Genomic DNA, 43,549 nt, shown 5'->3' with positions numbered 1-43,549 from the left:
GGAAACGCCCGGCTCCATTCCGAACCCGGAAGCTAAGCCCACCAGCGCCGATGGTACTGCACCCTAATCAGTGTGGGAGAGTAGGACACCGCCGAACACAACTTGGAAAGCCCCCGAACCCTCGTGGTTCGGGGGCTTTTCGCATCTCTACCCGTTGATATTCGTCGAGATTCGTCGAACGCGGGTGGCTCAGTCGTGGAGGCGGCCCAGGAGGCGAAGGACCTTGAGAGCCATCTCCTTGTCGAGGGGCTCGTTACCGTTCCCGCACTTGGGCGACTGCACGCACGACGGGCAGCCGGCGCGGCAGGCGCAGGCCGCGACGGCGTCGGCGGTGGCGCCGATCCAGGCCGCGAAGGCCTCGAAGCCGCGTTCGGCGAAGCCGGCACCGCCGGGATAGCCGTCGTAGACGAACACCGTCGGCAGGCCGGTACCGGAATGGGCGTTGGTGGACAGGCCACCGATGTCCCAGCGGTCGCAGGTGGCCACCAGACCGAGCATGCCGATCGCGGCGTGCTCGGCGGCGTGCAGGGCGCCGGGGAACTTGTCCGGGGCGACGCCGGCCGCGATGAGCGTCTCCGGCTCCAGGGTGTACATCACCGCACGGGTGGGGAGCACCTCCTCGGGCATGTCCAACGGGACCGAGTCGAGGATCTCGCCGGAGAGCGCCTTGCGCAGGTAGCCGGTCACCTGGTCGGTGACCACCACCTCCACGAAGGCGACGGTGAGGGGACCGAAGTTCCGCGCGTCCAGGGTGCGGACGATCTCGATGTCGCTGGTCTCCCGGACCGACGTGGTCCAGTCCGGTTCCTCCGGGTGGGCCAGCGCGAGCGAGTCGTGCAGGTCCAACTCGTCCACCACGAAGCTCTCGCCCTGATGCAGGTACACCGCGCCCGGGTGCACGCTGCGTTTGGCGCGACCGGAGTCGACGGTGCCCAGCAGGCGGGCGGTGGTGGAGTCGACGATCAGCACTTGCCCGCCGGCGCCGCCGCGAATGTCGATCTCACCGTGCGGATCCAGCCCGGGCGCCGGATACCAGCCCGCCTTGCGGCGCCGGAGCAATCCGTCGGCCACCAACTCCTCCACCAGGTCGTGGGCGCCGAAGGCCGTCACGTCGCGCTCGGTGAGCGGAGCCTCGGTGGCCGCGCACAGCAGGTGCGGTCCCAGCACGTAGGGATTGTGCGGGTCGGTGACCGTGGCTTCCACCGAACGCTCCAGGAGTGCCTCCGGATGGTGCACGAGGTAGGTGTCGAGCGGATCGTCGCGCGCGATGAGGACGACGAGGGAACCCTCGCCGCGGCGTCCGGCACGACCGGCCTGCTGCCAGAAGGAGGCGACGGTGCCCGGGTACCCGGCCACGATCACCGCGTCCAGACCGCTGATGTCGACGCCCAACTCGAGGGCGTTCGTGGTGGCCACGCCGAGCAGTTCGCCGTCGGCCAGCGCGCGCTCGAGGCGGCGTCGATCGTCGGCGAGATAACCGGCACGATAGGCCGCCACCCGGTCGGCGAGCTCCGGCGCGGCTTCGGCCAGCAACTGCTGGGCCTTGCGCGCGGTCACCTCGGTGCCCCGTCGACTGCGGACGAAGCAGAGGGTGCGGGCCCCCTCGATGACGAAGTCGGCGAGGAGTCGGGCGGCCTCGGCGCCAGCGGGGCGCCGGACGGGGGCGTCGTGCTCCCCGCGGGTCTGCTCGAGGAAGCCCGGCTCCCACAGGGCGACGGTGCGTTCCCCGTGCGGCGAGGCGTCCTCAGTGACGGCGACGACGTCGTCGGCGATCAACCGGGACAAGGCCTGCGCCGGATTGGCGACGGTGGCGCTGGCGCCGATCACCACCGGGTCGGCACCGTACATGCGGGCCAGGCGCAGTGTGCGCTGCAGGACCAGCGCGGTGTGCGAGCCGAAGACGCCGCGGTAGTGGTGGCACTCGTCGACGACGATGTACGTCAGGCGAGCGAAGAACTGGCGCCACTTGGCGTGCGTCGAATTGATGCCCAGGTGCAGCATGTCCGGGTTGGTGAAGATCCACCGCGAATGCAGTCGTGCCCACTGCCGCAGTTCCTGCTCGGTGTCGCCGTCGTACATGCACGGCTGCAGGTGGGAGAACTCCGGCAGGCCGGCGACGAGCGAGGCCACCGACCGCAGCTGATCGGTGCCGAGGGCCTTGGTGGGCGACAGATACAGCGCGGTGGCGTTCGGGTCCTGGGCGAAGCGGGTGAGGATCGGGAGCTGATAGGCCAGGGACTTGCCCGACGCCGTGCCTGTGCAGATCGACACGTGGCGGCCCGCGACCGCGAGTTCGGCCGCCCGGACCTGGTGCGTCCACGGCCGGGCGATGCCGCGTTCGACGAAGGCCGACCGGACCGCGGGGTGGACCCACTCGGGCCACGGTGCGAACTCGGCTGTGCGGGTGGGGATCACGGCGAGGTGGGTGAGCGGGCTCTCGTCCGGCTCCGTCTCGCCGGCCAGGGTGCGGCCGAGCAGTTCGGTGCCGTAGGTGCTCCGCTCCATCACGCCTCTTCGCCCCCTTGTGACCGACCCTGCCATCTTAGGCAACGCCGGACGACGTGTGCGGCGACCGCGGTGCGGCCACGTAGACTCGGGGCGGTGAGCCAGATGTCGTTGTTCTCCGCGGAGACGGAGGATCCTGCCATTGACGACCTGGCGGGATTGCTTGCGGCACAAGGGCAGTCGCTGCATACGCCGGTCGGTGCCCGGATCTCGGTGGTGGTGCCCGACCTGTGGCGGGCGCAGGCCATCAGCGCCGACATCCAGGCGATCGGTTTCGAGGCGGAGGTCGCGCAGTCCGAGGACGGGCGTCCGCTCGCTCGAACGGAGGCCAACCCCCGATTCACGGCGCTGCACCGCCGGTGGACGAGCGGGGCGGTCAAGACGGTTCCCGAGGGCTGGACGCCGAGTCCGCGCGCACTGCGACTGTGGGTCCTGGCCGCCGGACGACCGGACGGCGCCCACTACGCGCTCGGGCTGGACGCGCATGCCCCGGACACCCACGCGGGGCTGGCCACCGCGCTCATGCGGATCGGCATCGCCCCCACCCTGGTCGGTACCAACGGGGCCCACCCCGCGTTGCGCATCACCGGCCGCAAGCGCCGCACTCGGCTGCTGGAGACGATCGGTGCGTCGCCGCCCGGGGCGGAGGCCGCGTCGGCTTGGCCGTCGCCGGCCTGAATCGCGTCGAGGTGGCCGACTCATGGCGCCCGGCGGGACGGTGTCGGTCGAGCCCGGGGTCGTTCGTTCCACCTAAAGAGAGCCGCGCAACAACCCCCGCCTCCTGAAGTGATGTGCAGAAGACCCTGTATATAAGGTACAACGGCAACCAGCAGCGAAACTCTTAACGAAGGGCACCTGTGGCCGCCACCGACACCGATTCCACCGCCGTGCGGCGACTCGTCATCGTCGAGTCCCCGACCAAGGCTCGCAAGATCGCGGGTTACCTCGGCGGCAACTACGTCGTGGAATCCTCGCGCGGGCACATCCGTGACCTGCCGCGCGGTGCCGCCGATGTGCCCGCCAAGTACAAGGGCCAGCCGTGGGCGCGCCTGGGCGTGAACGTCGACGAGGGCTTCGAGCCGCTGTACGTGGTCTCCGCAGATAAGAAGTCCACCGTCACCGAGCTCAAGGCGTTGCTGCGCGACGTCGACGAGCTCTACCTCGCGACGGACGGTGACCGCGAGGGTGAAGCCATCGCGTGGCACCTGCTGGAGACGCTCAAGCCCAAGGTGCCGGTCAAGCGGATGGTGTTCCACGAGATCACCGAGTCGGCGATCCGGGCGGCCGCGGAGAACCCGCGCGACCTGGACATCGATCTGGTCGACGCGCAGGAGACCCGCCGCATCCTCGACCGCCTCTACGGCTACGAGGTCTCGCCGGTGTTGTGGAAGAAGGTGATGCCGAAGCTGTCCGCGGGCCGCGTGCAGTCGGTGGCCACCCGCATCATCGTCGACCGGGAACGCGAGCGGATGGCCTTCGTCTCCGCCGAGTACTGGGACATCGCCGCCACCATGGATGCCGGCGCCGAGGCGTCGCCGCGGTCGTTCGGCTCCAAGCTGCTCTCGGTGAACGACGCCCGCGTGGCCACCGGCCGCGACTTCGGTCCGGACGGCCGCCTCCGCAAGGACGACGGCGTGGTGGTCCTGGACCAGGCGCGCGCCACGGCGTTGGCCGCAGGACTGCAGAACGCGCAGCTCACCGTCAGCTCGGTGGAGGAGAAGCCCTACACCCGTCGCCCGTACGCGCCGTTCATGACCTCCACTCTGCAGCAGGATGCCGGCCGCAAGCTGCGTTTCTCGTCGGACCGCACCATGCGCACCGCGCAGCGGCTGTACGAGAACGGCTACATCACCTACATGCGTACCGATTCGACCACGCTGAGCGAGTCGGCCATCAACGCCGCCCGCACCCAGGCGCGGGAGCTGTACGGCGCCGAGTACGTGAGCCCCTCGCCGCGCCAGTACAACCGCAAGGTGAAGAACGCGCAGGAGGCGCACGAGGCGATCCGTCCCGCCGGCGAGACCTTCCAGACGCCGGGGCAGCTGGCCTCGGCGCTCAACGCCGACGAGTTCCGCCTGTACGAGCTGATCTGGCAGCGCACCGTCGCCTCGCAGATGGCCGACGCCAAGGGCACCACCATGACCCTCCGGATCAGCGGCACCGCCGCCACCGGCGAGCGGGTGGTCTTCGCCTCGTCGGGCCGGACCATCACCTTCCCCGGCTTCCTGTCGGCGTACGTCGAGAGCGTCGAGGAGACCGCCGGCGACGCCAAGGCCGACGACGCCGAGAACCGGTTGCCGAACCTGCGCGAAGGCCAGCAGCTGACCGCCTCGGAGCTGAACCCGGACGGGCACGCCACCAACCCGCCGGCGCGCTACACCGAAGCCTCGCTGGTCAAGATGCTCGAAGAGCTCGGCATCGGCCGGCCGTCGACCTATGCGTCGATCATCGGCACCATTCAGGACCGCGGATACGTGCTGAAGAAGGGCAACGCCCTGGTGCCGTCGTGGATCGCGTTCGCGGTGATCGGGCTGCTGGAGGGCTACTTCAACAGCCTGGTGGACTACGACTTCACCGCGTCCCTGGAAGACGACCTGGACCAGATCGCCAGCGGCGACGCCGACCGCACCCGCTGGCTCAGTGAGTTCTACTTCGGCGACGACGGCCACCTCGACGACGACGCGGCCGCGCATGCGATCGCCCGGCACGGCGGCCTGAAGAAGCTGGTCGGCGTGAACCTGGAGGGCATCGACGCCCGCGAGGTGAACTCGATCCGTGTCCTCGACGACGCCGAGGGTCGCCCGGTGTTCGTCCGTGTCGGCCGCTACGGGCCGTACCTGGAACGCAACGTGGCCGCCCCCGACGCCGAACCGGACCTGCAGCGCGCGAACCTCCCGGCGGACATGACGCCGGACGAGCTGACGCTGGAGGTGGCCGAGAAGCTGTTCTCCACGCCGCAGGAGGGCCGCGTGCTGGGCGTGGACCCGGTGAGCGGCAACCAGATCGTCGCCAAGGAGGGCCGCTTCGGTCCCTATGTGACCGAAATCCTGCCGCCCGAGGACGACGAGGACGGCGACGCCGGTGCCGCGGTGACCATCGCGCCCGGACCCACGCCGCCCGGCGGCGGCGAGGCCGTGCCGAGCGGAGCGGGCGGATCGTCCGAGGAGGTCGTCGCGCTCGACGACGTCGCCGCCGGGTCCGTCGCGACCAAGGCGCCGGCCAAGAAGGCCGCTGCCAAGAAGACTGCCGCGAAGAAGACGGCCGCGAAGAAGGCCGGTCCCAAGCCGCGCACCGGTTCGCTGCTGCGCACCATGGACATCGCCACCGTCACGCTCGAGGATGCGCTCAAGCTGCTGTCGCTGCCGCGAGTGGTGGGTGCGGATCCGGAGAGCGGCGAGGAGATCACCGCGCAGAACGGCCGGTACGGCCCGTATCTGAAGAAGGGCACCGACTCGCGGTCGTTGGCCAACGAGGAACAGATGTTCACCGTCACCTTGGAGGAGGCGTTGAAGCTGTACGCCGAGCCCAAGCGGCGCGGTCGTGCGGCGGCGGCACCCCCGCTGCGGGAGCTGGGCGAGGACTCGGCCAGCGGTCAGCCGATGGTGATCAAGGACGGCCGCTTCGGCCCGTACGTGACCGACGGCGAGACCAACGCCAGCCTGCGCAAGGGCGATGAGGTGGCCACCATCACCCCCGACCGGGCGATGGAGTTGCTGGCCGAGCGTCGCGCCCGCGGACCGGCCAAGAAGGCCGCCAAGAAGACGACGAAGAAGGCCCCCGCGAAGAAGACTGCGGCGAAGAAGACTGCGGCGAAGAAGACTGCGGCCAAGAAGACTGCGGCCAAGAAGACTGCCGCCAAGACCACTGGCGCCAAGAAGACCGCGGCGAAGACCACTGCGGCCAAGACCACTGCCGTTAAGAAGACGACGGCGGACTGAGGATTGGTTGTCCCTACCTGGACGTATACGGTGCAGCCTCGAGCTAGAGGCGTTCCGCCGCGCTATACGTCACGGTAGGGACAATGCTGGGTTAGACCGCAGGTCTGCGTTCGGCAGCGCGGCCAGGTGTTCCCCGCGCCGGACGATGGCGAGGATCGCCTCCTCACTGATCGTCCATTCTTCGGGCACCGCCACCTGCCGATAGCCCAGACGCACCGGAAGGTAGCCGAGTCGGAAAGCAGCGAGGTCGCGGGCGCGGTCGGTGTAGAACTGCTCGGGGGTGTGGTGATACTCCTGGCCGTCGATCTCGATGATCAATCTCCGCCCCACCAGCAGATCGACGCGACCGACGTCGGGGATCTGCACCTGCGTCTGAATCGACAGGTGATGGCGGCGAAGTCGGAGCCGCGCCATCGTCTCGGTGCCGGCCTCGGAGCGGGCGCACTTGTCTAGGAGTGCCTGAGTCTTGCGCGGACTGCTCCGCAGGGCGACCTCGATCTCGTCGCGGGACATCAGACCGAGGTTCATCAGCGAGTCGCAGACCACCACGATCCCTTCGGCGTCGAGACATCGCACGGCGTGGGCGAAGGCAGTGGGCACGTCGTCGACCGCACCGTCCTCGCGGAGCGGGCGTCCGTGGCGGTGGCAGAGTCCGGGGAGTCGCTGGTTGTGGGCGGCCGATCGCGCCCGCATGTGGGCCATGCCGTATCCCTCGGGGATCCACACTCCATGGAGGCGCAGTGCGGAGACGCAGCTGCACACTCCTCCCGCTCGCACCGACGCGGCGACCGCGGGGTGGGCCCGATCTGACGCATACCATCCCCGCCGCAGTTTCGTGAGTGCGCCGGTGTGGAGCGCCTGGCGCAGATCGGTGCGCGACACGCCGGCCTTCTGCAGTGCGGCCCAACTCGCGACGCCGTGATTTCTTGTGAGCAGCGTGTTCGGATCCATGCCGTCACCCTGGGCGTGCGAGGGGACGCGCGCCGGGCGGAGCGGCAAGGTGTGGACAACCCTGACGGGGTCCACAGATCCCGGACTACGACGTGGGTGTCCGTACCTGGACGTATGTGATCGTGTATGCCGAATACAGCGAGGACGGTCGCTATACGTCCGGGTAGGGACGGGGTCAGTCCGGCAGCACGTCGGGGGCGATCTCGATGAGGTTTGGCCGGGCGAGCAGGGTTTCGATGCCGCGTCCGCGCAGCTCCACGCCCTCGCCGATCTGCCAGTGCCGGGCCTCGTCGTCGCTGGCCAGGAACACCGCGCGTGCCGAACCCAGCACCCGCGTCGGTTCGTCCTTGGCCAGTTCGGTGAGCCGGGCCGCCTCGTTCACTGGGTCGCCGATCACCGTGTACTCCAGGCGCTGCTCGGAGCCGATGTGGCCGGCGACGGCCTTGCCCGCGGACACCCCGATACCCATGTCGACGTCGCCGAGACGCCGCGAGAGCTCCACCCGCAGCTCTCGGCCTGCCGCCAACGCGGCACCGGCGAAGTCGGGCTGATCCAGGGGCGCACCGAAGATCGCGAGCGCGGCATCGCCCTGGAACTTGTTGACGAAGCCCCCGTGATGGCCCACCACCTCGACGACCACCTCGAAGAAGTCGTTGAGCAGCTTGACCACCTCGCGCGGCGGACGGTTCACCGCCAGGCGCGTGGAACCGACGATGTCGACGAACAGCACTCCGACGTAGCGTTCCTCGCCGCCGAGTTCGGTGCCGCTCTCGATGGCGCGGCGGGCGACGTCCTCGCCGACGTAGCGGCCGAACAGGTCCCGCAGCTCCTGGCGTTCGCGCAGGTCGTCGACCATCTCGTTGAAGCCGGCCTGCAGCAGGCCCAGGTCGTTGCCGTCGTAGATCTTCAGGGCGACGTTCAGATTGCCCGAGCGGATCTGGCTGAGCGCCAGACGCATCTGCTTGATCGGGTCGGTGATGGACCGGACCAATCGCAGAATCGCCAGGGCCCCGAACATCAGCGACGCGAGGGCCATCCACACGATCGGCCGCTGCAGTTCTTCGGCGCTGGCGTCGATCACCCCGTAGCGCTGCAGCAGGATCATCGCGATCATGACGAGCATGGGCAGGGCCACGGTGATGGCCCAGAACACGCCGATGCGCGTGTTGATGCCGGGGGCCTTGGCCGATTCGGGATCGTTGGCCATGGCGGCGATGGTGATCGGCCGCAGCACCTTTTCGGCCTGCATGAAACTGAGAACAGCGGTGACCAGCACACCCACCATGCTCGCCAGCGCCACCAGAATCGCGTCCTTGCCGGACTCGCGCAGGTTCAGCAGCGACAGCAGAATGCCGCCGACCAACCACAGGCCGATGTTCACGTAGGTGAGCAGCGTGGGCAGTTTCAGCGCGCGGCGGCGGGCGGCCTCGTCGTCGAGCCGGGAACGACGGCGGTGCCAGATCAGGACCGGCAGGGTGAGTCGGATCGAGGCCAGCCCCGCAGCGATGATGGCCACCACGAGGTAGACGACGAAGTAGAGCTGGTTCTGGGCGTCGATCTCGCTGAGGCTGACGGTGTCCGGGCCGGGCAGGCCGAAGCGCAGGAACGCGAAGGTGAACAGGGCGCCGATGAGGTTGGCGCGCAACATGTCCAGCGCCAGGATCGGCCACGGGGTGTGTGACAGCCAGCGCAGAGTGTGCACTGCCTTCGTCCACCGAGACCGATGCTTGACCACGGAACATACGCTACCGGGGTGCTTGCAATAGTTAAACAGATTCCCGAGGGCGGGCCCGTCCGAACTGGCACTTACTCTGGACGATGTGACCAATGTCTTTGACGGCTTGATCGGACAAGAGGAGTTGGCCGGCGCTTTGGTGGCGGCGGCGGAGTCGGCGCGATCGGTGGCGGCCGAGCTCGAGCACGCCGCCGCGGGCGCGGTCTCGATGTTCGGCGACCAGGTCGCCCCGGAGTCCGATGCCGCCATGACGCACGCCTGGCTGTTCACCGGTCCGCCCGGCAGCGGGCGGTCGGTGGCGGCCACCAGCTTCGCCGCGGCGCTGCAATGCCAGGACCCGGCGACGGTGGGCTGCGGCCAATGCCGCGCCTGCGTCACGGTGATGGCGGGAACGCACGGCGACGTGCGGCATATCGCGCCCGAGGGCTTGACCATCTCGGTGAAGCAGATCCGCGAGATCGTGCAGCTCGCGGCCCGGCGTCCGACCACCGGCCGTTGGCAGATCGTCGTCGTCGAGGACGCCGACCGGCTCACCGAGCAGGGCGCCAACGCGCTGCTGAAAGCGGTGGAAGAGCCGCCGGACCGCACCATCTTCCTGCTGTGCGCGCCGTCGGTGGCGCCGGAGGACATCGCGGTGACCCTGCGTTCGCGGTGTCGGCACGTGACGTTGATCGCGCCGCCGGTGGAGGCGATCGCCCAGGTGCTGATCGTCCGTGACGGGATCGACGCCGACCGGGCGCAGTGGGCGGCGAGCGTCGCCGGCGGCCACGTCGGCCGGGCCCGGCGCCTGGCCACGGACGAACACTCCCGTGCTCAGCGCGAGCAGGCGCTGTCGTTGGCCCGTGCTGCGGTCCGCGAGGGCGAGATGTATGCCGCGGGGGAGGCGCTGGTGAACTCGGCCAAGAAGGTGGCCGACGAGATCGCCGCCGAACTCAACGAACCGGAGCTGCAGGAGCTGATGACCGCGCTCGGTGCCGGCGGCACCGGGAAGGGCACCGCGCGTCCGCCGCGCGGCAGCGCCGGGGTGATCAAGGAACTGGAGCGGCGCCAGAAGGCGCGGCACACGCGGATCATGCGGGACACGCTCGACCGCGCGTTGGTGGACCTGGCCGCGCTGTTCCGCGACGCGCTGGCGATGTCGATGGGCGCCTCGGTGGCGATGATGCACCCGGACAAGACCGAGGCGCTCGCCGGCCCGATGGCCACCTATGCCGCGCCGGACCGACTCCTCGGCTGCATCGAGGCGGTTCTGGAATGCCGCGACGCCCTCGGCAAGAACGTCAAACCGCGCTTCGCGGTCGACGCACTGATGGTGCGCCTGAGCGAGCAGCTCGCCCGGCGCACCCGCACCGCCTGAGCGGGGACGCTCAGGCGTCCTGCTCTGCGTCTTCGTCGTCGTGGTCGGCCAGCGGATCGTCGCCGCCGGCGCCCTCCAGCACGGTGAGTTCGTTGTCGATCGCCGCGGAGATGGCCTCGGCCTTCTCCTTCAGCTTGTCGGTGAAGTCGGACATCGCCCCTCCTGGACGTCGACCGGCGTCGTCGCCGGTGGTTGCCTTCGACTATAGGGAGTCAGCGCAGGTGCGGCGCGATCGCGGCGGCGACCAGTTCCAGATGGTCCAGATCGGACAGATCCAGCACCTGCAGGTAGATCCGGCGGGCGCCGACGGCGCGGAAGGACTCGATCTTCGCGATCGCTTCCTCGACGGTGCCGGCGACGCCGTTCTCGCGCAGTTCAGCCGGTTCGCGGCCGATGGCGGCGGCCCGGCGCACGAACTCGTCCTCGGTGCGGCCCACGCACAGCACCAGGGCCGCGGAGTACACCACGTCGGTCCGGGCGCGGCCGGCCGCCTCGCAGGCGTCGCCGACGCGCTCGTACATCTGCGCGGCGGTGGCCTCGCTGACGAACGGCACGTTGAACTCGCTGGCGTAGGCGGCGGCCAGCGCGGGGGTGCGGGTGGGGCCGGTGCCGCCGACGATCAGCGGCGGCCGCGGTCGCTGGGTGGGCTTGGGCAGGGCGGGGGAGTTCTCGATGGTGAAGTGCTTGCCCGCGTAGTCGAAGGTCTCGCCCTCGGCGGTGTCCCACATCCCGGTGATGATGGCGAAGTTCTCTTCGAGCTTGTCGAAGCGCTCGCCGAGGCTGGGGAACGGGATGCCGTAGGCGGCGTGTTCCTCGGCGAACCAACCGGCGCCGAGGCCCAGTTCCACGCGGCCGCGGCTCATCTGGTCCACCTGCGCCACCTGGATGGCGAGCTGACCCGGATGGCGGAACGTGGCGGAGGTGACCAGGGTGCCGAGACGGATCCGATCGGTCTGCACGGCGAGCGCGGCCAGCGTCAGCCAGGCGTCGGTCGGGCCCGGCAGGCCCGCGGAGTTCATCGCGACGTAGTGGTCGGAGCGGAAGAAGGCGTCGAAGCCGAGATCCTCGGTGGCACGGGCGACGGCGAGCAGGTCGTCGTAGGTGGCGCCCTGCTGGGGTTCGGTGAAGATGCGCAGATCCATGACCTCCATGATGCCCGATCTCCGCGTGCTCAGAAGAGGGTGAGCGCCGGTTCCGGACGGGCTGGGACGGAGATCACCGCGGGGGTCGGTGCGACGGGTGCCGGTTCGGTGCGGCCCAGCCCGTGACGGGCCACGAGCGGGGCCATCTTCTCGCGGAGCCGGGCGGAGTATTCGGGCCGGACGTAGCCGCCTCGGCTGTACAGCGCGCGGTAGCGGCGCACCAGTGCCGGGTGCTGTTCGCCGAGCCATTCCATGAAGATTCCGGCGGTGGCGCCGCGCAGGTGCAACGGGAACGCGGTGATCCGGTCGGCGCCGGCGTCGGCCAACGCGCCCAGCAGCGCGTCGAGGGCGCCGGTGTCATCGGTCAGGTACGGGATCACCGGCGCGACCATCACGTGCGGGCGGAAACCCGCCTCGGCGAGGGCGGCGATCAGGTCCAGGCGGGCCCGCGGGGACGGGGCGCCGGGGTCGAGTTGTTTGCGCAGGTCGTCGTCGAGCATGGCCAACGAGACGCCGACGTCGATGTCCACCGCGCCGCGGGCGGTGCGCAACAGTGGGATGTCGCGGCGCAGCAGGGTGCCCTTGGTGAGGATCGACAGCGGTGTGCCGGATTCGGCGAGGGCGGTGATCACACCGGGCATCAGGCGGTAGCGACCCTCGGCCCGCTGGTACGGATCGGTGTTGGTGCCGAGGGCGACCGTCTCCCGCTGCCAGGACCGCCGGCGCAATTCCTTGCGCAGCACGGCGGCGACGTTGAGCTTGACCACCAGCTGCGAATCGAAGTCCAGGCCCGCGTTGAGGTCGAGGTATTCGTGGGTGGGGCGGGCGAAGCAGTAGCGGCAGGCGTGGCTGCACCCGCGCATCGTGTTGACCGTATAGCGGAACGGCATGGGGCCGCCCTCGGGCAGCTTGTTCAACGCGGTGCGTGCGAGGACCTCGTGGAAGGTGATGCCCGCGAAGTCGGGCGTCTCGACGGTGCGGACCAGGCCGGCGCGCTCGAGGCCGGGCAGCCCGCCGTCGTCGGTGTTCGCGCTCTGCACGGACCATCGCATGTCTCAATGCGAACACATGTTCGGATAGCGCGTCAAGGGGGTGGGGTCAGGCGACGACGATCCCCAGGTGGGCGGCGAAGTGGTCGGCGAACAGCACCACCTGTTCGGCGGTGAACGCGGCGCCGCGCAGGCCGTCGAGGTGGCGCAGGTTGTCGATGTGGGCCGCGCGCAGGTCGACGTCGGTGAGGGTGGCGTTCTGCAGTTGCAGGGTGCCGATGCGGCAGTTGTCGAACGACGCGCGGGTGAGCTTCGCCTCGGTGAGGTCGAGTTCGTCGATCTGGCAGTCGCGGAAGCGCACGTCGCGCACGTCGCTGCCGCGGAAGTTCACCAGGCTGAGCTTGCAGTCGGTCATCGCCACCGAGCGGATCGTGGCCTCGAACAGGTCCAGCGCGCCGATGCGGCTGCCGCTGATGTGCACGTTGCGCAGCGATCCGCGCGCCATGGACCAGCGCGGCGCCAGCAGGTTGGCGATGGCGGTGTCGAAGATCTTGCCGCCGCCCAGTTCCACGTCGTCGACGGTGACCGTGGTCAGCTCGCAGTCGGCCAGCGTGATGCCGGACAGGTCGACGTCGGCCAGCTCGACGTCGGCGAAGCGGCAGTGCTCGACGTGCGCGAAAGCCTGCAGGTCGGCGGGGTCGCCGTCGTCGAGTCCGCCGAGGGTGAGCCTTTCGATCCGCGGCTTCTTGGGTGCGGTCGGCTGGGCCGGCATCGATGAATTCCTCACGTCGGCGGGATGGTGGCAGGCGCCCCGATTGTATCGGTGCCCGCATCCGGCGGCGCATGTCGCGACTCGTGCCTTACGTCGCCCGCGCTGCAGCAAGGCGGCACGAAGGACGGGTCGCGACACGCGGATTCGGGTGCGGGGGCGGTGCGGGGGAGGGGTGCCGGGGAGGCGCGCGCCACGCGGATGCGGGTGGCGCGATGGACGTACTGGAGCCGCCTAGGAGAATTGAACTCCTGACCTATTCATTACGAGTGAATCGCTCTACCGACTGAGCTAAGGCGGCGTGCGCCCGACGGGTCGGGTGCGGGATCGATGGTACCGAGTCGTGGGCCCGGTGAGCAAAACGGGGGCTCCTGATCTACAGTACATCTTGTGTCTAAGACGTATTCAGCAGCGGATCGGGTGTACGACGAGGTCAAGGAACTCATCCTGAGCTGCGAACTTCCCGGTGGAGAGCTGATCAGCGAGGGGGAGATCGCCGAGCGATGCGAGGTCAGTCGCACGCCGGTACGCGAGGCCTTTCTGCGGCTGTCGGCCGAGGGCTGGATGCGGCTGTACCCCAAGCGCGGGGCGCTGATCGTGCCCGTGGGCGAGCGCGAATCGCGCGAGGTGCTGGAGGCGCGGCTGCTGGTGGAATGCCATGCGGTGCGCCGCATCGTCGAGCGCCCCGAATCCGTCGCTGCGCTGGTGGAGCAGCTGCAGGCCAACCTCGACGCCCACCGCGCCGCGGCCGGTGACGAGTTCACCCGACTGGACAACGACTTCCACCAGCTGATCGTCGACGCCGGGCGCAACAGTCTGCTCGAAGACTTCTACACCTCGCTCGGCGAGCGCCGCCGCCGCATGACGGCGGCCAGCGTGCACCGCGACCCGGCGGTGTCCGCGCGGATCCGCGACGACCACGCCGCACTCGCCGAGGCCATCGCCGACGGCGACGCCGACCGCTTCGACGCACTGCTGCAGGCCCACCTGTCCGGCGTGCACGACGTCCGGGACGTGACCCGATGACCACGACCGCCCGTACGCGCATCGGCTGGGGCGCGGTGGCCCTGGCGGTCTTCGCCGCGGCGTGGGGTGGCAACCAGTTCACGCCGCTGCTGGTGATGTACCGCGCCGACGCCCACATGTCGGAGGTGGTGGTCGACGTCCTGCTGTTCACCTACGTGCTGGGGATCGTGCCGGCCCTGCTCATCGGCGGGCCGCTCTCGGACCGCTTCGGTCGTCGCCCGCTCATGCTGCCGTCGCCGCTCATCGCGGCGCTCGGCTCGGGGCTGCTCGCGCTGGGCGCGCAGTCGGCGCCCCTGCTGGCGCTGGGTCGAGTGTGCAGCGGGGTCGCACTCGGCCTGGCCATGGCGGTCGGCGGCAGTTGGATCAAGGAACTGTCCGACCGCGACGGCGCGAGCGTCACCGCCGGGGCCCGCCGCGCCGCGCTCAGCCTCACCGCGGGCTTCGGCCTCGGCGCCGGGGTGGCGGCGGTGCTGGCCCAGTGGGCGCCGTGGCCCAACCAGCTGGCCTACCTGGTGAACATCGGCCTCGCCGCGGTCGCCTTCGTCCTGCTGCTGGCCGTCCCGGAGACGCGCATCGGCTCCCGGGACGGTTCGCTCCTGCGCGACCTCACGATCCCGTCGGCGCGGCGCCGCGAGTTCTGGCTGCAGGTGGCGCCCACGGCGCCGTGGGTGTTCGGCGCCTGCGCCGTCGCCTACGCGGTGCTGCCCGCGCTGCTCGCCCCGCTGACCAGCGGCTGGGCGATCGTCTTCGCGGGCGTCTGCTGCCTGGTGGGCCTCACCGCGGGCTTCTTCGTGCAGACCCTGGGTCGCAAGATCGATCGGCCCGGCTCCCCGCGCGCCCTAGTGGTGGCGATGGTGGCGACCTCCGTCGGCATGCTGCTGGCCGCGGTCGCCGCCGACGCCCTCACCATCGGGCTCGCCCTGCTCGCGGCGGCGGTGCTCGGCGCCGGCTACGGCATGTCGCTCATCGCCGGCCTGCTGCAGGTGCAGCGCATCGCCGGGCCCGACGACCTGGCCGGCCTCACCGCCCTGTACTACGGCCTCACCTACCTGGGCTTCGCCAGCCCGGCGATCATGGCCGCCGTCGCCGAACGCTACGACGTGGGTTACCCCGCGATGCTGATCTTCGGCGCGGTGATGGCGCTGGTGTCATTGGCGGTGATGCTGGCCGGCGCACGGCGCGGTCCCGCGGCCGCCGCGACCCGCCGCCATCGCGAAGAGGACGTGCTGCTGGATCAGTCCGGGTAGCCCTGCGGGTTGGCCGACTGCCAGCGCCACGAGTCGGCGCACATGTCGTCGAGGGTCTTGGTGGTGCGCCAGTTCAGCTCGGCGTTGGCCTTGCGCGGATCGGCCCAGTAGGCGGGCGCATCGCCGGGGCGCCGCGGCGCGACCTCGTAGGGGATCTCCCGGCCGCTGGCGCGCGCGAACGCGTCCACCAGCTCCAGCACCGAAACCCCTTGTCCGGAACCGAGATTCCAGGCCGACCATCCGTCGTCGATCTGCGCGAGCCGGTCCAGGGCCGCGACGTGCCCGGCGGCCAGGTCCTCGACGTGGATGTAGTCGCGGACGCCGGTGCCGTCCGGGGTGTCGTAGTCGTCGCCGAAGACCGACAACCGCTCCCGGCGGCCGACTGCCACCTGCGCGACGAACGGCATCAGGTTGTTGGGGAAGCCGCTGGGGTCCTCGCCGATCCGGCCGCTGGGGTGGGCACCCACCGGATTGAAGTAGCGCAGCACCGCGATCCGCCAGCTCGGGTCCGACGCCGCCAGATCGCGCAGGGTCTGCTCGATCATCACCTTGGTCCAGCCGTACGGGTTGGTGGCGGTGGTCGGCATGTCCTCGGTGCGTTCGCGGATCGGATTGTCGCCGTAGACGGTGGCCGACGATGAGAACACGAACCGGTGCACGCCGTGGCTGCCCATCGCCCGCAGTACCGAGTAGGTGCTGTCCAGGTTGTTCTCGTAGTAGCTCAGCGGCTGCGCCACCGACTCGCCGACCGCCTTGAACCCGGCGAAGTGGATCACCGAGTCGACCGGCTCGGCGTCGAACAGCGCGGCCGTGGCCGCCCGGTCGGTCAGATCCACCCGGTGCGTCGGAATCGCTTGTCCGGCAAGCTCTTCCAATCGGCCGACGACCGACGGCTTGGCGTTGCTGAAGTCGTCGGCGATCACCGCCTCGTGTCCGGCGGCCAGTAGTTGCAGCACGGTGTGCGAGCCGATGTAGCCAGCACCGCCGGTGACCAGAACGCGCATGACGTCTCCCCTCAGAGTGTCCGCTGGGTGGCGGCGTAGGTGGCTTCCACGCCGGCCTTGGCCGGCTCCCACCAGGCGCGGTGGGCGGTGTACCAGTCGATGGTGTCAGCCAGGCCGGACCGGAAGTCGGTGAACCGCGGCGTCCAGCCCAGCTCGGTGCGCAAGCGGGTGGCGTCGATGGCGTACCGCCGGTCGTGCCCGGGGCGGTCGGTGACGAAGTCGAAGGCGTCGGCGGGTCGGCCCATCAACTCCAGGATCGACTCGACGACGGTGCGGTTGTCCACCTCGCCGTCGGCGCCGATCAGGTAGGTCTCACCGAGCTCACCGCGCTCGATGACGGTCCACACCGCGTCGTTGTGATCGTCGACGTGAATCCAGTCGCGCACATTGGCGCCGTCGCCGTACACCTTGGGTCGGATCCCGCTGAGCACGTTGGTGATCTGTCGCGGGATCAGCTTCTCCACGTGCTGGTACGGGCCGTAATTGTTGGAGCAGTTCGACAGGGTCGCGGCCACCCCGAACGACCGCACCCAGGCGCGTACCAGCAGGTCGCTGCCGGCCTTGGTGGAGCTGTACGGACTCGACGGGTTGTAGGCGGTGCTCTCGGTGAAGCGCGCCGGGTCGTCCAGATCCAGGTCGCCGTACACCTCGTCGGTGCTGACGTGGTGCAGCCGCACCCCGTGCCTGCGCACCGACTCCAGCAGCGTGAAGGTGCCGACCAGATTGGTCTGCACGAACGACGACGGGTCGGCCAGCGACCGGTCGTTGTGCGATTCGGCGGCGAAGTTCACCACCAGGTCGGCGTCGGCCACCAGCGGATCGACCACGGTCGCGTCGGCGATGTCGCCGCGCACCACGGTGATCGCCTCGGCCACCGACGCCAGCGTGGCGGGGTTGGCGGCGTAGGTGAACTTGTCGAGCACGGTGATCTCGACGTCGGGCCGCTCGGCCAGGGTCCGGAGGACGAAGTTGGCTCCGATGAAGCCGGCCCCGCCGGTCACCAGTACTCGCATCGACGCTCCTCCCTGACAGTGGCGTTCGGCTCACGACTCTACCGATAGGGTTGTCCCATGCGCGGAATCATCCTGGCGGGCGGCGCGGGCACCCGGCTGCATCCGATCACCCAGGGGGTGAGCAAGCAGTTGGTTCCGGTCTACGACAAGCCGATGATCTACTACCCGCTCTCCACCCTGATGCTCGCCGGGATCCGCGACATCCTGGTGATCGCCACACCGCACGACCGGCCCGCCTTCGAGCACCTCCTCGGCGACGGTTCGCGGTTCGGGATCCGGCTCTCGTACGCCACCCAGCCCGAGCCGAACGGCCTGGCGCAGGCCTTCGTCATCGGCGCCGAGCACATCGGCGACGAATCGGTGGCGCTGGTGCTGGGCGACAACATCTTTTACGGCCCGGGCCTGGGCAGCCAGCTGCAGGGCTTCGAGAACGTCGACGGCGGCGCGATCTTCGCCTACCGGGTGGCCGATCCGTCGGCCTACGGCGTGGTGGAGTTCGACGACGCGGGTCGCGTGCTGTCCCTGGTGGAGAAGCCGGAGCGGCCCAAGTCGAACTATTCGGTGCCCGGTCTGTACTTCTACTCCAACGACGTGGTGGAGATCGCGCGGAACCTGCGGCCGTCGGAGCGCGGGGAGTATGAGATCACCGACGTCAACGCCGAGTATCTGCGCGCCGGACGACTGCACGTGACGGTGCTGCCGCGCGGGACGGCCTGGCTCGACACCGGCACCTTCGATTCGCTGCTGGACGCGGGCAACTTCGTCCGCACCGTGGAACAGCGGCAGGGCCTCAAGATCGGTGTGCCCGAGGAGATCGGCTGGCGGCTGGGCTATCTGTCCGACGACGACCTGGCCGCCCGCGCGGCCGAACTGACCAAGTCCGGCTACGGCACCTACCTGCTGGACATGCTGGCGCGCGGTCGCGACCCGCACAACGCCTGACGGCGACGACGGAAGAGATCTGGGTAGACATGCGAGTACGTGAACTGTCCATCGCCGGTGCGTGGGAATTCACCCCGGTCCAGCACGCGGACGACCGGGGCCTGTTCCTGGAGTCGTTCACCGCGCCGCAGGTGGCCGAGGCGATCGGCGGGGAGTTCACGCTCGCGCAGGTCAACACGTCGGTCTCGGCGGCGGGGGTGATCCGCGGGGTGCACTTCGCCGATGTGCCGCCCGGTCAGGCCAAGTACGTGACCTGCGTCTACGGTGCGGTGCTCGACGTGGTCGTGGACCTGCGGGTGGGCTCGCCCACCTTCGGCGGCTACGACGCGGTGCTGCTCGACGACAGCGACCGCAGGGCGGTCTACCTGGCCGAAGGGCTGGGGCACGCCTTCTGCTCCCTGCAGGACGGCTCGACGGTCACCTACCTGTGCTCCACCGGCTACAACCCGGGCGCCGAGCACGGCATCGATCCGCTCGACGACGAGGTGGGCATCCGCTGGCCGTCGGTGGGCCGGGACGGCGCCCCGCTGGAGTTCCGGCTCTCGGAGAAGGACCGGCAGGCGCCGTCGTTGCGCGCGGCCGTCGACGCCGGGCTGCTGCCGGCGTTCGGTACCGAGAGCTGATCGGCCGGGCTCAGCGCTGCCCGGGGAAGGGCGGCAGTTCCGGCAGGAACAGCCAGTCCCGCCAGAAGTCGTGCAGCGATTCGTCGGTGTAGGTCCCGGCCAGTGCGATGAAATCCTCGGTGGTGACACACCGATAGCGGTACTTGTCGGTCCAGCGTTGCAGCAGGGCGAAGAACGCGCCGTCGCCCAGCCGCAGGCGCAGCGCGTGCAGGGTCACGGCGCCGCGTTTGTACACCCAGTCGTCGAACATGTCCTTGGGGCCGGGATCGGCCAGCGGCACCTTCACCGGGTTCGCTTCGAGCTTGGCGTAGTAGTGCCGGGCCCACTCGCCGGCCGACCGGCCGCCGCTGCGCTGGCTCCACAGCCACTCCGAATAGCAGGCGAAACCCTCGTTGAGCCAGATGTCGCGCCAGCGCGCCACCGTCACCGAGTTGCCGAACCACTGGTGTGCCAACTCGTGGGCGATCAGGCGCTCGCTGGTCAGGGTGCCGTCGCAGTGGTTGGCGCCGAAGGTAGAGAAGCCCTGCGCTTCCAGCGGAATCTCCAGGTCGTCGTCGACCACCACCGCGGTGTAATGCGCGAACGGGTAGGGCCCGTACAGCTCGGTGAACACGTCCATCATCGCGACCTGGTGGCGGAAGCTCTCGTCGAAGTCAAGGGACAGACGACGCGGGGCCAGCGCGTAGATCGGGACCGGCGAGGTGGCCAGGGAGCGGTGCTCGTACTGGCCGATCTGAATGGACGCCAGGTAGGTGGCCATCGGCTCCACCTGCTCGTACACCCAGGTGGTGGTGCCTGCCCCGCGCTTCTTCTCGATCAGGGTGCCGTTGGCCAGGGCGTAGTACGGGCTGTCGGTGGTGATGCTGATCTGGAACGGCGCCTTGGCCTCGGGATGGTCGTCGCACGGGAACCACGACGGCGCGCCGTTGGGCTGGCTGGCGCACAGCGACCCGTTGTCCAGCTCGTCCCAGCCCACCTCGCCCCACAGGCCGCGAATCGGCTTGGGCGTACCGCCGTAGGCGATGACGACGGTCATCGCGCCGCCCGGCAGGATCGGGGTGGCCGGCACGATCGACAGCTTGCCCGAGCGGTGCGAGTAGCGCGCGGCCTTGTTGTTCACCGACACGCGCTGCACCGACAAGTGACCGGCCAGGTCCAGGGTGAACCGTTGCAACTGCTGGTACGACGTCGCGGTGATGGTGGCCGTCCCGCGCAGCCGGTTCGGCGCGACCCGGTAGTGCAGACGCAGGTCGTACCGGGAGATCCGGTAGCCCAGGTTGCCGTGGTCGGGCATGTACGGGTCGAGCTCGTGCGAGGTGCCGCTGAGGGTGGGGCTGTGCGTCGCACTTCTGTCGGCCTTGTTGGGCACGCAGTCCTCCGTCTGTTCGCTCGCGAAACCTCACCCTACCGGTGCGGCCGCGCTTTCCGTTGGGGTCGGCGGGGAACCGATCAGCGCGGCCACGGCGCGATCGGATTGCCCTGCCAGCGGGAGTAATCGGGCACGTGATCGCCGCGCATCACCAGCGATCCCGGGCCCACGGTGGCCGCGTCGCCGAGCTGCGCGGCCGGCAGTGCGACGCAGTGCGGACCGAGGGTGGCGCCGGGCGCCAGGCGCACCGTGTCGATGGCCATGACGCGGTCGTGGAACAGGTGCGTCTGCACCACGCAGCCGCGCTGCACGTTGGCGCCGTCGCCCAGCTCCACCAGGTCGGCCTCGGGCAGCCAGTACGACTCGCACCAGACGCCGCGACCGATCGTGGCGCCCATCGCCCGCAGCCACCAGTTCAGCACCGGGGTGCCGGTGGCCGCGTTGGCGAACCAGGGGGCCGCGACGGTCTCGACAAAGGCATCGGAGAGTTCGTTGCGCCAGATGAACGAACTCCACAGCGGGTGCTCGCCCGCGCGGACCCGACCGATCACCAGCCATTTCGCGGCGGCGGCGATCACTCCGGCCACCACGCCCGCGGCCAGCAGCATCAGGCCGCTCACCGCGGTGGCGACGGCGGCGTCGGTGGTGGTGGCCACCGCCTGCAGGCTCAGCAGCAGGCCGGCGCCGATGACGAAGCTGACCCACACCGCTCCCAGCCGCAGGGTTTCGACCACCGAGCGGGCCACCCGCAGTTTGGCCGACGGGGCGAAGGTGCGCGAGGCGTCGGCCTCGCCTGCGGTACGACGCAGCCGCTGCGGCGGACTGCCCAGCCAACTGGAGCCGGACTTGGCCTTCTCCGGGGCGGCCGAGAGCACCGCGACCAGGCCGCCCTTGGGGACCTTGCGGGCCGGGGCCACCATGCCGGAGTTGCCGAGGAAGGCGCGTTTGCCCACGCGGGCCTGGCCGATCCGCATCCAGCCGCCGCCCAACTCGTAGGAGGCGACCATGGTGTCGTCGGCCAGGAACGAGTCGTCGCCGACCACGGTGAACTTGGGTACCACCAGCGCGGTGGAGATCTCGGTGCCCTTGCCGATCCGCGCACCCAGCACCCGGAACCACCACGGTGTCAGCAGGCTGGCGTACAGCGGAAACAGGTAGGTGCGGGCCGAGTCCATCACGCGTTCGGTGAGCCACATCTGCCATCCGACGCGGCTGCGCACCGCGTACCAGCCGGGTTTGAGCCCGATCGACGCCGCGCGCACCACCACCAGGGTGGCCGCGGCGAACGCGGCCAGCGCGGCGAGCGTGCCCGCCGGGCTCAACGCCAGCGCCCGCAGCGCGACCGAGCTCAGGTCGTCCGCCGACAGCGCCCACGAGAACGTCACCACCAGACCGACGGCGAGAGCGAACAGCGGAATCCCGGCGATCAGCAGCGCGCTCAGCGCATAGATCGGCACCCAGTACCGGCGCGGCGCGGGCGGCGCGGCCGGCCAGTTCGACTTGGCCTTGCCGATCTTGGTGGCCGGCGATCCGGCCCAGCGCTGTCGTGCCTTTACCTTGTGCAGGACCGTCGAACCGGGCTCGACGATGGCCTCGCGACCCACCACGGCCCCGGGCAGCAGCGTGGACCGCGCCCCGATGGTGGCGCCGTCGCGGATCTCGACGGCGCCGATGTGCAGGACGTCGCCGTCGAGCCACCACCCGGCCAGATCCACCTCGGGTTCGATCGCGGCCCCGTCGCCGACGGTCAGCAGACCGGTCACCGGCGGGAGAGTGTGCAGGTCCACGCCCTTGCCGAGCGTCGCGCCGAGCGCGCGCGCCAGCGTCGGCATCCACGGCGCGCCGGCCATGTTGTGCGCGCCGCTGGCCACCATGAGCCGTTCGGCGATCCACAGCCGCACATGCGCCGAGCCGCCGCGCGGATAGTCGCCGGGCCCGACGCCGCGCAGCAACAGGCGCGCGCCCGCCGCGGCGATCAGCACCCGGCCCATCGGGGTGACGAAGATGAGGAAGGCCACCAGCAGCACCCACCAGTCGACCTGCACCAGCCACGGCGCGCGGTAGCCGAGCGCATCGGCGACGGCCCGGCCGGCGTTGTTGGCCACGCCCAGCCAGGTCATCCACGCGAAACCGGTCAGCGTGGCCAGGGGGACGGCCGCCAGCAGCTGGATCAGGCCGGTGCGCGCCGGGATCGGCGCCACCGCGCGCGCGGGCGCGGAGTCGACGGGGGCGAGCGAGTCGAGCAGTTCGGCCAGCGAACCCAGACGCGGGTAGTCGTACAGGGCGGCGACGGTGATCTCCGGGTACCGCGATCGCAGCGCGCTGACCAGCTGGGCCGCCGACAGCGAACCGCCGCCCTCAGCGAAGAAGTCGGCGTCGGCGTGCTGCACCGGCATGCCCAGCACCGCGGTCCACTGCTCGGCCAGCCACGCCTGGGTGGGCGTCAGGTCCTCGGCCGGGCGATCGGAGGCGGCATCCCCGGCGCCGGCCACCGGCCACGGCAGTTTGTCGCGGTCCACCTTCCCGGAGGTGCGGGTGGGCAGTTCGTCGAGCAGCACCAGGCGCGGCACCATCGCGGCGGGCAGTTCCGCCCGCAGCCGGGCGCTAGCGGCGGTCAGATCGAACGCCGAGTCGGTGGAGGCCAGGTAGCCCACCAGCAGGCTGTGCCCGGCCGGGTTCTTGCGGACCGCGCAGGCGCCGCCGCTCACGCCGGGCAGATTCTGCAGCGCGTTGTCGATCTCGCCCAACTCGATGCGCCGCCCGCCGATCTTGACCTGGTCGTCGGCACGGCCGACGAACAGCAGCCCGTCCAGGTCCAGGCGCACCAGATCGCCGCTGCGGTAGGCACGTTCCCAGCCGAGCGTCTCCATCGGCGCGTACTTCTCGGCGTCCTTGGCCGGATCGAGGTAGCGGGCCAGGCCGACGCCGCCGATCACCAGCTCGCCCACCTCGCCCACCTCGACCGGCCGGCCGGCGGCGTCGACGACGGCCAGATCCCAGCCGATCAGCGGAAGCCCGATGCGCACCGGTTCATTGCGATGCATTTGGGCGGCCGAGGCCACCACCGTGGCCTCGGTGGGGCCGTAGGTGTTCCACACTTCGCGGTCGCCGGTGGCGAGCCGGTCGGCCAGCTCGGGCGGGCAGGCTTCGCCGCCGAAGATCAGCAGGCGGACCGCCTCGAGGGCCTCGGCCGGCCACAGCGCGGCCAACGTCGGGACGGTGGACACCACGTTCACGTCGCGCATCACCAGCCACGGACCCAGATCCATGCCGCTGCGGACCAGCGCGCGCGGGGCCGGCACCAGGCAGGCGCCGTGCCGCCAGGCCAGCCACATCTCCTCGCACGAGGCGTCGAAGGCCACCGAGAGCCCGGCCAGCACCCGGTCGCCCGGGCCCAGCGGGTCGTCCTGCAGGAACAGGGCGGCCTCGGCGTCGACGAACGCGGCGGCGTTGCGGTGGGTCACCGCGACGCCCTTCGGGGTGCCGGTGGAGCCGGAGGTGAAGATGATCCAGGCGTCGTCGCCGCAGTCGGCGGGGGAGTGTTCGAGGGCCTCGCCGGTGCTCGGGGCGCGGTGCCGGCCGCCCTGCGGGTGGATGCCGTCGGCGTCGATGAGGGCGTCGATCTCGGCCTCGCCGAAGACCAGGTCGGCGCGCTCGTCCGGGTCGTCGGCGTCGACCGGCACGTAGGCGGCGCCGGCGTACAGGGTTGCCAGGATCGCGATGTACAGGTCCCGGTGCCCGGACGGCATCCGAATGCCGATCCGGTCGCCGCGGCCCACACCCATGCCGCCGAGGCGTCCGGCAACCCGCCGGGTCACGGCGACCAGTTCCGAATAGGTCAGTGCTTGATCGCCGTCGTCGATGGCCGGAGCGTCGGGATGGGCGGCCGCGCTGGCGAGCAGAATGTCGATCAGGGTGCGCGGCGATGTCGCTTGGTCGGCACGCAAATACTCCACAGGAATCGGCACGCGTTGATTGTGCCCCAGAACGGGAGCGCGAGCGCGGCGAAAGTACCGCCTCCGTAAGGTGGGTCACAAGGGGTCAATCGCTCGGATGACACCCGCAAGTGGACATGGCGCACACGTCTCGCGTCGAGGTCGTCGGAAGGGAATTTGATGGCAGCGGAACTCAAGCTCGGACTCAAGGCGTCGGCCGAACAATTCGGACCGCGGGAACTGGTGGAGATCGCCGTGGCGGCCGAGGAGTTCGGCCTGGACTCGGTGACGGTCAGCGACCATTTCCAGCCGTGGCGGCACAACGGGGGCCACGCCCCCTTCTCCCTGGCCTGGCTGGCCGCCGTGGGCGAGCGCACCGAGCGTCTGCAGATGGGCACCTCGGTGCTGACGCCGACGTTCCGCTACAACCCGGCGGTGATCGCGCAGGCCTTCGCGACCTTCGGCTGCCTCTACCCGGGGCGCGTGATGCTCGGCGTGGGCACCGGTGAGGCGCTCAACGAATACGCCACCGGGTTCACCGGCGACTGGCCGGAGTTCAAGGAGCGCTTCGCGCGGCTGCGCGAGGCCGTGCGCCTGATGCGGGAACTGTGGACCGGCGACGAGGTGAACTTCGAGGGCGACTACTACTCCACGCAGGGCGCCTACATGTACGACGTGCCCGCCGAGCCGATCCCGGTGTACATCGCCGCGGGCGGACCGGTGGTGGCGCGCTACGCAGGCCGGGCCGGCGACGGTTTCATCTGCACTTCCGGCAAGGGCATGGACCTGTACACCGAGAAGCTGATCCCGGCGGTCCGCGAGGGAGCGGCCAAGGCCGACCGCGAGTTCGCCGCGATCGACCGGATGATCGAGATCAAGATCTCCTACGACCCCGATCCCGCGGTGGCGCTGGAGAACACCCGCTTCTGGGCGCCGCTGTCGTTGACGCCGGAGCAGAAGCACTCGGTGAACTCGTCCGTGGAGATGGAACGTCTCGCCGACGAGCTGCCCATCGAGCAGGTGGCCAAGCGTTGGATCGTGGCCTCCACGCCCGAGCAGGCGATCGCGCAGATCAAGCCGTACCTGGACGCCGGCCTCAACCACCTGGTGTTCCACAACCCGGGCGCCGATCAGCGTCGCTTCCTGGAGGCGTTCACCGCCGAGGTGGTGCCGGAGCTGCGGGCCCTGGACGTCGTGACCGCGTAGCGGTCGGCCGGGGTCATTCGGCGGGCGGCACGCCACTGGGGTAGATCGTGGCCGTCGACACCTCGGTCTTGGTCACGGTGCGGGTCTCGGTGCGCACCTGAGTCTCCCGCTCGGTCTCGGTCCGCGTCGCGGTCTGCGCGTCGCCGGTGACGGTGGCGGTCTTGGTGGTGGTCTTGGTGGAGGTGACCTCGGGTCCGGAGGTCTCCGAGGTCTCAGTGACGGTGCTGGTGACCGCGGCGGTCTCGCCGCCGCGGTTCTGTCCGAGGAGGAAGAAGCCGATGATCGCCACCGCGGCCGCGGCCAGCGCGAGGGCGGCGATGGCCTGCCAGCGTCGAGCGGCCGTGGCCGAGGCCGCCACCAGGGCGGTGGTGGCCGCGTCCGTGGCGGGCGCGGCGGTCGGACCGTAGTTCACCGTGGGCTCGCCGTACTGCGGGTACGGCGCCTGCCGGCCGCCCGTGCTGTGCGGGTCGCTCGGCTGCTCGGGTGGCGGGGGCGTGGTCACGGCGAGGCTCCTGACGGTCCGACGGCGCGTCGGATCGGTTCGTGGTCGATTCGGTTCACGGTACAACGTGCACACACCGCCGGGGCGCCGACCAACGAGCGAATTGTGCCGCGACAACGGTCGATCAGCGCCAGAAACGGACCGAACGGGTCCGAGTCGACCGGGCGCGATCGCCGGGACTGATTAGGTGCGGGCATGACAATCACCGCCCCCCGGCGTCGCCGGATGCTCGCGCTGGCCTCGGCGCTGGCCATCGCGCTGCCGACCGCTGCAGTCGCCGCTCCGGCGCACGCCGACGACGTGGTCTCTATCGGCATCCCCGACTGGTCCGGACTGGACGTCACCGACTACGCTGGCCCGATCCCGGCCAAGGCGGGCACGCTGATGGCTCAGGTGCCGCTGTCGTCGTCGTTGACGCTGCCCGCGGCCGGCAGCGCCTACCGCGTGCAGTTCTCCAGCGAGAATCAGCACGGGAAGATGGCCACCAGCACCGGCGCGGTGTTCCTGCCCAAGGGCAAGGCGCCCGCCGGCGGCTGGCCGGTGATCTCGTGGGCGCACGGCACGGTCGGCATGGCCGACGAGTGCACGCCGTCGGCGCACCCGCGGTCCGATCGCGACGTGACCTACCTCGGGCATTGGCTCGACCAGGGCTACGCGGTGGTGGCGGCCGACTACGTGGGTCTGGGCACCCCCGGGGTGATGGCCTACCTCAACGGCAAGACCGCGGCGCATTCGATCGTCGACATCACCGTCGCCGCCCGTCAGCTGCAGTTGCCCGCCGAGGCCGAGCTCTCCAAGCGCTGGGCCATCATCGGTCAGTCGCAGGGGGCCGCGGCCGCGCTCAACGGCGCCCGCTACGCCACCGAATTCAGCCGGGGTCGCGGCCTGGACTATCGCGGTGTGGTGGCCACCGGTATCCCAGCGAATCTGGAGAACCTCTACCAGCTGATGGGACCGGCCATGCCGCCGGTGGCGCTGCCGGGCAGCCTCAACGCCTACACCGCCTACATCCTGGCCGGACTGAACAACACCCGGCCGGATCTGCGGTTGGAGCGGGTGATGACTCCGCTCGGCAAGAAGCGGATGAGCCAGGGGCTAGCGACGTGCTACCCGGTGCTCAAGCAGCAGTTGGCCGGTGACGACGTCAAGACGTGGTTCACCGCGCCCCTGCTGTCGATCCCCGGACTGTCCGAGGCGATGCGGCAGTACATGCTGACCCCCTACCGCGGGTACGACCGGCCGATCTTCCTCGGTCAGGGGCTGCGCGACGTGGACGTGCCTGCCCCGTCGGCACTGTCGCTGTACGCGCAGATGAAGGCCAACAACCAGCCGGTCACCCTGCACGTCTACCCGGAGGACGATCATTCCAGCGCCGTCCTGGCCTCCATGCCGGACTCCACGCCCTGGCTGGCTCGGATCCTGCGCTGACCGAGGGACCCTCTGGCGCGACAGATCGTGCCGGTTTTGGGTTATTCTGAGTCATCGGAGCCGGTCGACGGCTGATTCCGGCCGGTTCAGTTCCCTCCAACGGTTAAGTTCGCCTCGGAGTGCGGTCTGCTGTTCGGTAGTCCGCCACTGTGTACGCAAGGAGTAAGGCAACTGATGTCGACCGACCCTGACTGGGCCCCGGACACCACCCCTTTGACTCGGTCAGACGACGATCTGCTCCTGCAGGCCGACGGGATCGGCGTGAAAGCCTCGTGGGGACACATCTACGGTCCGGTGGACCTGCGGATCCGGCGGGGCGGCGTGACCGTGCTCGTCGGCTCCGGTGGCCGCGGTCGTACGGCCCTGCTGCTGACGCTGGCCGGCCGGATGAAGCCGAGCAGCGGATCGCTGACGGCCTTCGGCGCCACCGACAAGGCGCAGAACCTGTTCAGCAACGCCGCCCTCGGTTTCATCGAGGAGGTCGACGGCATCGGCCAGACGATCCGGGTCCGCGACGTGCTCACCGAGCAGCTGCGCTGGCAGGCGCCCTGGTACAAGTTCGTCGGCGTCGGCACCGAAGACGACCTCGAGCGCATGTGCCGCCCGGTCTTCGGCCCGCTGACCCTGCCGTCTCTCGACGCCTTCGTCGAGGAGCTTCCGGAGCTGACCGCGGCACTGCTGCGAGTGGCCATGGCCAACCTCCGCACCCCGCCGCTGCTGGTGGTCGGCGGCATCGACAACATGACGCGGCATCGCAGTACCGAACAGTTCCTGGATCGCCTCATCGATCTGGGCCGGACGCAGACCGTGATCACCGCCGACGTGAACGGGGTGGTGCCGCGCGCAGGCATCACCGATGTGATCGAGGTGCCCAATCTGACGGACAACGAGTTCGTCTGGCTCGAACGCGAGGATGAGAACCAGTGAAGATGCTTGCGGCGTTCTCCCCGGGCAGCGACTTCAAGCGGTACTACCGCGGTCGCATGCCGCGCCTGGCGCTCATCGTCATCATCTTGATGCCGCTGATGTACGGCGCGCTCTACCTGTGGGCGTTCTGGAATCCGTTCAACGAGGTCAACAAGTTGCCGGTGGCGTTGGTCAACGCCGACCGCGGGGCCACCGTGGAGGGCACCAAGCTCGAGGCCGGTCAACAGGTCACCGAAGGGCTGATCGCGTCCAAGGAATTGGACCTGCACGTGCTGTCGCCGGAGGAGGCGGCCGCCGGCGTGGCCAGCGGCAAGTACTACTTCTCGATCACCCTGCCCGAGGACTTCAGCGAGAGCCTGGCCTCCCCGATGAGCGGGAACGCCAAGTCCGCGGACCTGATCTTCACCTACAACGACGCCAACAACTACCTGGCGACGATCATCGGTCAGGACGCGGCCGGTGAGGTGGTCAACATGGTCGGCGCCCAGGTGGGCGCGCAGACCTTCGACGTGGTCTTCTCCACCGTCGACCCGATGCTGGGTCAGATCACCGAGGCCGCCGACGGCGCCGAGGAGCTCGCCGCCGGCCTGGTCACCGCCAAGAGCGGCGCCGACCAGCTCAACAGCGGTGTGCAGGAGCTCGCCGGCGGCGTCATGTCCGCCACCGATCCCCTCCTGGCCGCCGCGCAGCAGCACGATCAGGGCGGCCCGAGCGCGGCCGAGGTCAACGCGACCGCGGACCGGTTGGGCAAGAACATCGGCGGCCTCAGCGATCGCCTCGGCGCGGCCGCAAGCACGCAGTCGCAGGCCTACCGGGCGGTCACCTCGCTCCGCTCGCAGCTGCGGGCACACCCCGATCCGGCGGTCCGGGCCCTGGCTCCGGCCCTGGATCCGGTGCAGAACATGCTGAGCACCCAGGGTCTGGGCCCCAACGCCCAGGGCGACCTGGCCGCGATCGAGAACGACTCGGCGCTGCTCGCGGCGCAGCTAAACAATCCCGGCAGCCCGCTGCGGACGCTGCTGACCCTGTTCGAGTCCGGCGGCCTGGTCAACGACATTCAGACCATCCGCGGCGCGGTCACCGAACTCAGTGACGGTACCGCCGAACTGGCCAGCGGTCTCGGGGAGCTCAGTTCGGGCGCCAACGAGCTGGCGGCCGGTCTGGAGAAGGGCGCGCAGGCGCTGCCGAGCTGGAGCAAGCAGCAGCAGGAACAGCTGGCCAAGGTGCTCGGCCAGCCGGTGCAGCTGCAGGAACGCTACGAGAATCGCGCCGACACCTTCGGCACCGGTTTCGCGCCGTTCTTCTTCGGTCTGGCGCTGTTCGTCGGCAGCATCATCGCCTGGATGCTGTTCACCCCGCTGCAGGCACGGCCGATCGCGCAGGGGCTGAACTCCTTCCGCGTGGTCCTGGCCTCCTTCGCACCGACGCTCGCCGTCGGTGCCCTGCAGGCTGCGATCCTGTACCTGGTCACCACCTTCGGGGTGGGCCTCAAGGCGGTGCATCCGTGGGCCACCTACGGCTTCATGGTCCTGATGGTCGCGATGTTCCTGTCGATGATCCAGATGTTCAACGCCGTGCTCGGGGCGGCGGTCGGCCGTGTCACCACGCTCGCCTTCCTGATGATCATGCTGACCTCGGCCGGCGGCATCTATCCGGTGCAGACCACGGCGACGCCGTTCCAGTGGATGCACTGGGTCGATCCGATGACCTACACGGTCAACGGCCTGCGTCAGCTCACCGTCGGCGGCATCGATTCCCGCCTCTGGATCGCCATCGCGGTCCTCAGCGGTCTGACCGCGGTCTTCCTCGCGATCTCCACGTGGGCGGCCCATCGAAACCGTCAATACAACATGGACCGTCTCTACCCGCCGGTCGAGGTGTGACACCCCCGTCCGACAGCAGTACCTTCCGCAAGCCCCGCTGCAATTGAAGAACGGAGTGACAATGACTGCCACCGATCGCATCGAACTTCCGGTGTTCGCTCAGGACGGCGAGGCCACCAGCCTTCCCGGCAACGAGTTCCCCGAGGGCATGCTCTCGCCGTCGACGGCCTACCAGGTCGTCCACGACGAGGCGATGCTCGACGGCAACTCGCGCCTGAACCTGGCCACCTTCGTGACCACGTACATGGACAAGGAGGCCAAGCTCCTCTACGCCCAGACCGTCGACAAGAACATGATCGACAAGGACGAGTACCCGGCCACCGCCGCCATCGAGGAGCGCTGCTGGCGGATGCTCGGCGACCTCTGGAACCTGCCGGATCCGGCCGACACCATCGGCACCTCGACGATCGGCTCGTCGGAGGCCTGCATGCTGGGCGGTCTCGCGCTCAAGCGGCACTGGCAGACCTCGCGCAAGGCGGCGGGCAAGTCCGTCGAGAAGCCGAACATCGTCCTCTCCACCGGCGTGCAGGTCTGCTGGGAGAAGTTCTGCAACTACTTCGAGGTGGAGCCGCGATGGGTGCCGATGACCGAGGAACACCTGTACCTCGACGGTCACGACCTGGAGAAGTACGTCGACGAGAACACCATCGGCGTGGTGGCCATCATGGGCCAGACCTACACCGGCGCTTACGAGCCGGTCAAGGAGATCGCGGCCAAGCTCGACGAGATCCAGGCCGCGAGCGGTTTCGACGTGAAGATCCACGTCGACGGCGCTTCGGGCGCGATGATCGCGCCGTTCTGCCAGCCCGATCTCGAGTGGGACTTCCGCGTGGAGCGGGTCGCCTCCATCAGCACCTCGGGCCACAAGTTCGGTCTCGTGTACCCCGGCGTCGGCTGGATCGTGTGGCGCAACCAGGAACGACTGCCCGAGAGCATGATCTTCCATTGCGCCTACCTGGGCGGCGACATGCCGACCCTGGCGCTGAACTTCTCGCGTCCGGGCGCCCAGGTGCTGCTGCAGTACTACCAGTTCCTGCGACTGGGTCGCGAAGGCTACCGCGCCATTCAGCAGAACTCGCTGGACGTGGCGCAGTACCTGTCCGCCGCGATCGCCGAGATGGGGCCGTTCGAACTGGTCAGCAAGGGTGACACCATCCCGGTGTTCGCGTGGCGCCGCAAGCGCGACGCCAACCCCAACTGGACCCTGTACGACCTCGAGGACCGGCTGCGGATGAAGGGCTGGCAGGTGCCCGCGTACCCGCTGGCCGACAACCTCGCCGACGTCACCGTGCAGCGCATCGTGGTTCGCAACGGCCTGAGCCGGGATCTGGCCACCAAGCTGCTCGCGGACATGAAGAGCGAGGTCGACTTCCTCGAATCGCTCGACGGCCCGATGCCGCACAAGAAGCGTTCGGCGGCATTCCACCACTAGTTTTCCCGATCACTGTGGACCGGTGAGGACGGCGCCCCGACCGGCGCCGTCCTCACCGCTGTCGAAGGAGTATGTCAACGATGGTGGATACAGCCGAGACAAGGCTCTCCGTGACGGCTCGATTCCTGACCCCGACCCTGGCCAAACAGTGTTGGGGTTTCATCATCGGCTCAACGCTGTTCGCCTTGGGTTCGGCGCCGGGGTTCGCCAGTGCCGCCGGCGCCGCCGCATCGAACGCCTCCTACTTCGTGGGGGCGTGGTTCTTCACCGCGGCCGCGTTGGTGCAGCTGGTGCGCAGCGGTTCGATGATGACGCCGGTCTCGTATGCGCCGGGGCAGATGTTCCGGGCCGAATGGCTGGCGGCGTCCACCCAGTTCTTCGGCACTTTGCTGTTCAATGTCAGCACCACGTCGGCGCTGATGACGCACACTGTCAAGGGTGAGCAGCACCTGGTCTGGAACCCGGACGCCGGCGGATCGGTGGCGTTCCTCCTCAGTGGAGGTTTCGTGATCTTGGCCTTCGTGCGCGCCGGAAACGCCCTGTGGTCGCCGGGCAAGGTGGACTTCTGGGCGGGACAGATCAACCTGCTGGGCTGTATCGCATTCGGTGTCGCCGCGGTGGGTTCGTTCGTCTACGGCAGCGGCTCGGCGGTCGACGCGAACCTGGCGAACTGGGGGACCTTCGTGGGTGCGATCTGCTTCTTCCTGGCCTCGGCGATCGCGCTGCCGAACCTGCGCTGGAATCGATCGGACAATGACCCGGCACCTGCCGCCTGAGCCGACGAGTGGACCGCTCGCCGCGAGCGAGGTCGACGCATGGAAGGCGCGGCTGAGCAGTGTCGCCGGCGTCGACGTTCCGCCCCCGCCCATCCATCGGGTGGGCGCCGAGGCCGTCGACTTCTACGGGGTGGAGCCGTCCGAGCTGATCGACCCGCGCGAATTCGAAGTGCTGATGTATCGGGTGCCGCTGACCCTGATGGAATCGTCGGTGGCGGTGCTGCGCAGCCCGGTGCGACTGGAGTTCACCGAGGACGACAAGCGGCTTCGGCTGGGCGACAACCTGATGGTGGGAAGCTGTCTGGATCATGCCGCCACCTACGTCGAGCCGGGGGCGCGTGATCACCTCTATCGTCCCGGCGAGTTGATCCTCACCGGAAACAGCCCCGCCCACCTGCTGATGTCCGACGGTCCGGTGGACTCGGTCGGCGTGGTGATCCCGCGCGAGCTGCTGGGCCGCAACAGTCGGGCGATCGAGCGGAGCTGGCAGCCGTTCGTCTCCGGCAGCGTGCTGGCGCGGGCCACCGCGGCCTTCATCACCAGCTTTGCGGTCCCGACGGCCATCGGCGTGGAGCCGAACCCGAGCGCGGAGACCGAGGAGGCGGTGGTGGAGGTGATCGTGTCCGCGCTGGGCGAGCTCACCGGCACCAGTTCGTCCCTCACCGACAACCCGCTGCTGGTGCGGGAGGCGGTGCTCGACGTGATCGAGCGCCGCTATTCCGACGTCGAGTTCGGCGTGGACATGATCGCCGCCGACCTGCACCTGTCGCGCCGGCAGATCTACCGGTACTTCGAGGCGTCCGGCCAGTCGTTGGCCGCGCGGATCGCCGAACGCCGCATCGAGGCCGCCATCGACCTGCTGAATTCGCAGCCGCAGACACCGATCGGCGCGGTGGCCCGGCGCACCGGGTTCGCGTCGGTGGCCACCTTCCGGAACCGGTTCCGCACGCGCGTCGGGATCGGCCCCACCGAGTATCGGGCGGCGCTTCTCAGCGGTCTTCCGGTGCCGACAGACGCCATAACGGACTGACCGGGCCGTGCCCGGCGCCGAGCGGATAGGCGGCGGTCAACGAGCGGGTGACCCACTCCTTGGCGAAGCCCACCGCCTCGGGCACCGACCGCCCGTGCGCGAGGGCCGCGGTGGTGGCGGCCGCCAGCGTGTCGCCTGCGCCGTGATCGTGCGGGGTGTCCACGCGGACGGCATCGTAGCGGCGGAAGTCGGTGCCGTCGAACAGCAGGTCGGGGCTGTGCTGGTGGCCGCGCAGGTGACCGCCCTTGACCAGCACGCAGGCCGGTCCGAGACGATGCAGTGCCCGGGCCGCCCGCTCCTGGGTGGCCGCGTCGACCACGTCGATGCCGGTGAGGAGCCGGACCTCGTCCAGGTTCGGGGTCACCAGGGTGGCGCGCGGGAACATCCGCCCGGCCAGGGCCTCCAGCGCCGACTCCACCAGGAGCGCGTCGCCGTGCATCGACGCGGCCACCGGATCGACCACCAGCGGGATACCCGCCCGGCCGATGCCGGCGGCGGCGAAGGCATCGTCGATGGCCTCGATGATGGCCGCGGAGGCCAGCATGCCGGTCTTGACGGCCTCGACGCCGATGTCGGAGGTGACCGCGGAGATCTGCGCGGCGACCACCTCCGGGGCGATCTCGGCGAAACCGGTCACCCCCAGCGAGTTCTGCACCGTCACCGCGGTGACGGCGACGCAGCCGTGCACCCCGGTGAGGGCGAAGGTGCGCAGGTCGGCCTGGATGCCGGCGCCGCCGCCGGAGTCCGAGCCCGCGACGGTCATCACCCGGTGCGGGGTCTGGGCGGGTGGCGCCAGGGGCAGGGGTGCGGTCACGGCGCGCCCAGCGTCAGGTCTACGGTGGCCGCCTTCCGCACGTCCGCGGAGATGCGCATCGAGCAGAACTTGGGCCCGCACATGGAGCAGAAGTGTGCGGTCTTGGCTGGTTCGGCGGGCAGGGTCTCGTCGTGGAACTCGCGCGCGGTGTCCGGATCCAGGGACAGGTTGAACTGGTCGGTCCACCGGAACTCGAACCGGGCCCGGGACAGGGCGTCGTCCCGCTGCTGCGCGCGGGGATGCCCCTTGGCCAGGTCGGCGGCGTGGGCGGCGATCTTGTAGGCGATCACGCCGGTCTTGACGTCGTCCCGGTTCGGCAGCCCCAGGTGTTCCTTCGGGGTGACGTAGCAGAGCATGGCGGTCCCGGCCTGCGCGATCATCGCCGCGCCGATGGCCGAGGTGATGTGGTCGTAGGCGGGCGCGATGTCGGTGGCCAGCGGCCCGAGCGTGTAGAACGGGGCCTCCTCGCACAGCTCTTCCTCGAGGCGCACGTTCTCGGTGATCTTGTGCATCGGGACGTGGCCGGGGCCCTCGATCATCACCTGCACGCCGTGGCTCTTGGCGATCGCGGTGAGTTCGCCGAGGGTGCGCAGCTCGGCGAACTGCGCGGCGTCGTTGGCGTCGGCGATGGAGCCGGGGCGCAGGCCGTCGCCGAGGGAGAACGTGATGTCGTACCGGGCGAAGATCTCGCACAGCTCGGCGAAGTGGGTGTACAGGAACGACTCGGTGCGGTGCTCCATGCACCAGGCCGCCATGATGGCGCCGCCGCGGGAGACGATGCCGGTGACGCGCTGGGCGGTCAGCGGGATGTGTGCGCGCAGGACGCCGGCGTGCACGGTCATGTAGTCCACGCCCTGCTCGGCCTGCTCGATCACGGTGTCCCGGTAGAGCTCCCAGGTCAGGGCCGTGGGGTCGCCGCCCACCTTCTCCAAGGCCTGGTAGATCGGGACCGTACCCACCGGCACCGGCGAGTTGCGCACGATCCATTCGCGGGTCAGGTGGATGTCCTTGCCGGTGGACAGATCCATGATGGTGTCGGCGCCCCAGCGGGTGGCCCACACCATCTTCTCCACCTCCTCGGCGATCGACGAGGTGACCGCGGAGTTGCCGATGTTGGCGTTGATCTTCACGGCGAAGGCCTTGCCGATGATCATCGGCTCGGATTCGGGGTGGCAGCGGTTGGCCGGGATCACCGCGCGGCCGGCCGCCACCTCGCTGCGCACCAGCTCCGCGTCGTAGCCTTCGCGGGCGGCGACGAAGCGCATCTCATCGGTGATCACACCCGCCCGGGCCCACGCCAGCTGGGTGGCGGCGCCGTCGACGGGTTCGGGGCGCCGCCAGTTCGCGCGGGTCGGCGGCAGTCCGCGTTCCAGGTCGAGGTCGGCGTCGGCGTCGGTGTACGGGCCGGACGTGTCGTACAGGTCCAGGTGTTCGCCGTTGGTCAGGTGGACCCGACGCTGCGGGATGCGCAGGCCGTCGCGGTCGAGGTAGCGCTTGGTGCTGCCCTCGATGGGGCCGTGGGTGACGCCGAGGTCGCCCGATTCCGGGCAGGCGGAAACAGCGGAATTGACAGATGTGCTCATGGAGAGACTCCCTACGCCGGCATTATCCGGACAGGTTCGTACGGTCGGCGACCGCCTGTCGCCCTCTCAGCCCTCGGTATCGCAAGAGCCCCCGTGTGTGCAGTTGTGTGCCAGAGCCTACGCGTACGGCGCGGCGAGATGCCACACCGGCCCGAGCCACCGAGTCAGGCGTAGGGTTTGCCCACCTTCCAGTAGGCCATCGACTTGACGTTCTTGCGGCCCAGCCCGAAGTCGGTGCGGAGGATCCCGGTCACCGCGCGGGTGCTCTTGCTGTCCAGGGCCACCCAGCCGTGCTGTCCGGACGCATCGAAGCGGTCCGCGCGCACCGCGTCGACCAGGGCGGCGCCGTCGTTCGCGCGGGCGATCCACGCGATGGTGTCCTGCGGTCGCAGGTGCACCGGCAGGGTGCGATCGCTCTCGTGCTGGTACTCGAACCAGATGCGCGCGGGGGCCGGGTCGTCGGCGGCGGCCAGGGCGTCGAGCAGCGAGTTCACCGCCGGAAGCGAGGCGGTGTCGGCGGCGATCAGCCATCCCGCCGGTGTCGGTTCGGGGATCTGGAAGTCGCTGCCGATGACGGTCACCGAGAGGGTGTCGCCGGGCCGGGCGGCGCGGGCCCAGTTCGCGGCCGTGCCGTCGTGCAGGGCGAACTCGATGTCGAAGGTGTCGGCGGCCGGATCGGGGTCGATCAGCGTGTAGCCGCGCTGGTGCAGCGAGCCGTCGGCGGAGAACCAGCCGCGCACCCACATGGTCGGGTGCACGTCGATACGGGCCAGGAGCCCACCTCCGGTGAAACTGAGGCGTAGATAGTGGTCGGTGATGGTGCGGGTGCCGGTCACGGTGATCTCGAAATCGTCGGCGCCCATCAGCTTCATCACGGCACCCTGCCAGCCGCGGCCCTTGGTCTCGGTGGACATGCTCATCTCCCTCGTCGCATTAACGAGGTAAGCCTAAGCTAATTAGTTGATTCAGGCGACCGCCGCGGCGCCGGGGTGGGTGTGCAGGTAGTGGCGGGTGAAGCTGCATACCGGCCGCACGCGCAGCCCGTTGGTGCGCATGAAGGCCAGTGCGCCGTCGGTGAGTCGGGTAGCCAAGCCGTGTCCGCTGTATTCGTCGTAGAGAACGGTGTGCAGGATCGTCGCGGTGGGCGGCTGGGCTTCGGTGTCGACCGCGTAGCTCAGGACGCCGACCAGGTCGCCGGCCACCCATAGTTCGAAGCGGTCGCGGATCGGATTGTGGACCACCTCGGAGATCTGCTGCAAGATGGCGCGCGCCGATTGGGGCGGTCTGATGCGCCGGTGTTTCCTGTGCATGTCGTCCTCCTGTGAGATGTCTCACACCAGGTGTAGCCCGACTCTGCAGACATCTCAAGTAACTCCTGTCACAACTGAGTCACGAGTTCGATTTCGTGAGGTTAGACTCACCTAACTTCACCCGAGTGGGTGTCGGGGAGCAGTCGAGATTTCGGGAGAAGGCGGCGTGGAGAGCGCGAACGAGGACATCCAGTACGGGGTCGACGAGTACGGGGTCGATGGGGACGGGGCCGATGGGGACGGGGCTGGCGGGACCGAGTCGGCCGGCTCGGAGGTCGAGGCCGGTGCCGCCCGATCGCGGCGCGGCCGCGGCGTGGATTGGCCGACCGTCCTGGCTGCGGGTGGCGTCTCGGCCATTGTTTCGGCGATCGTGCTGGCCATCGGGCTGGTCGGGCTGCTGCTCACCGATGTCGGACAGCGCAGCGAGGTGGCCGCGACGACCCCGACCGTGGTGAACCTGGGCGCCGCCACGGCTCCCGTGGCGGCGCCCCAGGTCGCCGCCCCGACCGTCCTCGAATCGTCGACCGCTGCAGCGCCGGACACGGCGGCTGCGGGGGAGGGGCCGGCGGGCGCGGGGCCGACGGCCAGCGATGCCGGGACTCCTGCGGCCTCTGCTCCCGCGGCCGCGGGCGGTCCCACCGCGCCCACTCTGGGCGGATTCCAGTCGGACATGGCGGTGCTGGGCGGCGGCGCCTCCACGGCCGAGAAGGCCAAGCTCCTGGAGGGCGGCACCGCGGCCGTCACGCCGGTGAACAACCAGTTCCGGCTGGCCGAGCAGTTCCGCGGCGTCGGTGTCGGCTATTCGTTGGTCGGGCCGGTCACGCAGAACGCCAACACGGCCACGGCGCGGTTCAAGCTGACCGCGCCGGGATACGCGCCGACCTACTCCACGCTGCGCTGGGTGTGGGCCGACGGTCGGTGGAAGCTGAGCAACAAGTCGGTGTGCGAATTGGCGGCCTACTCGCAGACGCCCTGCAACCTGCGCTGAAGCCAGCGGAGGCGGTGCGGGTGCGGGTGCGTCGGGACCCGGACGCGGCGCCGACGGACGCCGGGGTCGACGGACGCCGGAGTGCAACGACGGCACTGTGGCGCTCCACGACGTCTATATGACGTCGTAGGTCGCTGAGGTGCCGTCGTCGAACCGGCGAGGCGGCGAACAAACTCGGCTAGCACTATTGTTCTCAATAGATGTGAGGCGTATCATAGACGTAGGGGGAGGGGCTAGGAGCCCCGACCTCGCGGAACATAACTCTCGGAGCTTGAGTGGCCGGGTGACCGATCGTCGCCAGCTCGACCGGTTCCACCGCTATTGGCTTCTCGCAACCTGAGGAGTGGGCGTCATGGACGCAGTAACTCTCACCGCCTTCGCCGATCTGCTGAGCGATGAACTCACTATCCCCGTCGGTGCCGACATCGATACGCCGGCGAATCTCGGACAGTTCCTGGCCCGCGCGCGGGCGGTGGACGATGACCGCGAGTTGCTGGCGGTGACCGCGGCGTTTCTGCGGTTGCGCAATGTGGTCGACCATTCCGTTGTGGCGGCGTGCGCCGCGGTTGAACGCGTCGGACTACCTGCCCGGAAGCATGTGCGGTCCGCCGCGGCGATCCTCGCCGAACTCGGTGCGGCGCCGGCTGTGGCTTACCGCGCCGCGCGGCTCGGGCAGGCGATCGCCGACGAGCACCTTGTGCCGGTGATCCGCGGATTGCGCGATGGGGCGGTGTCGGCGGAACACGGTGATGCCGTGGCGAGCGGACTCGGGCACGTGGCGGATCGGGTGGAGCTGTCCGACGACGATCGTCGGAAGATCGTGCATTCGTTGATGGTGCAGACCTCGCCGGCGCGGGTGAGGGAGAAGGCTCGGGCGTGGGCGATCAAGTTGGCACCGGAGGTTCCGGCGGACGGGGAGGTTCCGGTCGCTGAGCGTGACGACCTGAATGAGATGACCCTCAACCGCACGGACGACGGCCGCGTGGCGGTGACGATCGACTTCGACATCGTGGCGGCCGAGGAACTGAGTGCGGCGTTGGATCCGTTGACGCGGCCGGTGCCCGAACCGGACGGTTCTGCGGATCGGCGGTCTGCCAAGCGGCGGCGCGCCGACGCGATGGCTCAGGTGATTCGCACGTATCTGTCTCATTCCGAACGACCCGAATCCGGCGGAGTGCTGCCGCACGTGACGTTGTCGGTGCCAGCGGCGGTCGTGATCAACGGGCAAGTACTGGATTCCGTTGCGGGACAGGCAATCTCAATCCCGATGTCCGAGGACCGCGCCGCCGTACCGTGGCTCGGTTTCGGCGGACCGATCTCGGCACGCACGGCGGAGCTGATCATGTGCGAGGCGTCGGTGGCGTTGGCGCTGCTCGACGACAACGGTGTGCCGCTGAATGTCGGCCGGGAGAAGCGACTGTTCACCCCGGGAATCCGTAAAGCCCTGGTGCTGCGCGACCGTGGTTGCGCCTTCCCCGGTTGCGGGGTGCCTCCGTCCTGGTGCGACGGACACCACGTCGAGCATTGGGAGCATGGCGGGGTGACGAGTTTGGACAACGGTGTCCTGCTCTGCCGCCGGCACCACACGGTGATTCATCACGGTGGGTGGGAAGTCTTCATCGGCCGTGATCGGCAGCCGTGGTTCACCCCGCCCGCCGATCCCGACCATCCGAAGCGTCGTCGTGAACCTGTTCGGTCGAATGCGCGACGGACCTTGACCTTGTCGGCCAGCGCCGCGTGAGGCGCGTGAAACCAGTGCCGGGAGCGGTTCCCGACGCGATGTGTTATTTGAAAATTTCATAGTGTGCCTGCCTCGCGGGGCGGGCCCGGGTGGTCACGGGGACCACCCAGGCCGCCCCCAGGGCGCGAGAGCTCGGTGACCGCGGTGGGCGGTGCCGGGTCAGGCGGCGACGCGGTTGAGCTGCGGACGGATCTGTTCCAGCAGGTAGGGGATGGACAGCGGCGTGGGCTGGTTGAGGCCGCCGATCTCGGTCACGGTGAGATCGCTGACGCTGCCGTCGCGCACCGCGGTGAGCGACGAGTAGCCGGGCAGCTTGCGCAGCTGCTCAGCCATCGCCTCGTTGCCGGTGGTCACTACCAGGTAGTCGGCCTCGAGCAGGGGAACGTTCTCGGTGGAGATCGGAAAGCGCGGCTGCCCGTTCTTGGCGAACTGGGCGGCGAGGGCGGGGGCCACCTTCATGCCGAGCTGCCCGAACAGTGCGCCCGCGCCGTCGGACGGATCGGCCATCACCTGAATCTGGTCGCTGGAATACATGTACGCCAGCGAGTAGGTCTTGCCCGCCAGGCCGGGGAGGTCGGTCTTCACCTGATCGATCGCACCGTTGACCCGATCGATGATCGCGGTGGCCTCGTCCGTCTTGCCGGTGATGGTGCCGAACAGGGTGACCAGGTCGGACCACGGGTCCACCTGCTTGCCGGTGACGCCGGGGATGGTCGGAGCCAGCTCGCGAATCTTGGCGAAGGTCTCCGGCTGCGAGGTGGCCATGAAACCCTCGGCGAGGATCACGTCGGGTCGGGCCTTGGCGATCTCGGCGACCAGGTTCTCGGTGCCCAGCGCGGTGGATCCGGCCAGCTTGTCGCCCACCCAGGGGGAGGCCTTCTTCGTCAGGATCTCGTTCTGGTCCAGGTACGCCACCGGCGTCACGCCGAAGGCCAGTGCCGTGTCGATCCACTGGCCGCCGAGGGTGACGATGCGCGTGGGCGTGCCGTTGATGGTCACCGGACCCTGCGGCGTGTTCACCTGCACGACGCCACCGGCCGAGGACTCCTCCGCGGGGGCGCTGCACCCGGAGAGCGCGAGGATTGCGGCAAGGGCGAGGGCTGCTGCGGCGGCGACGCCGAGGCGACGGCGTGTTCTCACTATCATTGCGTTAGGGTAGCCGACCCTAACTCACAGGGAAATGCCTCAGCCGCCGAATCCTGTGGAGACGTCGAGCACAAGCGGTGCGTGGTCGCTGGCGCCGGCGGCGGCGCGCGCGTCGCGGTCGATGAACGCGTCGAAGACCCGATCGTCCAGCGCCGGCGAGCACAGCGCGTAGTCGATGCGCATGCCCTCGTTCCGTGCGAACCGGCCGGCCGTGTAATCCCAGAAGGTGTAGGTGTCCTCGGCGGGGGTGAATCCGGCCGCGCTGTCGAGGTACCCGGCCCGTAGGAACTCCCGGAAACACTCGCGCTCCGGCTCGGTCACATGGGTGCGACCCTCGAAGTACTCGCGATCCCACACGTCGCGGTCGGTGGGGGCCACATTCCAGTCGCCGGCCAACGCGATCTGGGCGGCCGGATCGTGGCCCAGCTCCAGCCGGGTCACGCCCGCCAGTGCGGTCAGCCAGTCCAGCTTGTAGCGGTAGTGCGGATCGTCGACGGCCCGGCCGTTGGGCACGTACAGGCTCCACACCCGCACGCCGCCGCACATCGCGGAGATCGCACGTGCCTCCGGGGCCTCGCCCGGGGCGCGGGCGGGCTGGCCGTCGAAGCCCCGGTGCACGTCGTCGAGGCCGATGCGGGACGCGATCGCCACGCCGTTGTAGCCGCCGTCACCGTGCATGGCCACGTCGTAGCCCTCGGCGAGGAAGCTCATCACCGGGAACTGGTCGTCCCGGCACTTTGTCTCCTGCATCGCCAGCACGTCGATCGCATGCCGGGTCATCCACGACACCACCTGCTCGGAGCGGGCCCGGATGGAGTTGACGTTCCAGGTGGCCAGGCGCACGGTCAGCATCCCGTCCGATTGCGCACGACGACCGGCGGCACCCCGGCCGCGGCCCACCGGGCGCAGGTGTCGTCGACGGCGGCGGCGTCGCAGCGCAGCACCACGGCGAAGCCGCGCGCCGGGTCGGCGTCGTCGCGATAGTGATCCCGGTAGAACACCAGCGACGTGGCCAGCCAGGCGAGGTCGTCGTCGGTGGCGTGCAACAGGAGTTCGGGGGCGTGCTCGATCACCGTGACGTAGCCGCGGGCCGGTGCGCCCGTGGCGGTGCGCAGCCGCGGCGGCAGGTCGCGCATGCAGTCGTCGAAGGCATCCTTGTTGGCCCCGAAGTACTCCGGGAAGTCCCAGGCCGCGGCGAACGCCTGAAACAGGCCGTCGAGCGTCACCGCATCGGCGGCGTCGATGCGGCGCACCGCCACGTCGGCCGGGTACATCGACAGCGGGTCGGCCGCGACACCGACGGGTGCGCCGGCGCGGGCGGAATGCCGCAGGAACGCGGCGGTGGTCATGGTGATCATCGTGCGGGCCCCCGAATCAGAACGAAGGTGCGGTAGTGGTCCAAGGTGTACCAGGCCGAACCGTCATCGGCGGTGATGATGCGCTCCGCATCGCGGCCGCGGCCGGGCTGCTTCGGATTCACATCCCATTCCTGGAAGGCGAGTCGGCGGCCGTCCGCACCGGTGGTGGGTAGGCGGCGCTCGTTGTTGCGGAAGGTCTGACCGCCCTTGGTGCCCGGAGCGGCGGCCGCCTCCGGCCAGTCGCCCGCATCGATCAGTGCGAGGGTCCGCAGGACGCGCGCCGGGGCCTGCGCGGCCGTGGACTTACTGGTGGACTTACTCGCGGACTTGCTGGCGGATTTGCTGGTGGGAGCCGGGCTGCGCTGCGGCGGGCCCGGCACCGGTGCTGCCGTGTAGTCGCCGACGGTGGCCGACCAGGTGGGCGCCGCGGCCGGGGCGGGCTCGTCGGCCGGCGGCTCGGCGACGAGCCACCAGACCAGCGCCAGGACGAGCACGAGGACGGCGCTAGCCGCCGAGAGGAGGGTGCGGCGCCGGGACGATTCGGGAGAGTGGGACATGGGTGGTCGGCTCACAGTTCGATCAGCGTGACGGTGTGGTGCAGCCAGTGCTGCGCGGCGCGCAGGCGTCGGCGTTCGGCCAGGTCGGTCCCGAGCACCTGGACCGGCGCGCCGGTCGGGCCGATCAGGACCTCGAAGTCGGTGCCGCCGTCGGCGCCGAGATCGGCGATCCGAAACAGGCGCTCGGGGGCGAGGATCCGGGTCGGGCGGCCGCGCGCGGCGTACCACTCGCGCACCTGCGGCAGGGTCGCGGCGTTCGCGCCGAAGCCCAGCGGGATCGCCGCGTCGGCCCGCGGGTCGGTCGCCGACGGATCCGCCGACAG

Annotated in this window: 37 protein-coding genes, 1 tRNA gene, 1 rRNA gene and 1 riboswitch (1 of these 40 running past the window's edge); of the genes, 17 read left to right on the top strand and 22 right to left on the bottom strand. The window is 69.7% G+C overall.

Annotation, left to right across the window (positions count from 1 at the left end):
- A 5S ribosomal RNA gene (rrf, locus tag ACFFJD_RS05990) occupies nucleotides 1-97 on the top strand; the annotation flags it as partial.
- Nucleotides 98-189: 92 nt separating this feature from the next.
- On the opposite strand, the gene ACFFJD_RS05985 is transcribed toward rrf, so the two are convergent.
- Nucleotides 190-2,505: a DNA 3'-5' helicase SftH gene (locus tag ACFFJD_RS05985; RefSeq protein WP_382362144.1), complete on the bottom strand. Its 2,316-nt coding sequence runs from the start codon at nucleotides 2,503-2,505 to the stop codon at nucleotides 190-192.
- A gap of 96 nt (nucleotides 2,506-2,601) precedes the next feature.
- On the opposite strand from ACFFJD_RS05985, the gene ACFFJD_RS05980 reads away from it, so the two are divergent.
- Nucleotides 2,602-3,183 (top strand): hypothetical protein, encoded by a 582-nt coding sequence (locus ACFFJD_RS05980; RefSeq protein WP_382362142.1) that lies wholly within the window; start codon nucleotides 2,602-2,604, stop codon nucleotides 3,181-3,183.
- A 179-nt stretch (nucleotides 3,184-3,362) separates the two neighbouring features.
- On the top strand, nucleotides 3,363-6,443 hold the full coding sequence (topA, locus tag ACFFJD_RS05975; protein ID WP_382362140.1) for a type I DNA topoisomerase: 3,081 nt from the start codon (nucleotides 3,363-3,365) through the stop codon (nucleotides 6,441-6,443).
- 69 nt (nucleotides 6,444-6,512) lie between these two features.
- Here the strand turns inward: topA and ACFFJD_RS05970 are convergent, their stop codons facing one another.
- The gene (locus ACFFJD_RS05970) at nucleotides 6,513-7,394 is read right to left on the bottom strand and encodes a hypothetical protein (RefSeq protein WP_382362138.1); all 882 of its coding nucleotides are present in this window, start codon (nucleotides 7,392-7,394) and stop codon (nucleotides 6,513-6,515) included.
- 175 nt (nucleotides 7,395-7,569) lie between these two features.
- On the bottom strand, nucleotides 7,570-9,096 hold the full coding sequence (locus ACFFJD_RS05965) for an adenylate/guanylate cyclase domain-containing protein (RefSeq protein ID WP_382362136.1): 1,527 nt from the start codon (nucleotides 9,094-9,096) through the stop codon (nucleotides 7,570-7,572).
- Between the two features lie 118 nt (nucleotides 9,097-9,214).
- On the opposite strand from ACFFJD_RS05965, the gene ACFFJD_RS05960 reads away from it, so the two are divergent.
- Complete coding sequence (locus ACFFJD_RS05960; RefSeq protein ID WP_382362134.1) at nucleotides 9,215-10,486, top strand: DNA polymerase III subunit delta'; 1,272 nt, start codon at nucleotides 9,215-9,217, stop codon at nucleotides 10,484-10,486.
- A gap of 10 nt (nucleotides 10,487-10,496) precedes the next feature.
- On the opposite strand, the gene ACFFJD_RS05955 is transcribed toward ACFFJD_RS05960, so the two are convergent.
- The 5 genes from ACFFJD_RS05955 to ACFFJD_RS05935 form a co-directional block, all read right to left on the bottom strand.
- Nucleotides 10,497-10,640, bottom strand: a complete 144-nt coding sequence (locus tag ACFFJD_RS05955) for a hypothetical protein (protein ID WP_382362132.1) — start codon at nucleotides 10,638-10,640, stop codon at nucleotides 10,497-10,499.
- Nucleotides 10,641-10,698: 58 nt separating this feature from the next.
- A complete protein-coding gene (locus ACFFJD_RS05950; RefSeq protein WP_382362130.1) occupies nucleotides 10,699-11,628 on the bottom strand; it encodes an LLM class F420-dependent oxidoreductase in 930 nt (309 codons plus the stop codon).
- 29 nt (nucleotides 11,629-11,657) lie between these two features.
- On the bottom strand, nucleotides 11,658-12,680 hold the full coding sequence (locus ACFFJD_RS05945) for an Rv2578c family radical SAM protein (protein ID WP_382362128.1): 1,023 nt from the start codon (nucleotides 12,678-12,680) through the stop codon (nucleotides 11,658-11,660).
- A gap of 46 nt (nucleotides 12,681-12,726) precedes the next feature.
- Nucleotides 12,727-13,389, bottom strand: a complete 663-nt coding sequence (locus ACFFJD_RS05940; protein WP_382362126.1) for a pentapeptide repeat-containing protein — start codon at nucleotides 13,387-13,389, stop codon at nucleotides 12,727-12,729.
- A 222-nt stretch (nucleotides 13,390-13,611) separates the two neighbouring features.
- Nucleotides 13,612-13,687: transfer RNA gene (locus ACFFJD_RS05935), tRNA-Thr, on the bottom strand.
- Nucleotides 13,688-13,776: 89 nt separating this feature from the next.
- Here ACFFJD_RS05935 and ACFFJD_RS05930 point away from each other — a divergent pair.
- Nucleotides 13,777-14,412, top strand: coding sequence for a GntR family transcriptional regulator (locus ACFFJD_RS05930; protein WP_382362124.1), 636 nt, complete (start codon nucleotides 13,777-13,779; stop codon nucleotides 14,410-14,412).
- Nucleotides 14,409-15,659, top strand: coding sequence for an MFS transporter (locus tag ACFFJD_RS05925; protein WP_382362122.1), 1,251 nt, complete (start codon nucleotides 14,409-14,411; stop codon nucleotides 15,657-15,659). Before ACFFJD_RS05930 ends, ACFFJD_RS05925 begins: the two co-directional genes overlap by 4 nt.
- Here ACFFJD_RS05925 and galE read toward each other — a convergent pair.
- A complete protein-coding gene (galE, locus tag ACFFJD_RS05920) occupies nucleotides 15,647-16,663 on the bottom strand; it encodes a UDP-glucose 4-epimerase GalE (protein ID WP_382362120.1) in 1,017 nt (338 codons plus the stop codon). The two genes, ACFFJD_RS05925 and galE, sit on opposite strands and share 13 nt — an antisense overlap.
- An 11-nt stretch (nucleotides 16,664-16,674) precedes the next feature.
- The gene (gene rfbB, locus ACFFJD_RS05915; protein WP_382362118.1) at nucleotides 16,675-17,676 is read right to left on the bottom strand and encodes a dTDP-glucose 4,6-dehydratase; all 1,002 of its coding nucleotides are present in this window, start codon (nucleotides 17,674-17,676) and stop codon (nucleotides 16,675-16,677) included.
- Nucleotides 17,677-17,733: 57 nt separating this feature from the next.
- Between rfbB and rfbA the strand changes: the two genes are divergently transcribed.
- Entirely contained in the window at nucleotides 17,734-18,618 is an 885-nt protein-coding gene (rfbA, locus tag ACFFJD_RS05910) for a glucose-1-phosphate thymidylyltransferase RfbA (protein WP_382362116.1), read from the top strand.
- Nucleotides 18,619-18,647: 29 nt separating this feature from the next.
- Nucleotides 18,648-19,241 (top strand): dTDP-4-dehydrorhamnose 3,5-epimerase family protein, encoded by a 594-nt coding sequence (locus ACFFJD_RS05905; protein ID WP_382362114.1) that lies wholly within the window; start codon nucleotides 18,648-18,650, stop codon nucleotides 19,239-19,241.
- A 10-nt stretch (nucleotides 19,242-19,251) separates the two neighbouring features.
- Here the strand turns inward: ACFFJD_RS05905 and ACFFJD_RS05900 are convergent, their stop codons facing one another.
- Both ACFFJD_RS05900 and ACFFJD_RS05895 read right to left on the bottom strand, forming a co-directional pair.
- A complete protein-coding gene (locus ACFFJD_RS05900) occupies nucleotides 19,252-20,535 on the bottom strand; it encodes a M1 family metallopeptidase (protein WP_382362157.1) in 1,284 nt (427 codons plus the stop codon).
- Nucleotides 20,536-20,690: 155 nt separating this feature from the next.
- Nucleotides 20,691-24,578, bottom strand: a complete 3,888-nt coding sequence (locus ACFFJD_RS05895) for a Pls/PosA family non-ribosomal peptide synthetase (protein WP_382362112.1) — start codon at nucleotides 24,576-24,578, stop codon at nucleotides 20,691-20,693.
- 147 nt (nucleotides 24,579-24,725) lie between these two features.
- On the opposite strand from ACFFJD_RS05895, the gene fgd reads away from it, so the two are divergent.
- Nucleotides 24,726-25,751, top strand: coding sequence for a glucose-6-phosphate dehydrogenase (coenzyme-F420) (gene fgd / locus ACFFJD_RS05890; RefSeq protein ID WP_382362110.1), 1,026 nt, complete (start codon nucleotides 24,726-24,728; stop codon nucleotides 25,749-25,751).
- 13 nt (nucleotides 25,752-25,764) lie between these two features.
- Here the strand turns inward: fgd and ACFFJD_RS05885 are convergent, their stop codons facing one another.
- The gene (locus ACFFJD_RS05885; RefSeq protein ID WP_382362108.1) at nucleotides 25,765-26,253 is read right to left on the bottom strand and encodes a hypothetical protein; all 489 of its coding nucleotides are present in this window, start codon (nucleotides 26,251-26,253) and stop codon (nucleotides 25,765-25,767) included.
- 225 nt (nucleotides 26,254-26,478) lie between these two features.
- Here ACFFJD_RS05885 and ACFFJD_RS05880 point away from each other — a divergent pair, with 225 nt between their 5' ends.
- The 6 genes from ACFFJD_RS05880 to ACFFJD_RS05855 all read left to right on the top strand — a co-directional run bounded on the left by ACFFJD_RS05880 (nucleotide 26,479) and on the right by ACFFJD_RS05855 (nucleotide 33,729).
- Nucleotides 26,479-27,681, top strand: coding sequence for an alpha/beta hydrolase family protein (locus tag ACFFJD_RS05880; RefSeq protein ID WP_382362155.1), 1,203 nt, complete (start codon nucleotides 26,479-26,481; stop codon nucleotides 27,679-27,681).
- A 174-nt stretch (nucleotides 27,682-27,855) separates the two neighbouring features.
- On the top strand, nucleotides 27,856-28,608 hold the full coding sequence (locus ACFFJD_RS05875) for an ATP-binding cassette domain-containing protein (protein WP_382362106.1): 753 nt from the start codon (nucleotides 27,856-27,858) through the stop codon (nucleotides 28,606-28,608).
- Between the two features lie 2 nt (nucleotides 28,609-28,610).
- Complete coding sequence (locus ACFFJD_RS05870; RefSeq protein WP_382362153.1) at nucleotides 28,611-30,491, top strand: YhgE/Pip family protein; 1,881 nt, start codon at nucleotides 28,611-28,613, stop codon at nucleotides 30,489-30,491.
- A gap of 61 nt (nucleotides 30,492-30,552) precedes the next feature.
- On the top strand, nucleotides 30,553-31,923 hold the full coding sequence (gene gad, locus ACFFJD_RS05865; RefSeq protein ID WP_382362104.1) for a glutamate decarboxylase: 1,371 nt from the start codon (nucleotides 30,553-30,555) through the stop codon (nucleotides 31,921-31,923).
- Between the two features lie 80 nt (nucleotides 31,924-32,003).
- Nucleotides 32,004-32,699 (top strand): hypothetical protein, encoded by a 696-nt coding sequence (locus ACFFJD_RS05860; protein WP_382362102.1) that lies wholly within the window; start codon nucleotides 32,004-32,006, stop codon nucleotides 32,697-32,699.
- Nucleotides 32,677-33,729 carry a helix-turn-helix transcriptional regulator gene (locus tag ACFFJD_RS05855; RefSeq protein ID WP_382362101.1) on the top strand — a complete coding sequence of 351 codons (1,053 nt, stop codon included), beginning with the start codon at nucleotides 32,677-32,679 and terminating at the stop codon, nucleotides 33,727-33,729. Before ACFFJD_RS05860 ends, ACFFJD_RS05855 begins: the two co-directional genes overlap by 23 nt.
- Here ACFFJD_RS05855 and thiD read toward each other — a convergent pair.
- From thiD to ACFFJD_RS05835, 4 genes are all read right to left on the bottom strand, one after another.
- Nucleotides 33,689-34,492 carry a bifunctional hydroxymethylpyrimidine kinase/phosphomethylpyrimidine kinase gene (gene thiD / locus ACFFJD_RS05850; RefSeq protein ID WP_382362151.1) on the bottom strand — a complete coding sequence of 268 codons (804 nt, stop codon included), beginning with the start codon at nucleotides 34,490-34,492 and terminating at the stop codon, nucleotides 33,689-33,691. The genes ACFFJD_RS05855 and thiD overlap by 41 nt on opposite strands.
- Nucleotides 34,493-34,539: 47 nt before the next feature.
- Nucleotides 34,540-36,126 carry a phosphomethylpyrimidine synthase ThiC gene (gene thiC, locus ACFFJD_RS05845; protein WP_382362099.1) on the bottom strand — a complete coding sequence of 529 codons (1,587 nt, stop codon included), beginning with the start codon at nucleotides 36,124-36,126 and terminating at the stop codon, nucleotides 34,540-34,542.
- A riboswitch (TPP riboswitch) is annotated at nucleotides 36,118-36,231 on the bottom strand. It overlaps the preceding gene by 9 nt.
- A 59-nt stretch (nucleotides 36,232-36,290) precedes the next feature.
- Entirely contained in the window at nucleotides 36,291-37,040 is a 750-nt protein-coding gene (locus ACFFJD_RS05840; protein WP_382362097.1) for a siderophore-interacting protein, read from the bottom strand.
- A 51-nt stretch (nucleotides 37,041-37,091) separates the two neighbouring features.
- Entirely contained in the window at nucleotides 37,092-37,436 is a 345-nt protein-coding gene (locus ACFFJD_RS05835; protein ID WP_382362095.1) for a GNAT family N-acetyltransferase, read from the bottom strand.
- A 166-nt stretch (nucleotides 37,437-37,602) separates the two neighbouring features.
- Here ACFFJD_RS05835 and ACFFJD_RS05830 point away from each other — a divergent pair, with 166 nt between their 5' ends.
- A complete protein-coding gene (locus ACFFJD_RS05830; protein ID WP_382362093.1) occupies nucleotides 37,603-38,424 on the top strand; it encodes an MTB12 C-terminal domain-containing protein in 822 nt (273 codons plus the stop codon).
- Between the two features lie 352 nt (nucleotides 38,425-38,776).
- On the top strand, nucleotides 38,777-40,165 hold the full coding sequence (locus tag ACFFJD_RS05825; protein WP_382362091.1) for an HNH endonuclease signature motif containing protein: 1,389 nt from the start codon (nucleotides 38,777-38,779) through the stop codon (nucleotides 40,163-40,165).
- Between the two features lie 159 nt (nucleotides 40,166-40,324).
- Here ACFFJD_RS05825 and ACFFJD_RS05820 read toward each other — a convergent pair whose 3' ends face one another.
- The 5 genes in view from ACFFJD_RS05820 to ACFFJD_RS05800 are tightly spaced (at most 39 nt apart) and all read right to left on the bottom strand, a layout consistent with a single transcriptional unit that may run on beyond the window.
- Entirely contained in the window at nucleotides 40,325-41,311 is a 987-nt protein-coding gene (locus tag ACFFJD_RS05820; protein ID WP_382362089.1) for an ABC transporter substrate-binding protein, read from the bottom strand.
- 39 nt (nucleotides 41,312-41,350) lie between these two features.
- Nucleotides 41,351-42,154, bottom strand: coding sequence for an exodeoxyribonuclease III (locus ACFFJD_RS05815; RefSeq protein WP_382362149.1), 804 nt, complete (start codon nucleotides 42,152-42,154; stop codon nucleotides 41,351-41,353).
- Nucleotides 42,155-42,156: 2 nt separating this feature from the next.
- Entirely contained in the window at nucleotides 42,157-42,660 is a 504-nt protein-coding gene (locus ACFFJD_RS05810) for a barstar family protein (protein ID WP_382362087.1), read from the bottom strand.
- A gap of 5 nt (nucleotides 42,661-42,665) precedes the next feature.
- Nucleotides 42,666-43,226 (bottom strand): ribonuclease domain-containing protein, encoded by a 561-nt coding sequence (locus ACFFJD_RS05805; protein ID WP_382362085.1) that lies wholly within the window; start codon nucleotides 43,224-43,226, stop codon nucleotides 42,666-42,668.
- Nucleotides 43,227-43,237: 11 nt separating this feature from the next.
- A protein-coding gene (locus ACFFJD_RS05800) for a GNAT family N-acetyltransferase, cg3035/Rv0428c family (RefSeq protein ID WP_382362083.1) crosses the window boundary here: on the bottom strand, nucleotides 43,238-43,549 show its final stretch. It continues 321 nt past the right edge of the window; 312 of the gene's 633 nt are visible here — the last part of the coding sequence; its start codon lies beyond the right edge, outside the window — the gene reads right to left on this strand; it ends in the stop codon at nucleotides 43,238-43,240.

It is taken from the genome of Gordonia phosphorivorans, from assembly GCF_042432625.1.
In the GTDB taxonomy this organism is placed as follows: Bacteria; Actinomycetota; Actinomycetes; order Mycobacteriales; family Mycobacteriaceae; genus Gordonia; species Gordonia phosphorivorans.
This window is presented reverse-complemented; position numbering and strand designations above follow the sequence as displayed.

Excerpts from the sequence above, each read along its gene's own strand:
- ACFFJD_RS05985 (WP_382362144.1), bottom strand. The coding sequence starts at position 2,505 with ATGGAGCGGAGCACCTACGGCACCGAACTGCTCGGCCGCACCCTGGCC.
- ACFFJD_RS05970 (WP_382362138.1), bottom strand. The coding sequence starts at position 7,394 with ATGGATCCGAACACGCTGCTCACAAGAAATCACGGCGTCGCGAGTTGG.
- ACFFJD_RS05955 (WP_382362132.1), bottom strand. The coding sequence starts at position 10,640 with ATGTCCGACTTCACCGACAAGCTGAAGGAGAAGGCCGAGGCCATCTCC.
- ACFFJD_RS05950 (WP_382362130.1), bottom strand. The coding sequence starts at position 11,628 with ATGGATCTGCGCATCTTCACCGAACCCCAGCAGGGCGCCACCTACGAC.
- ACFFJD_RS05945 (WP_382362128.1), bottom strand. The coding sequence starts at position 12,680 with ATGCGATGGTCCGTGCAGAGCGCGAACACCGACGACGGCGGGCTGCCC.
- ACFFJD_RS05940 (WP_382362126.1), bottom strand. The coding sequence starts at position 13,389 with ATGCCGGCCCAGCCGACCGCACCCAAGAAGCCGCGGATCGAAAGGCTC.
- ACFFJD_RS05925 (WP_382362122.1), top strand. The coding sequence starts at position 14,409 with ATGACCACGACCGCCCGTACGCGCATCGGCTGGGGCGCGGTGGCCCTG.
- galE (WP_382362120.1), bottom strand. The coding sequence starts at position 16,663 with ATGCGCGTTCTGGTCACCGGCGGTGCTGGCTACATCGGCTCGCACACC.
- rfbB (WP_382362118.1), bottom strand. The coding sequence starts at position 17,676 with ATGCGAGTACTGGTGACCGGCGGGGCCGGCTTCATCGGAGCCAACTTC.
- rfbA (WP_382362116.1), top strand. The coding sequence starts at position 17,734 with ATGCGCGGAATCATCCTGGCGGGCGGCGCGGGCACCCGGCTGCATCCG.
- ACFFJD_RS05905 (WP_382362114.1), top strand. The coding sequence starts at position 18,648 with ATGCGAGTACGTGAACTGTCCATCGCCGGTGCGTGGGAATTCACCCCG.
- ACFFJD_RS05900 (WP_382362157.1), bottom strand. The coding sequence starts at position 20,535 with ATGCCCGACCACGGCAACCTGGGCTACCGGATCTCCCGGTACGACCTG.
- fgd (WP_382362110.1), top strand. The coding sequence starts at position 24,726 with ATGGCAGCGGAACTCAAGCTCGGACTCAAGGCGTCGGCCGAACAATTC.
- ACFFJD_RS05880 (WP_382362155.1), top strand. The coding sequence starts at position 26,479 with ATGCTCGCGCTGGCCTCGGCGCTGGCCATCGCGCTGCCGACCGCTGCA.
- ACFFJD_RS05875 (WP_382362106.1), top strand. The coding sequence starts at position 27,856 with ATGTCGACCGACCCTGACTGGGCCCCGGACACCACCCCTTTGACTCGG.
- ACFFJD_RS05870 (WP_382362153.1), top strand. The coding sequence starts at position 28,611 with ATGCTTGCGGCGTTCTCCCCGGGCAGCGACTTCAAGCGGTACTACCGC.
- gad (WP_382362104.1), top strand. The coding sequence starts at position 30,553 with ATGACTGCCACCGATCGCATCGAACTTCCGGTGTTCGCTCAGGACGGC.
- ACFFJD_RS05860 (WP_382362102.1), top strand. The coding sequence starts at position 32,004 with ATGGTGGATACAGCCGAGACAAGGCTCTCCGTGACGGCTCGATTCCTG.
- ACFFJD_RS05855 (WP_382362101.1), top strand. The coding sequence starts at position 32,677 with ATGACCCGGCACCTGCCGCCTGAGCCGACGAGTGGACCGCTCGCCGCG.
- thiD (WP_382362151.1), bottom strand. The coding sequence starts at position 34,492 with ATGACCGTCGCGGGCTCGGACTCCGGCGGCGGCGCCGGCATCCAGGCC.
- thiC (WP_382362099.1), bottom strand. The coding sequence starts at position 36,126 with ATGAGCACATCTGTCAATTCCGCTGTTTCCGCCTGCCCGGAATCGGGC.
- ACFFJD_RS05840 (WP_382362097.1), bottom strand. The coding sequence starts at position 37,040 with ATGTCCACCGAGACCAAGGGCCGCGGCTGGCAGGGTGCCGTGATGAAG.
- ACFFJD_RS05835 (WP_382362095.1), bottom strand. The coding sequence starts at position 37,436 with ATGCACAGGAAACACCGGCGCATCAGACCGCCCCAATCGGCGCGCGCC.
- ACFFJD_RS05825 (WP_382362091.1), top strand. The coding sequence starts at position 38,777 with ATGGACGCAGTAACTCTCACCGCCTTCGCCGATCTGCTGAGCGATGAA.
- ACFFJD_RS05820 (WP_382362089.1), bottom strand. The coding sequence starts at position 41,311 with ATGATAGTGAGAACACGCCGTCGCCTCGGCGTCGCCGCCGCAGCAGCC.
- ACFFJD_RS05810 (WP_382362087.1), bottom strand. The coding sequence starts at position 42,660 with ATGACCACCGCCGCGTTCCTGCGGCATTCCGCCCGCGCCGGCGCACCC.
- ACFFJD_RS05805 (WP_382362085.1), bottom strand. The coding sequence starts at position 43,226 with ATGTCCCACTCTCCCGAATCGTCCCGGCGCCGCACCCTCCTCTCGGCG.